Source organism: Pseudomonas sp. PKS (assembly GCF_051913525.1).
Classification (GTDB): domain Bacteria; phylum Pseudomonadota; class Gammaproteobacteria; order Pseudomonadales; family Pseudomonadaceae; genus Aquipseudomonas; species Aquipseudomonas guariconensis_D.
Genome location: NZ_JBEGDO010000001.1, coordinates 270001 through 325616, shown reverse-complemented (window position 1 = coordinate 325616; position 55616 = coordinate 270001). Strand labels below are relative to the sequence as shown.

General features: G+C 56.3%; 54 protein-coding genes, 1 pseudogene and 1 riboswitch (1 of these 56 running past the window's edge). Of the genes and pseudogenes, 31 read left to right on the top strand and 24 right to left on the bottom strand.

The annotated features are described in order from the left end of the window. A protein-coding gene (locus ABOA88_RS01580) for a hypothetical protein (protein WP_367850847.1) crosses the window boundary here: on the top strand, positions 1 to 179 show its final stretch. It extends 1639 nt beyond the left edge of the window; only the last 179 of its 1818 coding nucleotides appear in the window; its start codon lies off the left edge, out of view; its stop codon occupies positions 177 to 179. A gap of 290 nt (positions 180 to 469) precedes the next feature. Here the strand turns inward: ABOA88_RS01580 and ABOA88_RS01575 are convergent, their stop codons facing one another. Next, complete coding sequence (locus ABOA88_RS01575; protein WP_367850846.1) at positions 470 to 1501, bottom strand: histone deacetylase family protein; 1032 nt, start codon at positions 1499 to 1501, stop codon at positions 470 to 472. Positions 1502 to 1622: 121 nt separating this feature from the next. On the opposite strand from ABOA88_RS01575, the gene ABOA88_RS01570 reads away from it, so the two are divergent. Together ABOA88_RS01570 and ABOA88_RS01565 are read left to right on the top strand one after the other, a co-directional pair. Continuing rightward, complete coding sequence (locus ABOA88_RS01570; protein WP_367850845.1) at positions 1623 to 2111, top strand: Lrp/AsnC family transcriptional regulator; 489 nt, start codon at positions 1623 to 1625, stop codon at positions 2109 to 2111. A 266-nt stretch (positions 2112 to 2377) separates the two neighbouring features. After that, the gene (locus ABOA88_RS01565) at positions 2378 to 4099 is read left to right on the top strand and encodes an RNA-directed DNA polymerase (RefSeq protein WP_367850844.1); all 1722 of its coding nucleotides are present in this window, start codon (positions 2378 to 2380) and stop codon (positions 4097 to 4099) included. Between the two features lie 142 nt (positions 4100 to 4241). Here the strand turns inward: ABOA88_RS01565 and ABOA88_RS01560 are convergent, their stop codons facing one another. Then, a complete protein-coding gene (locus ABOA88_RS01560; RefSeq protein ID WP_367850843.1) occupies positions 4242 to 4556 on the bottom strand; it encodes a DUF7693 family protein in 315 nt (104 codons plus the stop codon). Between the two features lie 143 nt (positions 4557 to 4699). On the opposite strand from ABOA88_RS01560, the gene ABOA88_RS01555 reads away from it, so the two are divergent. From ABOA88_RS01555 to ABOA88_RS01530, 6 genes are all read left to right on the top strand, one after another. Further along, entirely contained in the window at positions 4700 to 5521 is an 822-nt protein-coding gene (locus ABOA88_RS01555; protein WP_367850842.1) for an NADPH-dependent oxidoreductase, read from the top strand. A 118-nt stretch (positions 5522 to 5639) separates the two neighbouring features. Continuing rightward, a complete protein-coding gene (locus ABOA88_RS01550; RefSeq protein WP_367850841.1) occupies positions 5640 to 6449 on the top strand; it encodes a hypothetical protein in 810 nt (269 codons plus the stop codon). A gap of 129 nt (positions 6450 to 6578) precedes the next feature. After that, the gene (locus tag ABOA88_RS01545) at positions 6579 to 7646 is read left to right on the top strand and encodes a hypothetical protein (RefSeq protein WP_367850840.1); all 1068 of its coding nucleotides are present in this window, start codon (positions 6579 to 6581) and stop codon (positions 7644 to 7646) included. Continuing rightward, positions 7643 to 8179, top strand: coding sequence for a hypothetical protein (locus ABOA88_RS01540; RefSeq protein ID WP_367850839.1), 537 nt, complete (start codon positions 7643 to 7645; stop codon positions 8177 to 8179). Before ABOA88_RS01545 ends, ABOA88_RS01540 begins: the two co-directional genes overlap by 4 nt. After that, positions 8176 to 8613: a hypothetical protein gene (locus ABOA88_RS01535; protein ID WP_122048312.1), complete on the top strand. Its 438-nt coding sequence runs from the start codon at positions 8176 to 8178 to the stop codon at positions 8611 to 8613. The genes ABOA88_RS01540 and ABOA88_RS01535 overlap by 4 nt, the downstream gene beginning before the upstream one ends. 3 nt (positions 8614 to 8616) lie before the next feature. Then, positions 8617 to 11940 carry a DEAD/DEAH box helicase gene (locus tag ABOA88_RS01530; protein ID WP_367850838.1) on the top strand — a complete coding sequence of 1108 codons (3324 nt, stop codon included), beginning with the start codon at positions 8617 to 8619 and terminating at the stop codon, positions 11938 to 11940. A 98-nt stretch (positions 11941 to 12038) separates the two neighbouring features. Here the strand turns inward: ABOA88_RS01530 and ABOA88_RS01525 are convergent, their stop codons facing one another. Both ABOA88_RS01525 and ABOA88_RS01520 read right to left on the bottom strand, forming a co-directional pair. Beyond that, a complete protein-coding gene (locus ABOA88_RS01525; protein ID WP_367850837.1) occupies positions 12039 to 13265 on the bottom strand; it encodes a PD-(D/E)XK nuclease family protein in 1227 nt (408 codons plus the stop codon). A 349-nt stretch (positions 13266 to 13614) separates the two neighbouring features. Beyond that, a complete protein-coding gene (locus ABOA88_RS01520; protein ID WP_367850836.1) occupies positions 13615 to 14592 on the bottom strand; it encodes a tyrosine-type recombinase/integrase in 978 nt (325 codons plus the stop codon). Between the two features lie 169 nt (positions 14593 to 14761). On the opposite strand from ABOA88_RS01520, the gene ABOA88_RS01515 reads away from it, so the two are divergent. Together ABOA88_RS01515 and ABOA88_RS01510 are read left to right on the top strand one after the other, a co-directional pair. Continuing rightward, positions 14762 to 15754, top strand: a complete 993-nt coding sequence (locus tag ABOA88_RS01515) for a DNA-binding protein (RefSeq protein ID WP_367850835.1) — start codon at positions 14762 to 14764, stop codon at positions 15752 to 15754. Between the two features lie 105 nt (positions 15755 to 15859). Beyond that, positions 15860 to 15997: pseudogene (locus ABOA88_RS01510) on the top strand (SDR family oxidoreductase); the annotation flags it as partial. A gap of 61 nt (positions 15998 to 16058) precedes the next feature. Here the strand turns inward: ABOA88_RS01510 and ABOA88_RS01505 are convergent. Beyond that, a complete protein-coding gene (locus ABOA88_RS01505) occupies positions 16059 to 16643 on the bottom strand; it encodes a hypothetical protein (RefSeq protein ID WP_367850833.1) in 585 nt (194 codons plus the stop codon). A gap of 320 nt (positions 16644 to 16963) precedes the next feature. On the opposite strand from ABOA88_RS01505, the gene ABOA88_RS01500 reads away from it, so the two are divergent. The 4 genes from ABOA88_RS01500 (at position 16964) to ABOA88_RS01485 (ending at position 20016) form a co-directional block, all read left to right on the top strand. Next, positions 16964 to 18127 carry a hypothetical protein gene (locus ABOA88_RS01500; RefSeq protein ID WP_367850832.1) on the top strand — a complete coding sequence of 388 codons (1164 nt, stop codon included), beginning with the start codon at positions 16964 to 16966 and terminating at the stop codon, positions 18125 to 18127. Between the two features lie 453 nt (positions 18128 to 18580). Next, positions 18581 to 18805 (top strand): zinc-binding dehydrogenase, encoded by a 225-nt coding sequence (locus ABOA88_RS01495; protein WP_367850831.1) that lies wholly within the window; start codon positions 18581 to 18583, stop codon positions 18803 to 18805. 188 nt (positions 18806 to 18993) lie between these two features. Beyond that, positions 18994 to 19296, top strand: coding sequence for a nucleotidyltransferase family protein (locus ABOA88_RS01490; protein ID WP_367850830.1), 303 nt, complete (start codon positions 18994 to 18996; stop codon positions 19294 to 19296). Between the two features lie 480 nt (positions 19297 to 19776). Continuing rightward, positions 19777 to 20016 carry a hypothetical protein gene (locus tag ABOA88_RS01485; RefSeq protein ID WP_367850829.1) on the top strand — a complete coding sequence of 80 codons (240 nt, stop codon included), beginning with the start codon at positions 19777 to 19779 and terminating at the stop codon, positions 20014 to 20016. Here ABOA88_RS01485 and ABOA88_RS01480 read toward each other — a convergent pair. Further along, positions 19978 to 20421: a hypothetical protein gene (locus ABOA88_RS01480; RefSeq protein WP_367850828.1), complete on the bottom strand. Its 444-nt coding sequence runs from the start codon at positions 20419 to 20421 to the stop codon at positions 19978 to 19980. The two genes, ABOA88_RS01485 and ABOA88_RS01480, sit on opposite strands and share 39 nt — an antisense overlap. A 42-nt stretch (positions 20422 to 20463) precedes the next feature. Between ABOA88_RS01480 and ABOA88_RS01475 the strand changes: the two genes are divergently transcribed. Further along, entirely contained in the window at positions 20464 to 20811 is a 348-nt protein-coding gene (locus ABOA88_RS01475; RefSeq protein WP_367850827.1) for a hypothetical protein, read from the top strand. A gap of 63 nt (positions 20812 to 20874) precedes the next feature. Here the strand turns inward: ABOA88_RS01475 and ABOA88_RS01470 are convergent, their stop codons facing one another. The 3 genes from ABOA88_RS01470 to ABOA88_RS01460 all read right to left on the bottom strand — a co-directional run bounded on the left by ABOA88_RS01470 (position 20875) and on the right by ABOA88_RS01460 (position 23795). Then, positions 20875 to 21627 (bottom strand): SIR2 family NAD-dependent protein deacylase, encoded by a 753-nt coding sequence (locus ABOA88_RS01470; RefSeq protein ID WP_367850918.1) that lies wholly within the window; start codon positions 21625 to 21627, stop codon positions 20875 to 20877. 1025 nt (positions 21628 to 22652) lie between these two features. Continuing rightward, positions 22653 to 22772 carry a type II toxin-antitoxin system Phd/YefM family antitoxin gene (locus ABOA88_RS01465; protein WP_162911999.1) on the bottom strand — a complete coding sequence of 40 codons (120 nt, stop codon included), beginning with the start codon at positions 22770 to 22772 and terminating at the stop codon, positions 22653 to 22655. A gap of 21 nt (positions 22773 to 22793) precedes the next feature. After that, a complete protein-coding gene (locus ABOA88_RS01460) occupies positions 22794 to 23795 on the bottom strand; it encodes a metallophosphoesterase (RefSeq protein ID WP_367850826.1) in 1002 nt (333 codons plus the stop codon). 319 nt (positions 23796 to 24114) lie between these two features. On the opposite strand from ABOA88_RS01460, the gene ABOA88_RS01455 reads away from it, so the two are divergent. From ABOA88_RS01455 to ABOA88_RS01445, 3 genes are all read left to right on the top strand, one after another. Next, positions 24115 to 26184, top strand: coding sequence for a hybrid sensor histidine kinase/response regulator (locus ABOA88_RS01455; protein WP_367850825.1), 2070 nt, complete (start codon positions 24115 to 24117; stop codon positions 26182 to 26184). Positions 26185 to 26258: 74 nt separating this feature from the next. Beyond that, entirely contained in the window at positions 26259 to 26474 is a 216-nt protein-coding gene (locus ABOA88_RS01450) for a KTSC domain-containing protein (protein ID WP_348635193.1), read from the top strand. A gap of 88 nt (positions 26475 to 26562) precedes the next feature. Then, on the top strand, positions 26563 to 26772 hold the full coding sequence (locus ABOA88_RS01445) for a hypothetical protein (RefSeq protein ID WP_138217796.1): 210 nt from the start codon (positions 26563 to 26565) through the stop codon (positions 26770 to 26772). A gap of 118 nt (positions 26773 to 26890) precedes the next feature. On the opposite strand, the gene ABOA88_RS01440 is transcribed toward ABOA88_RS01445, so the two are convergent. Beyond that, positions 26891 to 27301, bottom strand: coding sequence for a helix-turn-helix domain-containing protein (locus tag ABOA88_RS01440; RefSeq protein ID WP_367850824.1), 411 nt, complete (start codon positions 27299 to 27301; stop codon positions 26891 to 26893). A gap of 553 nt (positions 27302 to 27854) precedes the next feature. On the opposite strand from ABOA88_RS01440, the gene ABOA88_RS01435 reads away from it, so the two are divergent. Then, positions 27855 to 32198, top strand: a complete 4344-nt coding sequence (locus ABOA88_RS01435) for an NACHT domain-containing protein (RefSeq protein WP_367850823.1) — start codon at positions 27855 to 27857, stop codon at positions 32196 to 32198. A 4-nt stretch (positions 32199 to 32202) separates the two neighbouring features. Further along, positions 32203 to 32634 (top strand): hypothetical protein, encoded by a 432-nt coding sequence (locus tag ABOA88_RS01430; protein ID WP_367850822.1) that lies wholly within the window; start codon positions 32203 to 32205, stop codon positions 32632 to 32634. Between the two features lie 49 nt (positions 32635 to 32683). Here ABOA88_RS01430 and ABOA88_RS01425 read toward each other — a convergent pair whose 3' ends face one another. Beyond that, positions 32684 to 33478, bottom strand: coding sequence for an HNH endonuclease (locus tag ABOA88_RS01425; protein WP_367850821.1), 795 nt, complete (start codon positions 33476 to 33478; stop codon positions 32684 to 32686). Positions 33479 to 33625: 147 nt separating this feature from the next. Between ABOA88_RS01425 and ABOA88_RS01420 the strand changes: the two genes are divergently transcribed. Continuing rightward, positions 33626 to 35230, top strand: coding sequence for an ATP-dependent nuclease (locus ABOA88_RS01420; protein WP_367850820.1), 1605 nt, complete (start codon positions 33626 to 33628; stop codon positions 35228 to 35230). Further along, positions 35223 to 36290, top strand: coding sequence for a UvrD-helicase domain-containing protein (locus ABOA88_RS01415; RefSeq protein ID WP_367850819.1), 1068 nt, complete (start codon positions 35223 to 35225; stop codon positions 36288 to 36290). The genes ABOA88_RS01420 and ABOA88_RS01415 overlap by 8 nt, the downstream gene beginning before the upstream one ends. A gap of 61 nt (positions 36291 to 36351) precedes the next feature. Here the strand turns inward: ABOA88_RS01415 and ABOA88_RS01410 are convergent, their stop codons facing one another. Both ABOA88_RS01410 and ABOA88_RS01405 read right to left on the bottom strand, forming a co-directional pair. Beyond that, positions 36352 to 36768 (bottom strand): DUF262 domain-containing protein, encoded by a 417-nt coding sequence (locus ABOA88_RS01410; RefSeq protein ID WP_367850916.1) that lies wholly within the window; start codon positions 36766 to 36768, stop codon positions 36352 to 36354. Positions 36769 to 37440: 672 nt separating this feature from the next. Next, on the bottom strand, positions 37441 to 37686 hold the full coding sequence (locus tag ABOA88_RS01405; protein WP_367850818.1) for a hypothetical protein: 246 nt from the start codon (positions 37684 to 37686) through the stop codon (positions 37441 to 37443). A 290-nt stretch (positions 37687 to 37976) separates the two neighbouring features. Here ABOA88_RS01405 and ABOA88_RS01400 point away from each other — a divergent pair, with 290 nt between their 5' ends. Beyond that, on the top strand, positions 37977 to 39068 hold the full coding sequence (locus tag ABOA88_RS01400) for a hypothetical protein (protein WP_367850817.1): 1092 nt from the start codon (positions 37977 to 37979) through the stop codon (positions 39066 to 39068). Between the two features lie 110 nt (positions 39069 to 39178). Here ABOA88_RS01400 and ABOA88_RS01395 read toward each other — a convergent pair whose 3' ends face one another. Further along, complete coding sequence (locus tag ABOA88_RS01395) at positions 39179 to 40237, bottom strand: hypothetical protein (protein WP_367850816.1); 1059 nt, start codon at positions 40235 to 40237, stop codon at positions 39179 to 39181. Between the two features lie 432 nt (positions 40238 to 40669). Here ABOA88_RS01395 and ABOA88_RS01390 point away from each other — a divergent pair, with 432 nt between their 5' ends. Beyond that, positions 40670 to 41158: a hypothetical protein gene (locus ABOA88_RS01390; RefSeq protein ID WP_196168374.1), complete on the top strand. Its 489-nt coding sequence runs from the start codon at positions 40670 to 40672 to the stop codon at positions 41156 to 41158. A 103-nt stretch (positions 41159 to 41261) separates the two neighbouring features. Here the strand turns inward: ABOA88_RS01390 and ABOA88_RS01385 are convergent, their stop codons facing one another. The 3 genes from ABOA88_RS01385 to qhpR form a co-directional block, all read right to left on the bottom strand. Next, the gene (locus tag ABOA88_RS01385) at positions 41262 to 41915 is read right to left on the bottom strand and encodes an HAD family hydrolase (RefSeq protein ID WP_367850815.1); all 654 of its coding nucleotides are present in this window, start codon (positions 41913 to 41915) and stop codon (positions 41262 to 41264) included. Positions 41916 to 41987: 72 nt separating this feature from the next. Continuing rightward, entirely contained in the window at positions 41988 to 43319 is a 1332-nt protein-coding gene (locus ABOA88_RS01380; protein WP_367850814.1) for an MFS transporter, read from the bottom strand. 211 nt (positions 43320 to 43530) lie between these two features. Continuing rightward, positions 43531 to 44577, bottom strand: a complete 1047-nt coding sequence (gene qhpR / locus ABOA88_RS01375) for an AraC-like transcriptional regulator QhpR (RefSeq protein ID WP_367850813.1) — start codon at positions 44575 to 44577, stop codon at positions 43531 to 43533. 209 nt (positions 44578 to 44786) lie between these two features. Then, positions 44787 to 44993, top strand: a riboswitch (cobalamin riboswitch). Between the two features lie 108 nt (positions 44994 to 45101). On the opposite strand from qhpR, the gene ABOA88_RS01370 reads away from it, so the two are divergent. From ABOA88_RS01370 to ABOA88_RS01360, 3 genes are read left to right on the top strand one after another with little or no spacing between them, the layout of a single operon-like run. Next, entirely contained in the window at positions 45102 to 45878 is a 777-nt protein-coding gene (locus ABOA88_RS01370; RefSeq protein ID WP_196168370.1) for an ABC transporter ATP-binding protein, read from the top strand. After that, complete coding sequence (locus ABOA88_RS01365; RefSeq protein ID WP_196168369.1) at positions 45875 to 46843, top strand: ABC transporter substrate-binding protein; 969 nt, start codon at positions 45875 to 45877, stop codon at positions 46841 to 46843. Before ABOA88_RS01370 ends, ABOA88_RS01365 begins: the two co-directional genes overlap by 4 nt. After that, on the top strand, positions 46843 to 47865 hold the full coding sequence (locus ABOA88_RS01360; protein ID WP_367850812.1) for a FecCD family ABC transporter permease: 1023 nt from the start codon (positions 46843 to 46845) through the stop codon (positions 47863 to 47865). The genes ABOA88_RS01365 and ABOA88_RS01360 overlap by 1 nt, the downstream gene beginning before the upstream one ends. Before the next feature lie 2 nt (positions 47866 to 47867). Here the strand turns inward: ABOA88_RS01360 and ABOA88_RS01355 are convergent, their stop codons facing one another. Beyond that, complete coding sequence (locus ABOA88_RS01355) at positions 47868 to 48332, bottom strand: sterol desaturase family protein (RefSeq protein ID WP_196168367.1); 465 nt, start codon at positions 48330 to 48332, stop codon at positions 47868 to 47870. A 132-nt stretch (positions 48333 to 48464) separates the two neighbouring features. Here ABOA88_RS01355 and ABOA88_RS01350 point away from each other — a divergent pair, with 132 nt between their 5' ends. Continuing rightward, entirely contained in the window at positions 48465 to 48971 is a 507-nt protein-coding gene (locus ABOA88_RS01350; protein ID WP_196168366.1) for a GNAT family N-acetyltransferase, read from the top strand. Here the strand turns inward: ABOA88_RS01350 and ABOA88_RS01345 are convergent. From ABOA88_RS01345 to ABOA88_RS01335, 3 genes are read right to left on the bottom strand one after another with little or no spacing between them, the layout of a single operon-like run. Beyond that, positions 48957 to 50519 (bottom strand): sensor domain-containing diguanylate cyclase, encoded by a 1563-nt coding sequence (locus ABOA88_RS01345; RefSeq protein ID WP_367850811.1) that lies wholly within the window; start codon positions 50517 to 50519, stop codon positions 48957 to 48959. The two genes, ABOA88_RS01350 and ABOA88_RS01345, sit on opposite strands and share 15 nt — an antisense overlap. A gap of 43 nt (positions 50520 to 50562) precedes the next feature. Further along, positions 50563 to 51357 (bottom strand): exodeoxyribonuclease III, encoded by a 795-nt coding sequence (gene xth / locus ABOA88_RS01340; RefSeq protein WP_367850810.1) that lies wholly within the window; start codon positions 51355 to 51357, stop codon positions 50563 to 50565. Next, on the bottom strand, positions 51354 to 51596 hold the full coding sequence (locus ABOA88_RS01335; protein ID WP_043210544.1) for a hypothetical protein: 243 nt from the start codon (positions 51594 to 51596) through the stop codon (positions 51354 to 51356). The genes xth and ABOA88_RS01335 overlap by 4 nt, the downstream gene beginning before the upstream one ends. Before the next feature lie 167 nt (positions 51597 to 51763). On the opposite strand from ABOA88_RS01335, the gene ABOA88_RS01330 reads away from it, so the two are divergent. Together ABOA88_RS01330 and ABOA88_RS01325 are read left to right on the top strand one after the other, a co-directional pair. Beyond that, a complete protein-coding gene (locus tag ABOA88_RS01330) occupies positions 51764 to 52264 on the top strand; it encodes a DUF4142 domain-containing protein (RefSeq protein WP_196168363.1) in 501 nt (166 codons plus the stop codon). Between the two features lie 24 nt (positions 52265 to 52288). Beyond that, a complete protein-coding gene (locus ABOA88_RS01325; protein WP_196168362.1) occupies positions 52289 to 52540 on the top strand; it encodes a hypothetical protein in 252 nt (83 codons plus the stop codon). 32 nt (positions 52541 to 52572) lie between these two features. Here ABOA88_RS01325 and ABOA88_RS01320 read toward each other — a convergent pair whose 3' ends face one another. The 3 genes from ABOA88_RS01320 to ABOA88_RS01310 all read right to left on the bottom strand — a co-directional run bounded on the left by ABOA88_RS01320 (position 52573) and on the right by ABOA88_RS01310 (position 55593). Beyond that, positions 52573 to 52740 (bottom strand): DUF6021 family protein, encoded by a 168-nt coding sequence (locus ABOA88_RS01320; RefSeq protein ID WP_196168361.1) that lies wholly within the window; start codon positions 52738 to 52740, stop codon positions 52573 to 52575. An 85-nt stretch (positions 52741 to 52825) separates the two neighbouring features. Next, positions 52826 to 53782, bottom strand: a complete 957-nt coding sequence (locus ABOA88_RS01315) for a DNA-binding protein (RefSeq protein WP_367850809.1) — start codon at positions 53780 to 53782, stop codon at positions 52826 to 52828. Between the two features lie 182 nt (positions 53783 to 53964). Continuing rightward, positions 53965 to 55593, bottom strand: coding sequence for a mechanosensitive ion channel family protein (locus ABOA88_RS01310; protein WP_196168359.1), 1629 nt, complete (start codon positions 55591 to 55593; stop codon positions 53965 to 53967). Between the last annotated feature and the right edge of the window lie 23 nt (positions 55594 to 55616).

Below are 55616 nucleotides of genomic sequence, written 5' to 3'. Positions count from 1 at the left end.
TCACCGGCGACCTGATTTATGGGTTCTACCGGGACATTGCAGAAAACTTCAGTGACTCCCAGATCATCATCTTTGAGAACAAAGAGCCAGATCCATCGGTGATCCCAATGCTCAACTACCAGCACTTCACGAAGAATCGGAACAATGGCCGCTATGGATTCTTCGCTCTGAGGGACTGACATAGTCCGTTCACGAGACGACCGCAGGGGCGGGCTGCGGTCGTCATCTTTCGCTAGTCGACAGATAACAATTTTTGCCGGGTGAGCACGCTGTTCAACCGCACATCTTCGTCTAATTCGGTCTCGACCAGCAGGTCTGCAACGCTAGCACCTGCCTCAACTCTCGCCAGCCAGTACATGATCAGGGAGCACGATTGGCTCACGATCATCTCAGCCCTCAGTATTTCCGATACAGATACGAGCCAAGGCCCCTGGAGGGCCTTGGTGTGGAAGAGGGAAGAGCCAACCCCTTAAATATTCTGCTCAAAACCTTGCAGGGTGTTCACAGCGTTAATCCCAATCTCATCCACCATGTAGCCTCCCTCCATGACGAACAAGGTTGGTACGCCTGCCAGAGCGATTTCAGCACCCATGCGAAGGAAGTCATCGCTGGTGAGCTTGAAGTGGCTAATGGGATCATTCTCGAAGGTATCGACGCCAAGTGAGATCACCAGATAGTCGGGGCGGAACGCCTTAATACGCGCCAGGGCGTCCTTCAAGGCGACTTGATACTGCATCCAGGTGGTGCCCTTAGCCAGCGGGTAGTTCGCAGTGAACCCTGCGCCGGCGCCTATGCCGGTTTCTTGCTCATACCCAGAGAAGTAAGGGTACGAAACGTGTGGATCACCATGAATGGATGCGAAGAAGACGTCGGGGCGATCATAGAAGATGTTCTGGGTACCATTACCGTGGTGGAAATCGACGTCCAGCACGGCAACACGCTTGGCTCCTTGGTTTAAGCACCGCTCAGCTGCAATGGCAGCGTTGTTCAGATAGCAGTAGCCACCCATGTACTCACGGGCGGCATGGTGTCCAGGTGGCCGGCAGAGAGCGAATGCGCTGCGCTCGCCGTCAATGACACGCTGCATGCCGGTCAGCGCGACATTGGCGCTGCTGCGCACGGCTTGCCATGTGCCACTGGTGATAGGGGCACCTGCGTCCATGGCATAGAAGCCGAGTTTGCCGTCGATGAAGCCTGGCTCTCGATCGATAGCAAGATCACGTACAGGCCATACCAAGGGCAATGCATCATGGGTTTTGCCAGTTGCCGTCCATTCTGACCAGGCATGCTCCAAGAAGCTCACATAGCGTTCACTGTGGGCAGCCACGTAGCAGGAGCGATCAAACTCGCTCTCAGAAATGATGTCGCCCAGGCCAGTGCTTTTTACCCGGGCCAGCACCGTATCGGCACGCTGTGGATTTTCAAACGATGGCGTCACAGCGCCATCCTTCAGTTCTGAGCCATGGTGGAGTCGGTGGTTATCGCTAAAGACTGTTAGCACGCTTGAAGCCCTTTTTAGGCCTATCGGATAGCTAATTTTCTCGGTGTATGTCTGAAAATGCTTTGCTATTTTTCTGGATTGACCACAGGATTGAGAAAATTTCCGTTAGGCATGCTGACTTATGAGCAAAGGTTTTGCTTTGGATGATTTGGATGATGTAGACCGGGATCTGCTGAGACTTCTGCAGGAGGATGGCACCCTGTCTAGCTCTGCTTTAGGTGAGCGCCTGGCCATGACGGTGACGCCGTGTTGGCGTAGGCGCAAGCGCCTGGAAGAGCTGGGGATCATCAAGGATTATCAAGCCAATATCGATCGGCGAAAGCTTGGCTTCGATGTCATGGCATTCGCCCAAGTGAGATTTGGTGATCACTCGGCGGATGCGCCAGACGCATTTGAAGACGTCATTTTGAAGCTGCCTCAAGTTCTGTCGTGCCACAAAGTGACAGGTGAAGCAGATTACGTACTCACGGTCGTGGCGACCGATTTAGAGAGCTACGGAAGATTCGTTGAAGATGTTCTCAGGCGACAGCCAGGTATCGCCTCAATCCAATCCAGCCTGGCTCTCAGAGAAATCAAATCAATCAGTCGACTGCCTATTCCAAAAGCGTGACCCTGGGGGCGCCGGGTCTCAAGAAAAGGGCGAAGGCACAATAGGTAAGGCATCGCTGGTCAGCTGAATCGAATGGCAATTGCCAGGCTTCCATGGCATATAGCTACCACTTGATCAATCAAGACGCCCTATCATTGTCGGTGAAGAAGGCGGCATCGAGGTGCTTCGTTCCGTCTCGCAAACGCAGAAGGATGAGTACCTTCTGAAAAGACTGAGCCTGCAGAGCCAGGCTTTCACTCACAACTACTTGAGAGCCATTGAAGGCCATGCAGCTACTGGACTTGCTTTCTAAAGGGTATTTTCCGATCCAGCTCCCAGTTGGATTCAGCACCAAGCAAATGGCGGAAAATATCGGGGCGCTGACAGCTGCCTGGGATGCGGCTCTGGAGAGGAAAAAGCCTATCGTGTCTCAAGCCGAGCGATTCTCGGTGGCGAGGTCATCATACAGCCGGCGGACTACATCGATCCCCAACCCCGTTAATTTCTACGGCCTGGCTAAAGAAATCTGCCAGTTCTGGCCTCAAATCCAGGAGCACTTCAGCAAGAGTGAAATTTCTCGGAGCATCCCGGCAGCAGGAGGCTCACTGCGAGCGATCGAGCTGACGAAATTCACTGACTTGTACGAAGAGCGCGTGTGCCGGTCGGCAGGCGCGCGCTATGCGTTAGTCACCGATATTTCGAGCTACTTTCCAACGATCTACACCCATACCATTCCGTGGGCGTTGCATTCAAAAACAGAAGCTAAAGCCAACAGAGCCAAATCCCCCGAGTTTTTCGGCAACATCCTTGATCACCGCTGCATGGGCACGCAGGACGGGCAGACCATTGGCTTGCCTATCGGCCCAGACACTTCTCACATCATTGCAGAGATGATCGGCGTCTCGATTGATGAATCCATCCGTATTGCCTTGGGTGGTTGGCCTAAAGGCTTCCGCTATGTTGATGACTTCACTTTCTTCTTCAACACACGAGAGGAGGCCGAGCGCGCGCTTGCCGTCATCATCAAATGCGTCAGCGCGTTTGAGCTGCAAATCAACGCTTCCAAAACGAAAATTGTGGAGGTGCGTGAGCTCGTCCAGGAGTCTTGGAAGTACAGCCTTAAGAAGCTGAAGGTTTCAGCGAAGCGGCGCCAGCAAAAGGATGATATCCATCACTATTTTGAGGTGCTGTTCTCGCTGGAGGCGCGATTCAAGGACGAAAGCTTAGTGAAATATGGCCTGAAGCAGCTGTCGTCCACCATCATCAAGAAATCCAACTGGCCCATCGCCGAAGCATACCTTCTCAAATGTGGGTATGGATTCCCCAACACGCTTCAAGTGATCACGCAGATCCTGGTGACCTACCATCGCCACGATTACCAATTGAACATGGATGCACTGGGTGACTTCTGCAGAAACCTGCTCGGGTCAGCATCTGCAGCGAACCATCACAGTGAAACAGCCTGGCTACTCTGGCTCTGTAAGGAAATTGGGATTCACCTAAGCCCAGATCTGGTGAAGCAGGTGCTCCAGATGGAGAGCTCCGTTTGCTCGCTCATAGCTCTAGATCTGAATCAATCAGGCTTGGTGCCCGGTGATCTTGACCTTGCCGACCTTCGAGCGTTGGCAACGAGCCAGGCGCTTGTGGGCAATAATTGGCTGCTGGCTTATGAAGGAGGGCGCCGGCGTTGGCTCAGCAATGAAGACATCGACTTCATCCAAGGCGATGCCTGCTTCTCGGCACTGCTGAGCGCCGGCGTGGAATTCTATAGTGAGGCGGCTCAGCTTCCTCCCATTTTCCAGCTTAAGCAGTCGGCGCTAGCCGACATCGATTTCGACTCTGACGATGAAATCGAAAACGACTTCGACTTCGACGACATGGATGAAGAGTATTTTGATTCCACCGATCAGATCGAGGATGAAGATGAAGAAGTAGAGGCAGGAACAGCTGGGCAGCCAGCTGCCGCTCTAGGCCAGGTCGCCGCCGCCGACGATCTGGAGGACTGGTGAAGGATTTGATCGGTGTCGAATGGAGTAGTGTAGAGATTGGCCTTTAAGCTCGAAACACTGGCACGTTAGTCGCCTGCTGCCGTGCTAGCTTTGTGTCGCTATTGTCTTGCCCAGAATGGAGCGAGGCTTTTACGCCTGCCAACTATGCCCCGACCAACAACTTTTCGAGCTGTCCGTGCTCCCATGTGCTCAGGAGCTCGACGGGATCAGTGCCGTACTGCTGAGTCGAATCGAAAACATACGCGCGGCCGTCTGGGCTGTAGCAGCTGTCGCAGTAGTCAAGGGTGTCGCAATCGTTGTAGAGCGTTAGCACCCAGCCATCGGTCTCAACAGTCATCTGGCCGCAGTAGATTTCAGACCAAGACCGTGCACCCAAACGGCGCATGGTGCGCACACCCAAGGCGATGTCACGTAGGACTTGATAGACCTCCCGGGCTGTCAGTGGATTTGCTGCCAAACGAAAGGTACCTGTCTATCTGGGACGTTGTCGGTCTGCCCCTGCCCGGGCTAAGTTGACAGCATGGTAAATGAAACTTGGTGACCATGGGTGTGTTGCGGAGGTGTCTATTTGGTAGCCTTTAGTCCTTTTGGAGAATGCTCATGGCAGCCAATGCCCATTTGAAACTCTCTGCCCGCTACGGCACACATGAAATTTCGCCGCTCACGCAATGCAATGAAGTCATCGAGCAACTCCTCGATCACCGGAGCGTCCGCGCCTTCACAGACCGACCTCTGCCCAGCGGCACTATCGAGACCCTGATCGCAGCCGCCCAGTCCGCATCTACGTCTTCAAACCTGCAGGTCTGGAGCGTCGTGGCTGTTCAAGATGTCGATCGCAAAAAGCGCCTGTCAGCCCTGGCCGGTAATCAGGCGTACATCCATCAAGCACCGCTGTTCCTGGTCTGGCTTGCAGACCTGTCCCGGGTTTCGCGCATCGCGGAGCAGCAGGGAGTAGAACTGGAAGCGCTACCTTATCTGGAAAGTTTGCTGCTGGGCACCATCGACGCCGCTCTCCCAGCGCAGAATGCGGTTGTTGCCCTGGAATCGCTGGGGCTTGGGAGCGTGTACATCGGTGGCATTCGTAACGACATCGAAGGCGTTGCCAAAGAGCTGGCGCTGCCGCCTCAGGTATATCCCGTCTTCGGCCTGTGCGTCGGCTACCCATCACCTGACCGACCTGCCAAGGTGAAACCGCGACTGCCCCAGGAGGCCGTGCTTCACCATGAAACGTATTCGGCCGCCGGCGAGGAGGGCGTTCTCGCGGACTACGATGAGCGACTCGGTGCGTTCTATCAGAGCGAGGGGATGAACGCTGCTGGCTGGTCAGAGCAAGTGGTCAGCAGGCTGCGGAGTGTGTCGAACCTGCATGGGCGTGAGGAGCTTCTTGGTGAGCTGGCTCGAATGGGGTTTGGGCTGCGCTAATCAGCAGAACGTCATATGATCCCGCATGCTTGACCGAGCTAGCAACTTCCAGATGGTTCGCCCAGACGGTGTATGGATATCTTGTAGCGCCTGAATCAATAGCAAGGATGCGTCAGAAATGAAACCTGAGATGTCTGAGTTTTCCTATGGGTTCGCCTTCACTAACGAGTTGATCCATGCTCCTGGCTCCCATGTCGTAGCAGCGCCAGAATTCCCATCGTTGCAGAAAGAGGGGAAGCCTGGCGGCGGTTACGACGTCAAGATCCCCTTTGGTTCTCCACTTTTCCTCCAGTTCAAGCTCAGCCACTTCATGGCGCGCACCAACAGCAAGGAATACTCGCTGATGGGGGGAGCCTACTATCGCTGGCATCTCCATGCGCTGAAGCATTCCGCTCAGCATGATCTGTTGCTGGATCTCGAAGTTAGGGGCAACGAGGTTTATTACGTAGCTCCAGCTTTCCATCAAACCGCGGAACTGAATACTCATTACCTATCGAAGGCAATCGTTGAGCGATCGGCAGGCTTCCGCCCAAGGGATATTGGCAAGCTGGATGATGAAGAGCATTACGTCGTGTTCGATGGCAGTCCCTTGGCCTATCGATGTTCGGACGATCCACGCTCGGTCAGATTTCAAATGATGAGTCACTGGCTAGGTGCGCAACAGGGGCAACGGGATTCCCGAGCCTTAAGTGATGCTGAGGTTCACGCGATCGGTGATACGATTGTCGATGTGCTTCGTCAAAGTAGAACCCGGCGAAAACTCGTGGGGCACAAGTCAATCGATCCGGATGATGTAGCAAGAGCAATCGATAACGAACCCACGCTAAGAACGCTAGCGTTTGTTTCGCGGACGGTTCTGGATTCTGAGCTCCTCATCGTCGCGCCCACGGAGCGATCCTCCAAGGTAGTAAGGCGTAAGCGCAGCTAGTCGCAATCTGGATTGCGTAAGTCATCAAGCGGTGCTCTGGGCGTGTGATCACCCACGCAAGGGGTGACGCCAGACTACCGCAATGGCAAAATGGCATTATGCCTACTCAGTCATAGTCAGGTACGACGTTTGACGATCCATAGCCAATACGCATGTGCCATTGATGGCGATCTACGTGTCCTCGTTCCGGTTAGGCGCTATCAACTGGTACTGAAACACCGTCTTCTCGATCAGTTGGGAGGCTTCTCGCATTTACTGCTAGAGGCGCTCGCCCAGATGCCTGATCGTGGAATTAGGTGGGTGCTCGACATCACAGGATTAAGCCCCCAACAGTTGGCTCCAATCCAAGGCAGGCTAGAAGGCCTCGGGCTGATCGAGAACGGAAAGCTGACCCCTCAATCCAGAGCGCTTCTTACGTTCAAACGGCTTCTACACGGGCAATCTCGTTCACTCTGGCTGGACGGAGCCTACAAGACGCATTCTTTCTGCGGCGCCCATACGCTTCAAACCGTTGCTCTGGACGAGCAGGATTTTGTTATTCGCCAATGGCATAGAGGTGACGGAAAACCCCGTCGGTGGCCCACTGCGGACTGGAATGAGGACTGTGAGCGTCAGAAGAAGCGCATCATGATGTGTCCAGACCAGTACCTTTCGATAGCATTTGAAGATTTTTATAGCTGCTTCAAAGATGCCAAATTCATTCCAACAGAATGGGTGCTTCAAGTTCGACTCGATGCTGAAAGCGCCAAGAGTGATCAAGCGATCGAAGTGAACCTGGAGTCGCAGTTCGTCAGTCGTAAGCAGGGATGTGAATTCAAATTCGCGAGCCCGGTGATCTGCCTTTCGACCCGCTACAGCCTGCCCGCCGATGCACCTGACCATCTCTCCCAGCTCCTACCACCGAACCAACTGCGGTTCACCACGTTTCTTGACTATGACGATGAGTGCTCAGACGAGATTATTTTATCTGAGTCACCGGACACACCTTGGGTGTGGCCTATCGTAGATACCATCGTTCGAGAGCAAGTGATAGAGCAGCTGTTCTATGAGGTGGCTTCCTCGGAAGACTGCGTTTCTTCCGTTATCAATCGGAAACATGTATTGGAGGATCGTTGGCAGCACCTAGGGTTCAACTGGAGGGCTGTAGAGCAAAGCCTTAACCTGGAAGGCCTGCACGTTGTCAGTGGTGATCAATGAAAACCGTCGACATTTTTGCCAGCGTCATGGATCAAGCGTTTCAGGATACTCAAACACGCCAATACGGAGCGATTCTGCTTACACGGGGTGTAGGCGGCGTCGCCAAACTCAACCCGACGGCTGTATGGGTTGACGCAGTGGTAGCTGTGATTGAAGCCGGCTCCAGCTACCTGCGCTACTGTGCCGCCCGTGAAGTGACAGCGCAGATCCGAGCGTTCAACGAGCAGCTTGAGGTGACTTTGGCTCAGCAACTGCGTTTGGGTGAGGGTGAATTGAAGATCATTCAGCGCGATCGAGCGGAACGGGCCAAGAGGATTACTCAAGCTCTCGCAGGGGCTCAAAATACGAAGGCACTCACTGCCAAGACGGTAGAGCGGCAACTCAATAGCCTTAGACGGCAACACGTTTTGCTACAAGCGGAGCGTCGAGAGCTAGGGAATTTCCAGGAACTCGTCGCCTTACAGGTGTGCCTTGACAGGTGCATTGATGCCACCTTGGCACTTCTTCTGAGCCCTACGGGAGAGAACGAATGAAAGCTCCAAGCAAACCTACCCCTTCCAAGCCAGCACCTAAGAAGCCAGCTGGTAAAAAAGGAGGAGGGGGGATCAATTTCTCCCAGGCAATGGAGATGGCAAATGCCTCTGCAGATGCCTTCAAGGCATTTGCCGACTACAAGAAAGAGAGCCTAATTACTGAGAGGGCGCTCATCGATGGCGAGCGTGCGATTCGCCTTGGAGAGCAACAGCTCCAAGAAGCTCATCTACGAGATCAGCAGCATTTGAGGGAGCATCATGAGCGTATGCATGAACTCGAAACTCAAGGTCGACAGGCTGACAATAGCCATGAGCATGCGATGGCGTCGCTGGACAGCAAAGTCAGTAAGGAAGATCGGATCCTGAAGCAGCTCGAAGCAAAGGAAATCACAGCTCAAGAAGCTGCTCTCTTGCTGTACGGAGGTCAGGAGTAAGTCATGGCTATTCCCTTCCTCGTCGCGGCTGGCCTTATGGTCATGGCAACCGCCAAAGTATTTAGCTGGGTCGCTAACACCATGACCGAGGAAGAAGAGCGTAAGCAGAGGGAGGAGAGGCGGAAAACAGCTGACATCCGCAGCCGTGCACGTGCGGCTAAAGAAAGGCAAGACGAGTCTCTCAGGCAAGAATACAAAGCCATGGCTCTTGAGCATGCTCAATTGCTACGGCAAGTCATTCAAGACAATCGCGAAGCGGTTGCTGGCGTCCCTCAAGTGCTTCTAGAGCTTGAGACAATGATCGGCATGGAGGTTCGCGACAAGACGTCAAGCCCGTATCGCAAGTCAGCACTGCGCCGGGAGTATGCGCGCATCGAAGATGCCATCGTGCGAATGAAAGAGTACGAAAAGTACCTGTCCTACGCGGCATCTGAGATTGATGGTCTATTGGCTCGGAGCCAGTACGAAGCACTCCTTGAGGTCGAAACAGCTGAGCCACTGCTTCCCCTTGAATGGCTATACCCGGGCAAGCTGGTACTGCTCGCTATGAATGAGATCGGAAAACCTCTGCCGCGGTTTGGTCATCGCGTCTCTTTCGGAAAAGATAGCGTTGCTCAGAAAGCCCTGGCGCTACCTTATAAGGACGAGATTCCTGTCCTGATTAATCGCCGTTGGGACAATGGATCCTTCAGTGGATGTGTTGCCAGAGGACTGCTTTATTACAATCACATAATGACAGGTGAAGCTGCATCGCTCATAGTCGACCACACAGTCAAGCAAGGGGTGGTGGGGACGCTTTTCGATGGTGCCATCAAAGCCAGGCTTCCAAGCAGTCAGCTCAAACATCCCGGTGTTCGATTGCTGGTCGGCCAAAAGGTGCTGGTACACTTAACCCACTACGACCTCTGCTTGCAGCAAAACCCTTTTGAGGAAAGGCCGACTCATATTGAAGTTAGTGAGTTTGATTACCATACTCGCAGCGTGCAGTCATATCAGCAACTCTACGTTGCTGTAGATGAGGCGCTCCTTAGCGAAATCTCTGATCAGAAATTTTTCGATTCTGACGAGCCATGGACGCTTCTCGACTTTTCCAGCTTAACCGGAACAATTTCTCTAGCCAAATCGTCCGTACGCATTGAATGCCAGCCCTCAGCGAATTACGAGATGCTCGAGGTTATCAAGGCCACTCAGACAGGGGCGTTGCAGATAGGGATTGATACTCCTTTCCGCTTTACGCTCATCGAGCGGAATTTGGCTGCCAGAGGACAGGTTGGATGGCGCGATGGCGTAGATGAGTTTCTCAGTTTCTGTGCCCAAACAGCCTTGGATATGAAGGACTCACCGGAGCGGCTAGCTCAAAGCCGCTTCTACCAGCGTTGGGAGCAGGTAATTGCCTATCAACGCAGCAGGGAGGAAGTTTCGTCGGTGAGCTTCCAGGCAAGCGCCTTGGTGCAGCTCGAGGATGAAAGCCTTCGCTTGTCCAGGGATCGCTTGTCTTACGCTGAGCTCGACGGATTCGATCAGACAGTTGAAAAACTGAAGGAAGTGCTTGATCCACGGAACAAGCTCAACCAGGACTTCTGCGTGCGCCTGTACCAATGGGATGAAGCGCGGAGCGAGTTCATTTTGGCGACCGATCGTCGAAGATCTCCCTTATATTCATGTTCCAAAGATAGCATCAGCATAGACGGGGCATTCCCGCTCCCAGAAGACGAAACCATGATGCTCCGTTTAGTGGTGACGGTTACAAGCACTGCCCTAAAACGCCAAGCCCAAGCGCTCGAAGATTTTTTCAACGACCAGCTGGTTAACCCAGCACTAAAAAATATACTGCTTTCCCCTGAACATTATCTTGCCGAGCAAGATAGTCGAGAAAGAGAGCTTGCTTGGTCTGGGCCTCTAGACGAAAGCCAAAGGCGTGTTGTCCAGTTGGCGCTGAAGGAGCGCAATATCGCCTTGATACAGGGCCCTCCAGGGGCAGGGAAGACGACAGCCATCGTCGAAATGCTCTATCAGCTTTATCGTCAACGCCAGGATTTACGCATATTGGTCGTTTCTCAGCAGAACTCGGCTGTCGACAACGCGTTGAGTAAATTCCTCAAACAGCATGCTGATAGCTTTGATAGCCCGATTCGTATGATTCGTATCGGCAACCCAGAAAAGATGAGTGCAGAGATCAGGCCGTCAGGTTTCGATGCCCAGTTTTCAGACTACATCACTGAGCTGGAGGAGCGTGCGATCGCCGGAGCAGTCAGCTTGCCCGAGGATGAGGCTGCTCTGTGTCATATGTGGTTAAGCCTAATCAAGCAGGCCGCTCAGTCGAAGGCAGACCAGGATGAATTCTTCATCACATTGCTTGCTGATCGAAACCTGCTGGGCGCGACATGCGTGGGTCTGGCCAGCAACAAAGGCGGGATCGACCAACTGCAGTTTGATGTTGCTATCATCGATGAGGCGGGGCGCGCCACCATTCCCGAAATCCTGATTCCCATCCTTCGTTCGCGCAAGATAATCCTGGTCGGCGATCACTACCAGCTTCCACCTAGCATTGCTCCGCTGCTTCGGGAGGACGAGGCCGCTGAAGAGCTCGGGTTCCTTCGCGAAAATTTCTTAGACAACAGCTTCTTCGAACTGATGTTTGAACGCCTTCCGGCTCAATGCTGTGAGACGCTCAATCTGCAGTACCGAATGGCGCCCGCGATTGGCAATTTGGTTGCCGAGCTTTTCTACATGAGGAATGGACAGCGGGTACTGCACAACGGACGCGAAGATGATTATTTCAACGATCTCTATGTCTTGCAGAAGCCAATTTACTGGGTAGATGTGAAAGGAAAGCAACGGCAGCCTAAAGGCTCGAAAAGCCAAGAAAACAAGGAAGAGGCGTTGCGGATTACCGAATTCCTAAGCGAGCTTGCCCAGCGCGTCGATCGCCCTCTTTCAGTCGCAGTGATTACGCCCTATGGGGCTCAAAAGGAATGCATCCGTAAAAGCCTGAAAAAAGCCGATTGGATCGATGGCTGCAAGGGATCTTTGACTGTTGCTGTCGATACTGTTGATGCCTTCCAGGGCAGTGAGGCAGACATCGTCTGCTATTCCACAGTGCGCACCGAGGGCAATCTCAACTTCATCCTTGATCGTAAGCGATTGAACGTAGCGTGCTCAAGGGCAAAGCTTCACCTCCTTTTCTTCGGGCATCGGGACTTTTTGGGGCGGTGGCACTCGAAGAAAGACCCTGAAGCAAACCTCTTCCCAAGGCTCATGTCTCATGCGTTTAACCTGGCTGTCAGGTTTAAGGATGCAGAGCAGGAAGGACTCACGGAGTGCTGAGATACAGAGTCGTGGCGTCGCTCCACTTGCGCCGAATCATTCAGGAGGGGGCGTCAGTGTCGCCCTCCCTATTACAATGCTAAATGCTGTGCTTTTACTCAGGGTTTGCGGCGGAAAAGACTCAGATTGAACTCTTGGCTGAAGCGAGTGGCTATATCGATGATTTGTGCTGCGAAGCCATTTTCACTCTGATTCATCAAGTTAAGCCAGGCATCCGGATCAGTGTTCCAATTGGAATGGATAGGGTAGGCACTGAATGCTCTAGTATCGAATGTCCACCAAGGCCACCACTTGGTCGGTGCTGATGAAGACATACCGCAAAACTCGGTCATCGCCTTACTAATGGCGTCGTTCCGCATGTTAGCAATTTCCTCTTGATCCCAGGCACAGATACCGAAGTAGAGCTCCTGATGGTTGCGCTTGTTAAATGCCCAAGCCGGGCCACAAACATCCTCAGGACTGAAACGTATACCTAATGTGCAATGAGAAGCACCGTCGGCCAAGCCTTCATCGACTAGAACCTCCACGTGGAGGTGTGAGATTTGCTGGCGAAGGGATGCTTGAAAGTCTTGCCAAACCTGCCGCTTTGCTGCGTGCAACTGCTGGCTGATCTGAAAGGCGGCTCTAACATTCTTTTCGGTACGCAAAATGAGTGCAGTTAGTTCCTGGCCATTCTCCACAATTAATTCTCCATTGATTTGCTCACGAACAAATTGCGCAATCGCCTCCACGAAAAGACGCACAGCGTGTGCGCGTGTATGCTGAGCGCAGTCCTCAAGCCAGCGAGCAAGTTGAAAAAAGTCCAGACCTACAACCTGGTCAGTAAGAGCGGCCGATGACTGCTTAGGAAGTGTATATTCGCTGACCTCACCATTATTCAAGTAGATTAATAGCCATTGGCCTTTGGTATGCTGGCTTTCCAAGTATCTGGCGTAGTCAAGAAGCTGATTTTTTTGATCGGTTGCCCAGGGTTTGTTCTCAATAGCTAACCCGCCATTACGAAACCTCAAATATATGTCCATTCGGCGGTGGCTAGGGAGGCGAAACTCGGTATGAGCGGCTACAAAATCTTCTGATAAGGCAAAGCCTGTGTCAGGGAGGAGAGCAAGAAATTTAGTAAGGTACAGATCACCTTGTCCGTGGCTACCGTTGGGATCAAGCAGCTCTCCCAAGTAGCTAGAAAGAGCATTTTCATCACGCTGCAAGAACATCATCAACCTGAAGTCTGGTGCGAGCTGGGCCTGGTAGCGGCGCTTTGCCTTCGAATCCAGGTCATTCCACAGCTGGAACTCACCGAGCAGCTGCTCAGCTCCTACAAAATCCATATTATCGCCCTAACGAATGCTAGCAAGACCAATTGGGGGTCTATGATATTCGTACCGGCTGTACTCAGCCATCCTAGAAGCCTCTCGATCACCAACTCTTGGCTAACTCCTCAGTCGCCTGCGCGATGCCGGGTGGTCGTGGGTCGAAGTGAAGATACCCAGCTTGGTGATTCGGAATCGTCTTCAGCACCTTCTTACTTAGCATGCCCAAGAGCAGAGTGAGCCACTGTATTCAAACGGCCTTATACACGCACTAGGCATGCGCCGCGAAGAGCAGTCAGGCCTACGGCATAGCGTTTGGATCAATCATGTCCATACATGGCAAGTCATCAGCTGACGTTTGGTCGACTCACCCCTCCAGTTTCCTAATAAGGCCGCCAAACTGTTGGGCCGGCTCAACATAGCGAAGCGCTGACTTCATGTCGCTCCAGCCCACGTACTCCATAAGCGTTTTGATGTCCCACCCGGAGCTTGCTGCCCATGTGGCGAATCCACGTCGGATTGAGTGTGCACTGTACATCTGGGACGGCAGGCCGCAGCGTTCCAAGATGTCTCGGAGGAGAGGAATCAGGCTATGTGTCGCAAGCGGGCGATCGCTGATGTTCCCCCAGCGATCGATTCCCCTGAATACACCGCCGCGGGTTAGGCCGGCAACTTCAATCCATTTCAGGTATGCCTCCACCGGACACAGCTTGCTCAGCGATGGCGTCCTGTACTCCCGCCCGATGTTCTGCCGATCCCCCTTGCTGGATCCCAGGTAGAACCGGATGCCTACATAGCGCTCGGCATGCGTATTCTCTATCGTCAGCCTAGATAACTCATCCCCGCGGAAGCCCCTCCAGAAACCAATGGTGAGGATGGCAATGTCGCGGGTCGCTTTCAGCAGAGCGGCTGTGTTGCCGGCGGCTCTTGCTCGTGCAACCTCATCCTCGAGGTGAGCTACTGCCTTCTCTAGCTGTAGCAGGGGCAGGGGAGCTGCTTGCTTCTGCTGTACCGGGTGCAGCGCACGGATGCCCTTCAGTAACTGCCTGACCTTGGGCGCCTTGGTGGGATCTGGGAATCCATTGCTTTGGTGCCAATTAGCGAGCGCAGCCAGACGCTGCCTGAGCGTGCTAAGTGCCAATTGGTCAGCGTACTCGGCGATGTATCGCACCACTGACTCGGTGGTGGTAGGAAGGAAGCCGCCCCAGGTCACTTCGAAATGGGAGAGTGCGGCCGCATAGCTCTTCGACGTGTTCTGCCGGACGCTTGCCTCTAGGTACTTATCTGCCTTGCTGACCACTTCAATCACGCGACTTCCCCGCATCGTGCCATCGATGGCTCTCATTCGCCACCTGTACTGCTTTTCAGGCCATTTTACCCCTCATCTGTGCTCTGACAAGCGATAACACTCGATTATATCTTGCCAGTAAATCGCCGTTTATATGAGACTTCGTGTGCTAAAATGGCACGTAATTACATGACACGTAAAACAGTACGAAATCGTAGGAGCTGAAATGGCCAGAGGTGGCATTAACCTGGTACTGGTACGCAAAGCGCGCGAGGCTCTGCTTGCCAGAGGGCAAAACCCTAGCATTGACGCTATTCGTATCGAATTGGGAAATACAGGCTCTAAGACAACAATTCAGCGATATTTGAAGGAAATCGAGTCGCATGACCCGCGTCCCTCTGCTTCCCCATCACGCCTAAGTGATGAACTTACGGAACTGGTCGGCAAGATGCTCGAGCGACTGCTGGAGGAGGGAAATGAAGCGTTAGCGCATGAGCGGGCTGCATTCGAGCTTGAGCGGAAAATCATGAAGGCCGAAAGCAGTACACTTAAAAGTCATCTGGAACAGGCTCAGCGGGAGATCATCAAGCTGCAGTCAGCAATGCAGACTCAAGACGAAGAGCTCAAGACGGCTCAGTCCAGCCTTCAAGCCGAGATCACTCGTAACGCTAGGATCAGCCAGAGCTGTAGCGACCTTGAGGTTCGTCTTCAAGAGAGGGACGCCCAAATTCAATCCCTCGAGGAAAAGCATACGCATGCCAGGGAAGCACTTGAGCACTACCGTGTAGCTGTGAAAGAGCAGCGCGACCAAGATTTGAACCGTCACGAATCTCAGATCTACCAGATGCAACAAGAGGTAACCCTTCTCCAACAGACGCTCATGGTTAAGCAGGAGGAGGTCACCCGCACGATCCGTGACAACGAACGCTTGATCGCTGAGAACCGCCAGCACGCAAAGGAAGCTAACCAGCACCGCGATGCAATTGAACATCTGAGGGGCGACCTGGGCATCGCCAATGCAGCGACTGCTCGTGCGGAAGGAGCCAAAGAGCTGTTGGCTCAGCAGCTCGAATCCAAGACCAGAGAGGCAAGCGAAGTGCGCTCCGAAGCCATCGAGGGACAGCAGAGGGAAAGGGATTTGGTTCAGAAGCTCGTGAGCGCAGAAGCTAAGATCGAAGAACTGCGGGCCTCAAGTGATACGCATAGCTCGAAGGAATAGGGCAGAAAACTGCAGCGGATGGCCGTGTTGTTCGTCAACGACGGCGCCGGATCCATGCTGCCATTGGGCGAGATCACCGCGGCCCATTACGACGACACCATCAACTTGGCTTCGCAGGTACCATTGGGGCGAGTCGGAGAGCCCATCGAGTTTGCCAATGCCGCAGGGTTCCTCGCAAGCGATGACTCAAGCTTCGTAAATGGAGCGGGACTGTTCGTAGACGGGTGGCAGACACAGATCTGACGCTGATGATCTGCGAGAGGAAGGGGGATCACCCCCTTCCTTGCCGCACTCAATCTCGAGCTCAGCGTTTCAGTCCGCGACGCAGCATGTCAGCTTTGACCTTTTCGTCGATCAGCTCGAGGGGAGGGTTTTCTGCCACGAGGTGCTTCTGATCAAAAATGTCCGGAAAAAATTCTTTGGCCAATTCAACTGGCACGGCTGCGTTTGAGTGCCAACCCTTAAGCCATGCGATCAGTTCCTGGGCATCGCCGAGAAGGTAGAGCGGTTCAGGGTTGCGCGCACGAAACTCTTCTATCCGAGACCTACCAAACCCAGTCCTCGCCTCACGGACTTCATCGCCTCGCTTATCCCATCCGATCCAGTAAGAATCGAAACCTACATCCTCATCATCATGCGCGACCATTCGGACATGGCTAGCCTGCGGATGTGGAAGCCTCGCAGCACAAATTTTTCGCATGAGCGCGTCATGGATGTGAGCGGCTCTGTCTGCCGGTGCTTTTTCGAGGTTTGTTTTGAAATGATGGTAGTGGGCGAATCCTAGCAGCTTCGCTTTGAACTCAAGGGTTTGGGCGTGGGTGAGGTGCTGTGGGACATCGGCAACCTCCATTGATTTGAAGGCGCTGAGAATAAATTCGGTGGTAAACATGGTCGCATGACTCCACTGTCATGGCCTTGATAGCGCATACGCACTCGCTGAACATGCTGCTTGCTGAGCCGGCCACAGGGAGTTATGTGGTAAGCGAAGAACCGAGATTTCCCACGCAGCAGGGAGGTTCACGGCACACCCTGCAGATTAAATTAGCAAAGTGTTCTTCACCCCTGCAAGCCCTCTAGGTCGCTGCTCAACGCTTCCCAAGCTGAGCATGAGCTTAATGTCAGCGTCCATGGCCCAGCTCAGGACACCCTGGAGGCAAGGAGCTAACCTTGGCAGAGCAAATATTGGAGAAACTGGTTGGAGACGGCTAGATGCACAAGACGGTTTCTTTCCCGGCCCATGAGCTTTTCGAAAAGGTTTGGTCGACCCCTGTCCTGACGCTTGCACGAGAGATAGGTGTCTCAGACGTGGCGCTGGGTAAAGCCTGCAGAAAGGCGGGTATCGCTGTCCCTCGCCGCGGCCATTGGGCAAAACCAGCAACGAAACGACCGAAAAAACCTGCTCCACCAACCTCTAACGAGCTAGTGTCATTTCGTGTGCTAGACCGCACCTTGTTCCCTCAAAAACAGGCGTCCGTAATCGACGAAATACCTCCGCCACCCAAAGTCACGATTCCTGACAGTCTTGTCGATCCACATCCACTCGTAGACCGCTGGCGAAAGACGGCACAGAAAGCCAAAGCGATTGAAGGAAGGCTGGCGCTCCAACAAGACAACGTGCTCAACACCAGAATCTCGCCAGCACTCATCGATCGCGCCGCGCTCCTCCTGGACACGCTGATCAAGCACACCGAGACCAATGGCTGTAGGTGGGCCGTATCCAAACAGCAGACGACGGTGACCTTCGACGGAGAAACGGTCTGCGTAACTCTGCGGGAAAGGTTGCTGAAGCAAGAGCTGCCGCCGCCGCCAGACCCAAAGCCGAAAAAAGTCTGGACTCTAGACCTCTCACGCATGGGGATGCCGAGGTATGAGTTTCTCTCTACTGGAGAGCTGACCTTGATTCTCAGGGAAAGCCCAGACTACGGGCCGCAGAAAACATTTTCCGACGCGAAAACAGGAAGAATTGAGGACAAAATCCATCTCTTCATCCCGGGCTTAAAGGCTCTCACCCAGAGAATCAAGGTATCTCGCGAAGAGTGGGAAGAGAAAAGGCGCCGCGACGAAGAGGAGGAGCTCATCCGCAAGGCTCACGCGATCAAGTCGGAGCAAGAACGGCGCCTGCGAAAGCGCTTGGTGCGCAACCTCGAGCACTGGGAAAAAGCCAGAAGGCTGCGGTCTTTTATCGACGCGGTGGTTAGAGACTGCCAGGCAGAAGCTGACCAAGTCCAAGCATGGGCGGAATGGGCGCGCCAGCAAGCCGGGCTCTTAGACCCGTCAACATCACCCGCCACCATTTCTCTCGACTGTCAGATTGAAAGCTATTTCACTGGATACAGGATTGCGAAAGATGAGGATGATTGGTGGGAAAGGTAGAAGGTTGCTAGCCCAACCGATAACGCTCGATGCCCTCAAAAACCGTGATGCTTACCCCCAAACATTAATCAGGAGACTCGCAACCCAGTGAGTTCATGCTTTCCAACCATCGGCGATAGAAAGGTGAGGTTGTGCTGATCCGGGCTGAATCGAGCAGTGTGGGGCTGGCAGCTATTCAGATAGTCAATTCACTGGGCGCCATTCCAGTAGCTTTGACCCGCATCTCTGAGAAGCGCCAGGCGTCTTGTGGACGCAGGGGTAGTGCACGTGATTTGCCACCGCTGAAGAGGATCTGGTCGCCGCCGTAGCTCGCATCACAGACGGGAAGGGTACACGCACGGCCTTTGACCCCGTGGGTGACCCTGAGGTGGGAAACATCCTGCGGTCACTGTCTTTCCTCGGGATTTTCTTCCAGTACTCGCACTAGAGACGTCTGACATCAGCGTGCCAGTGATGGAGCTGCTCGGCAAAGACTTGACCATCCGCGGTTACCAGCTTTTCGAGGTTACTCAGGATGAGGCGCGGCTTAATAGGGCCAAGGTGTTCATCACCGAGGGCCTGGAGAATGGCAGCTTGCGTCCGATTGTTGGCAAGGTGTTCAAGTTCGACGAGATCGTGGAAGCGCACCGCTACATGGAATCGAACAGCCAGGTAGGCAAGATCGTTGTAGAACTCTAGACCGATCAAAGCCCGGGCAGATGCAGAAGCGGCTCGTATATGTGGGTAGTTAGCGGTGGATGTGCGTCGCTGGACAGGTGTCCTATCGGTATCTTCGTCACTAGACACGCGACGCCGTAGTAGGATTGCGGTAACCCGTCGACGACCCCACGCCGTTTAAGCACCTAGAGTACGAGAGGTGACCCTGCATGAAACCATCCGACGCCATCCAAGGGAAAACCAAGGAGATCAAGCAAGCTGTCGAGTCCTACGGTTTCGTGGACGTCCGTATATTCGGCTCCGTTTGCCGCGGTGAAGACAGACAGGGCAGCGACCTTGACCTCCTTGTGACCATACCAGCTAAGTGGGCAGGGAAGATCTCTCTCTTCGACATCTTGGATCTTGAATCGAAGCTGGAGGAAATGCTGGGGGTGCCGGTTGATATGAACGTGGCGAACAACATACCTGACCACCTCAAACCCGAGGTGGAGCGCTCAGCTATTCTCCTATGATCGGGAGATGCGGCCCGTTTCGTGGGGTGTCGGAAGCCTTCTATCCAAAGAATTTGAAAATTTTTGCCTACCCCCCTTGAAATCAATTTTTAAAACCGGAGCTTTATAGTTTGTAGTCAAAAGCAAAGCAGCGGTGTCCCAGCCACCGTGCATTGCGCATGCACAACACCTGCTAACAGCTTTTCGGTTTTGCCTTTTCGATTTTCGCTGTTGAGCGAAGAAGATTTTTGAGCTGATTTTCTCTAGAAGAGTCAGAAACCAGGTAGCTCCTCCCCCGAGTAATGCTGGTCGTTTTTTTGGGGCCTGTAAGGCCCCGGCTTTGTTTTTGCCTCCAAACAACATGTAAATAACCTTATTTTTTAAAGGTTATTTGTACACTCACTAGGGTGGACTGCTTAGCTTCTGCCATAGGGTATAGTTCCATCACTCAGAGGCTACCGCCCCTGTAGCGTCGATTGGTTTCAGCCATTGGCACCTTGAATGACACGTGAAAAATCTGCGACAGAGCAGGGCCCCACACTCGATGCTTATGAGCTCAAAATGGCTCGTGAGCGCCCAGCTTTTTTGAATCAAGAAATGCTTGATGCCATTGCCCGAGAGCATGCTGGCAACCTGATCAAAATCGGCAGCGGCATGCCAACGGCTTTGGATGACGAGACATTGCTGGCGCCCAATCAGTGCCTACGCGACAAACATGCCTGCGATGATCCGAGCATCTAGCAAAGCATGATGAGGGAGGTCTGATCCGTCGTTCAGCGGCTTGAGGGTGAGCGCGTTGGTGGGCGCCGGATACACGTTTTGCGGCCATTTACCTTCGTTGTACGCTAGCTCGCAGAACAGCTCCCAGTCGTACTCTGGGGCATCAGTCACTACCGTTATCATGCAGTCGAATGAGCGCAGAAACGCTATCAGCCTTTCGCGGGCCTCAAGAATAGGACAGTTATGGTCACCACCCCACAGCTGAGGGAGAACGATCTCCTTTACGAAATCGCTGCAGTCTTCGGGGGGCCATGTGTCGAGCAGTTCGACATAAAATTCCCTGCCGTCCTCTGCTACCAGCGCCAGCGAAATCAGTTTTGCTGTGGCGTTGAGCTGCGTGAATTCGCAATCTAGAAAAATTCTCATCAGAAGGATCCTGTACCACTAATGCTTCGTAATCGATTCACGATGGCCCAAGAAGGAGTGCTCTGGAAAGCTGCGTTGGAACACCTGGGCCCCCAAGGACTTCTCGAAACCGTGGTTGATCTGCTGCGTTCCTTCGGGCCGAGACCCGCCCGCAGCCAAAAGGAGTATCTCGAACGGCAATGGCTAAGCGAGGACATTCTCAGGATAGTTAAGAGCGCTCAGGTGGAGGCGGGCATCGAGGCGCCAGGCCCAGACGATCTGCCCAATAGAGTTACGATCCTGGCGTGCTACAGCGATTACCTCGCAGACCGCCTCTTGCTGCTAGTGCCCGCTGACGTCCTCCCTCGTGAACTGGTGGGGAGGCGAATTGATGATGACCTGGGCATCTGAAGCCTTAGAGTCTCTGTAGACTTACCCTGCACTAAGGGCCCGAGCACAAAGGTCGAGCACGTATCATTCAAATGCTTGCTCGAGGAGCACTTTCATCATGTCTGCGGCCGAACCTTGGAGCCAAAGCTCCTGGCTGCAGACCTCTACACGAGCAGGATTGACGTGAATGACTTTCGCGCCTGCTCCTAACGCATGTAAGGGCAGCTCCGCGGCTGGATATACGACGCCGGATGTACCGATCGAGAAGAACAAGTCACAAGCACCTGAGGCAGCAAAACCCGCGCTCCAGGCTGCGTCCGGAAGCATTTCTCCGAACCATACGACTCCGGGTCTGATGTATCCGTTACATGCACCGCACCGCGGTGGCTCAAGACGGCAACCATCCACGGGTAAGTCATCAGAAGGAAGGGGCGCCATGCGGGCATTGCCGCAGTCAATGCACCTAGGTGAATGAAGGCTACCGTGGAGATGAATCACGTCCTGGCTACCAGCCCGTTCATGCAGGTCATCCACGTTCTGGGTCACGACTGTCAGCCTAGGAACGTGCTTAGCGAGTTCTGCTATCGCGAGATGAGCTGCATTCGGCTGCGCTTGGAGCACTTTCAACCTACGCCACTCATACCAACCCCAGCACAGCCCAGGATCCGCACGGAACGCTTCGGCCGTCGCTAATTGAGCAGGGTCGAATCGAGACCAAAGACCGGTCAACGCATCTCTGAACGTTGGGATTCCACTCTCTGCCGATACGCCGGCGCCGGTGAAAATGACAACGTGCCTTGCCTCCTGCAAAAGCTTAGCGATGGTAGTGAGCGGCATTGAGATGTCCTGGAAATTCGTTCCCTTGAGGTTACCCGAGCCTACCTGTTTGGTCATTGCGCGATGCTGAGTGATCGAGCAGCAGCGCTTGTGTAAGTCCTATAAATGTCCAGAAAACCAAGCTGGCGCCAAAACCCAGGTAAGAGCGGGTAGGGGCGGTTCACATCAAAAATCACTGTATTCATATACAGCATATATATCAGATACGGAGAAACGCACACCGATTGAGCAGATTTTGCATCGCTGGCGCTGGTAGAGCGGCACGGAACCGGATATGCCGTCAAAGCTCCATAATTTCTCGTAAGCCCCAAACCACGGGCCTTCCAGGCTAATTTAGCTGCCTTTTCTGGACAGTTATGAGACGGCAGCGAGCTCTAAGTATCAAATCTCCCAGCAGGGAAAAGAATGCTGTATGCATATACAGATTTCCCCGCTAGGACAAATCATTGTGTCCGATGGGGGTAGGCGCGCCGTTTTCCAAAATGCTAGGGTGAAGCTCGCGAGACGCCATCCACACCATCTCCGAGGCACCAATGAAAAGGACAGGAAGTCGCCAGCGCGCTAGGGAAAGCATCGTCAGAATCATCGCAAAGATCCAGAAACTCGAGGCAGCCCGTCACTCTGGACAACCTGGAATCATTGAACGACTGAGGGCTATGTTTGGAGCCGCGTTCAGGACACAGTAGAGTGCGGGGTCGAGCCCGCGCGTGCAGCAGGGCAGATCCTGAATGAGCCGCACTGTGAACTAGCGCCCCAGCTGGCGCTCAGAGATCCGAACTGATGATCACCGCGATCTACCCGCGTGGACTCGCCGCATCGGTCGCACATCACGCCAGCCTTCTCGTCATTTTTCACCAATGAATCCCCTCCGAAACTTCTCTGCCTGCATATTGATCAGGTACCGCTAGCAAGCGGAGCGCGCAAGGCGTGAGGATCGAAGCCCGGAGGGCCAAGACGAAAGCGAAGCGGCCGGCTTGGTTCACGAGAGCCGACCCACCGGGCACGCCCTAGACAGCCCTGTATGCCTACTCGTCGAGCTCCAACCGACATACTGGCTTACCACATCGGGTCAAAATGAACGTATGACCTTTCTCTGCGAGCTTGAGCACTCGACGAAAACGTCGACGCGCCTGGCTGATGCTCATCACGTGTTCCATAACACCCTCTTAACCTAACAAACGTCGAAGAAGTCCTTCGACCTGGGTGTTCTCATACCTGGCGCATAGCTCGTCGAGCTTGGCGCCCCGACGCTCGCCAGTGGCAAGGCTCAGCCCATGCAGCGCGTTTACCAGCCGTTGCTGCTCCTCAACACCTTCGCGAACGTCTTGCCACATCGAATTGACCAGCTTCACAACTGACTCCAGCTCCGCAGCCAAAACCTGTGTCTCGATGAGCTTGTTACTGTTCACCGCAGTCTTGAGAGCCCCGGCACGCCGCTCAAGCTCCTGAAGCTGCTCGCTCAAGGTCTCCGCCTGGTCGACGGACGTAGCAACACCATCAATGAAGATTTTGTCTTCTTGGATGCTGTAGATGGCCAGCGAGCCATTGGCACCACCGGTGACATCCAGCGCCAGCACATTGCCTAACCTCAAAGGCCGCGGGATCCAGGTATGCCCGGTACAGACTCGCCACACTCCCGGGACGCCTTCACGATGGTGCTTAACGATCCGATCTCGTCCCCATAGGGCGATCTCCTCCATCGCGGGATTGTCGAGTTGCTCCAGGAAGGTCGGCCAGGCCATGCCCGCCGGCACATCTGCGTGCACAACGCCGACGACGCCCCGATTCGACGCAACCTCGATCGCGACCGGAAGACTCCGAAGTTTCTCGATGATCATCGCTTTTGACTCATCAGCGATCGTCATCCACCAGCCCGCGCCATGCGCAGAATAGCGAGCCTCGGGATTGGCTTCATATGCGTCGATTAGCATTCGCTCGTGGTTACCCTGGACACTGAAGAACCAGGGCTCGCCGAGCAGCTTTAGCCCATCCAACACACCAGGCCCGCGGTCGATGACATCCCCTACAGCGATCAGCCGATCCTTAGCCTTATCGAAGCCCAACGCGCGCAGCCCGCGGTGAAGATCTGTAGTTTTGAAGTGGATGTCTCCGACTACAAAGTCTCGACCGTGGGGATTTTTTGGAAGCTGGAGAACCTTAAAATTCATGGGGCAGGGTACGTCTCCGGTGCCGTTGCCGGCATGTCGATAGCCCACCTATTTTCCGCTTATCAAACGCATACGTCGAGGAAAGCTGCCTCATCAGCAACGCCTCCCGTAATGATCCCAAATTGGGACATTAAGGCCGTTTTTATGGGTTAATGTTCCCAAAAGGGATCATTATGGAGAGCGGTGATTTGGCTTTACTTAGAGAAATTTGTAGGGAATCTAAGGTCAGGCCGAGAGTCTGACTCGCCCAGGCTCAATCATCACGCTCTAGTATCGCATCCAGTGGCTAGTCGCTCATGCGTAGGAGAAGAGGCAATTTATGGATCGCGAAGGCCCTGGGACTTCAGGTACCTTTGATGCTCCGGCATCACCCAATCATGAACAAGCGTTTCCGACGACCGCTTCTGAGCGCCTTCAGCTGGCACTCGATGCTGGCGCCATCATCGGAACATGGGTGTGGGACATTCCCGAAAACCGAGTAACTGCCGATGAGCGCTTTTCCCGATCATTCGGGCTGCCGGCGGACAGGTGCATGGCCGGCATTCCGATCGAACAGGCGTTCTCCTCCATTCACCCTGATGACCGTGATCGTGTCTCCGCCGACATCCAGGAAGCGATGAATCGTGGTGGAGCATATCGGTGTGAGTACAGGGTACGGCAAGAAGATGGTAGCTATCGGTGGATCGAGGCAAATGGGCGCGCTGAGCTCAACACTGAAGGCACAGCTGTACGCTTCCCTGGGATCCTCATGGACATCGAGTCACGCCGCTCTGCCGAAGCGGAGCGCGACAGGATGTCAGTGTTACTCAGGACTTTTACTGCTGCAGTGCCTGGAGTCGTCTACGCCAAAGACTTGGAAGGCCGGCTCCTTGTTGCCAACCATGGAGCTACCCAGCTCATAGGCAAGCCACCAGAGTTCTATCTAGGCAAAACCGATTTGGAAGTTCTGGAAGACAAGTCTCAGGCACGCCAAATCATGGAAACTGATCAACGCGTGATGCATGGCGGGAAGGCCGTGCAAATTGAAGAGCGTGTCGACATGCCGGATGGCACTGCTACCTACTGGCTTTCGATCAAAGCTCCTCTTTGCGATGAGCACGGCAGGGTAATGGGGCTCATTGGCTCATCCATCGATGTTACCGCGCGAAGAAATGCCGAGTCGGAGCTTTTAGAGCTCAATCGCACCTTAGAAGCGAGAGTCGAAGAAGCCGTGGCCGAGCGAGAGGCAGCCCAGGCAGCGCTCCGGCAATCGCAGAAGATGGAAGCAGTCGGGCAGTTGACCGGGGGTATCGCTCATGACTTCAACAATTTACTGGCAGGCATCACCGGAAGCCTGGATCTAATCAAGCTTCGATTGAAGCAGGGGCGTGTCTCCGATGTCGAACGGTACCTGACGGTGGCCCACGGGGCGGCCCAAAGAGCTGCATCCCTGACTCATCGGCTCTTGGCTTTCTCTCGTCGCCAGACGTTGATGCCCGTTCACATCGATGTGAACACCCTCATCAGAGATATGGAGGAGCTGATTAGCCGGACAGTGGGGCCAAAAGCCCAGCTCAAGGTGGAACTTAATGCAATTTCGAGTACCTGTCTGGTCGATCCGGCCCAGGTGGAGAACTCGCTGCTGAACCTGTGCATCAATGCTCGTGATGCCTTGGAAGGTGGAGGTTCTATCTCAATCAAAACGTATAACGAGGAGCTGGCGCTTGGCACAGAACTGGATCCGGAGCTTGCACCCGGAACCTACTTCACGATTTGTGTTTCCGACGACGGTGTCGGCATGAGTCCAGAGACGCTTACTCGAGCATTTGAACCGTTCTTCACGACAAAACCTGTCGGGGCAGGCACTGGGCTTGGCCTGTCCATGATTTACGGCTTCGCCAAACAATCAGGAGGCCAGGTCAGGATCGAGTCAGAGGAGGGCAACGGAACCCGGGTGTACCTTCAGCTACCCAGTCATGAAGCTGAGGCCGCTGCTTCAGCTCGCTCCGAGCCATCGAATGAGTCGCCAGTGATTTCGTCAGGAGAGACAATACTGGTTGTAGATGACGAGCCCTCCGTCCGCATGTTCGTGAGTGAGGCCTTGGGTGGCTGCGGGTACATCGTGATTGAGGCGGCTGACAGTCTTGCCGGCCTTCAATTGCTCCGCTCGGATACCCGCATCGATCTACTTGTGACAGACATTGGCCTCCCCGGTGGAATCGACGGCAGGCAGATGGCCGATACTGGCCGTGGTACCAGGCCTGGGCTGCCTGTCTTGTTCATGACTGGGTACGCGCAGCCGCATGTCCTGGACAACGCTCAGCTGGAGCTCAAAACGGCTGTCCTGACCAAACCATTCGCACTCGAAGCATTGACGCTGCACGTTAATGCCTTGCTTAGGGACGGCTAAGGGCCTACTGCTGTATAGAGTGCCTGCAAAGGTGAGGGGTCGACTACGATCAACCTCACCCAAAATGACCGCACATGGGAGTGGAAGTCATGCAAATGGTACCCGTTCGATCGTCAGCTATCACAGCTGTAGGCTACGATCCAGACACCCGCAGAATGAAGATCGCATTCAAGCAAGGTCGCACCTATGACTTCTGCGGCGTGCCTCCGGAGGTTCATCGAGGGTTGATGAGTGCCGGATCTGTGGGAGCTTATTATGATCGGGTGATCCGCGACCGTTATCAGTGCTGATCGTCAGCCAACTGTTGCCCATCGTCTAGGGTTTCCCCGCGACAGCGTTTGCAATAGTGGAGGTGATAGTGACCTTGAGCTTCCAAAAATGAAGAGAACACTTCTGGGAATGGCGGAAGCAGGCGAACCATTGCTAAGGGAAGCGCTAGAAGCAATTCGGGCCTACAACGAAGCACAGGCTCAAGCGCGGCCTGCAGCAGAAATTGAGCGCCTTCGCCTTGAAGCTGATCATCTGTATCAGACCGTGATCGACTTTCAGCTGCACAAAGCCGGCACTTTACGCCGGCAGGTGCACTAACGTCAGCGGTGAAGGTCGGCCAAGCTCTTTGGCCACGCTGGTTGATACGTCATGCTGACTACGGCCTGCTTGGTAACAGCAAACACCCCAACGATAGCATTCACGTTGTCTGAGCCTGTTAGTACGTGAAGGCCAACTCGGTCTGCACTGAAGTCTGCTCCCCGGGTTTAACTGCGCGGGAATGGCGGCGACCAGGCAATTGAATTGTGCTTGAATCTTCCAGCTTGATGCTCAGTCCAAGCAAGCCACCATCATGCTGAAGCTCATCAAGCTCGGCTCGCATTTTTGACATCAAGTCCGATGCTGACCTTCCAGTGTCCTCGCTTAGTGTCAGCGTGAGAAGCGTCAACGGGCTCAGCTCGAGCCGACTGCTGATCTGTTCAAGCTTGTCCAGAGTGATGCTTGATTTCCCTAATTCAAGCTTTGATAGGTAGGTGCGGCTGGTCGTGTCAGCAAAGTCCCGCTGTGTGATATTACGCTTGCTGCGCAGTGCACGAAGCACGTTGGCGAAGGAGGCTTTGAGCGTCATGCTTCGTTCTCTGCGTTTTTGGCCATTTTGATAGGGGGCTACGTATCCTGCCTTTAGCCTATCATGGGTGGAAAATGATCACTCGCATCTAGAGGCAACACCGCACCGCCTGTTCGCAGCGCAGAAGCAATTTGAGATTAAGAATATGCAGCGAAAAAATCAGCAACCAGCCCTCCCTGATGACCCTCTCTATCAGCAAGCCATAGAGGCCATGAAGCGATACGATCAAGCGAAAGCGGATGGGAAGCCTGAGGCTGAGGTGGAGCGTCTTCGTATCGAGGCTGAGCACGCATTTCAGACAGTCACCGATTACCAACTCGAAGCGCTCGGGGGCCTGTCTCCGACTCGGAACTAGGACTGATCGACTAAGTACCGGGGCTCCATCACAGGGCATAGGTTTCGTGCTGCCATCCTTGCGTCAAACAAGCTGGCGCTTTAGGGCAACTGGATTGCCTTAAGGGACATGACTCCGATGAAAGATGCGTTTCAGGTAGGATGGCAGAGCCTCTGCAGCCCAGCTCGGGACTGCATCTGACCTGCTTGAGATCCACCTATGAACGGACACTCGAACACCTTCATCGACCTTGATCGTACTTTCTCCAAAATCCCCTTCGACTCTGATGCGTCCGACGATATTGATTTGAGTGGTCGCCATAGCAGGAGCGGAGACCTTCGCTGGCCAGACCTGCTTCAGCACCGCCGAGTCATACTGCTGTCCGAGGCCGGATCAGGCAAAACCGCTGAAATCCGGAATGTCACTCGTCAGCTCCGCAGCGAAGGGAAGGTGGCCTTCTTTCTACGGATCGAGAACGTCTCCACGGATTTGGAAGACGCAATCGAGGAAGGTGGGTTCGATGAGTTCGAAAGCTGGTTAGATTCGGGCACCGAAGGTTGGCTGTTCATGGATTCAGTGGACGAAGCTCGGTTGAAAGATCCGAGGGATTTCGAGCGCGCAATCCGTAAGATTGGCCGTTTGACTCAACGCTTAGGGGCCCTGGCGCACATACTAATCACCGGGCGGAGCACAGCGTGGCGTGCCAGGACGGATCTAGTGATCTGTGAGCAGAGCTTTGCCTTTGAGCCCATAGCCCAGCAAGCACCTACTTCTGAGTCTGATGTGCTTGCCGACTCAGCGCACACGGTATCAACAAAATCGAAGTCAGGTGTGTCGTTCCTCGTAGTGACTCTCGACGACATTCATGGGAAACAAGTCGAGCAGTTGTTAGCCGCCACTGGCGTCGAAGATGGCAAAGCATTTCAAGCTGAACTTGAGCGTAGGGATGCATGGTCACTGACGACTCGCCCCTTGGACTTCTTGGAACTCGTCGATTATTGGCAGACACACCATCGTATAGGCTCGCGCCTGGAGCTGATGAAAAGCAGTATCGATCGTCGCCTGGAAGAGCGAGACCAAAATCGCGCCGAGATCAAGCCTATCGCACCAGAGAAGCTTCGCGAAGGCGTCCGTCTCATAGCTGCCGCGACTACATTTGGACAGATTTCTGCCGTCCGCGTCCCCGATGGCGACGCCAACAAAAAGGGTATTCCAGTTCGATCTATCCTTAAGGACTGGAATGACGCAGACGCTGGTGCTCTGTTGACCCGCCCGATTTTCGAGCCGGGCATTTATGGAACGGTTCGCTTTCACCATCGCACTGTCCGTGAATACCTAACAGCGGAATGGCTTCACGAGCTAATTCGAGATGCAGCCTCTCGCGTCAAGATCGAGAATCTGTTCTTCCGCACCCAATACGGACTGCAGGTAATCAACCCCTCGCTGCGTCCAGTCTTGCCTTGGCTGGCGCTATTGGATAATCGCATTTGCGCACGGCTGGAGGAGGTTGCTCCAGAGGTATTCTTCGAGGGTGGTGATCCAGGCCAGCTCCCATTAACTACTCGCCGGAACGTACTGCGTAAAGCCTGCGAGCAGTTGGCGCAGCCGGCGCATAGCTGGTCGATGACTGACTACTCAGCGGTGCAGCGATTCGCGCACCACGATCTCACTGAAGACATCAAAGACTTGCTGGCGCTCTACAGTTCCAACGACGATATCACCTGGTTCCTTCTGCGAATGGTTTGGCAAGGGGAGGTCATAGGAGCACTTGCAGAAGCCAAGCAATTTGCCCTCACCGCAATACACAAACACACGCGCATAGCCGCCATCCGCGCCGTGATCGATTTGGGTACTCCCCAGGACGTCGCAGAAGTGCGCCAAGGGTTGTTGGTCGGTGACAAGGAAGTCAACCGGGAATGGTTGGCAGAGCTCGTAGATAACTTGCCGCCGAACCACGGCTCACTTTGTTGGCTGCTAGAAGCGATCGGACGTGCCGCTAAGAAGGAACGATACAGCGGTAGGGACAGCCTTGCGTTGAACCTTTCATCCTTCGTTGCAGACTTACCACTGGAGCTTCTCCCTACCTTCATCCAAGGGCTAGGAGAGCTCTTGGCCAAGCCGCCTACCAAAGATCACGGGTTCATTACCATCTCGAAAAGGTACATCTGGCTTGCCGAAATTGCTGGTCAATGTGTGCTCCGACTGATCCATGAGCGAGATCCCTTTGCCCTCGATGCAGCCGCCCTAGGCATCTTGAGCAAGCTCGCTCTAGCCCATGTCTACGATGAGAGGGATATTCGAGAGCTAGGCGAGAACCTCAGAGCAACCGTGCCCACTTGGCCTGAACTGGACTACAAACTCTTCTGGTATGACGTTGAGGTTGCCCGGAAGGGGCGCATGCATCGCAACGAAGCCGTAATCAACGTCTGGCAACTGATCGGCTTCCGGCCATTTTGGACGTTGAACAGGGAGAATTTCAGTCTCGCCTGCGACCAGATTGTTAGCCTCGCTGACTTTCAAGATCGCCACATGGCGATGAGTATGGCCGTTGAAATCTTTAAGCAGCATGGTAGGCCGGCTGATTGGGAGATTCTGCTTCGGAAGGCCACTGAATGTGACGCCGAGTTAAGCAACAAGCTGGAGCTCATGTTGAATCCTCCGGCGCGACAGGTCGAGGTATGGGAGATACAGCAAGCCCAGTGGAAAGAAGAAGCGGCCCAGCGAGAGGATGAGGAAGCGAATCGACGTCGCGAGTGGCGTGAAGGGCTTGCTGCAGATGTAGAGTTGATTAACAGCCCCGAGGCGGGCGTGATGACTCGCCGTCAAGCTTATCTCCTGGAGCAGATGCGTGATGGTAGGTCATCCTCAAGCACATGGAGCAACGGCAACTGGCAGTCACTCGCTCCAGAGTTCGGAATGCCGGTCGCTCAAGCGTTTCGCGAGGGTGTAATCAAATTCTGGAGGGGCTATTGCCCGCAGCTCCCATCCGAAGGTGCCCCGGCGAATATCACTCCTTACCAGGTGATTCTGGGGTTGACGGGGCTTGCTATCGAAGCCAGGGAGGAGTCGTCCAGTTTCCTCCAAATGTCTTGTAGGGATGCAGAGTATGCCGTTCGATATGCCCTGCTTGAACTGAATGGCTTCCCAGAGTGGCTACCTAAGCTTTTCGAGCACTGGCCGGAACCGCTTCTAGACATCGTAGCACGTGAAATCTGTTACGAGCTGGGTCATCCATGCTCGGACTCGGGTGGCAATCATGTCCTACGTAGGCTGCGTTACGGTGGCGAATGGATGTATGAAGCGCTGTCAAATCCGCTCCTGGCCCGTCTTTCCCAACCTGTGAAAACGCTGGAATCCCTTCAACTCGGATTAAGCGTCGTAGTGGAATCTTCGGTCAGTGATCAGGCACTCGCTGTGCTTGCCTGCGAGCGTGCTATGGCAGAGAGCGATCTGGATATCGCACCATCTTGGTATGCTATGTGGATTGGATCAGAACCAGCTAAGGGCATCCCAGCACTGGCCACGCGTATCCAATCCCTGACGTCAGAGGATGCAAAGGCGCAATTTGCCATGCTCTGCCTGATCGCTATCGTTGGTAGTCACAATGCGCGCCGCTGCAGGCAGAATTACAAGACGGTGGAGCATGCAAAGGCGCTCTATCTACTGGTTAACGAGCACGTTCGTATCGCAGATGATATTCGTCGCGAAGGGACAGGCGTCTATTCGCCTGGCCTCAGGGACGATGCACAGTATGCTCGAGATGGACTACTAGCCTTCATCCAAGAAACACCCGGGAAAGAAGCGTTCCTGGCCTTGGAAGAAATTGCCCGCGCACATCCTACAGAGAGCCTTCGCCCCTGGAGTGCATTTTACGCTCAGCAGAAAGCCACGGCAGACTCGCAGACAGCGCCTTGGCCTCCGGAGAAGGTCATCGATTTCCATGACTCCCTGGAATGCACTCCGTCCACGCACAGAGAGCTTTGGAACCTAGCGATCGATCGCTTACTGGATTTGAAGCACTTGCTGGAAGAGAGTGACTCAAGCTGGGCAGAGCTTCTGTTGCCTTCAAGTCAAGAAACCTCGGTTCGCAAATACATTGGTGACTGGTGTAGAGAGCGCGCTGCAGGCCGCTACAGCGTAGTCCAGGAGGAGCAGCTTGCGGACGACAAGCGACCTGACTACAGGTTCCTGAACACCCAGTTCGATGCCCCCGTACCGGTCGAACTGAAGCTCTCGCAGAACTGGAGCGGGCCGCAGCATTTCGAGCGACTTGAGAATCAGCTATGCGGGGATTACCTTCGCGATGACAGGTCGAGCTGTGGAATCTTTTTGCTTGTCAGCCGAGATGATCAAACCAGATGGGAGACCCCAAAGGGTGATCGAGTCGGGTTTGACGGCTTGGTATCAGCCTTGCAGGAACACTGGTTGAGTATCGCCTCTAGATATCCTGGCGCAGAGGACATAAAGGTCATCGGCATCGACCTTACCAAGCGAGGAGGACAGGCAGCAGCTAAAGCCATCAAGGCCAACCAGGTGGAAGCCGGCCTGAGTGAGGAGGGGTAAAACCTTGGGCGATCTCATTGAAGGCGAGCGTCGATTCAGACGGCTGCTTTGGGCTCTCTCCGATCTCCGCCCTGGCGACCCTAAAGCTGTAGCTGTCCTTCAGGAGCTGGATCTGGTCGAGTGCGACCTTTGCGACGTGTCCTTATCCTGCAAACATCTCCTCGACCTGGTCACTAAATCTCCTCGATCCTCAGGTCGCTTGGTCGTTGACGAGCACACGATCCCGATGCCTTGGCGGGAGCGATTTGTCCAAGCCAGCATTGGGTCTACCCGAGTTGCCGCGGGCCCGTATTTCGATGATTTGGAAAAATTCGTGGAGGAATGGGGGAGGGAGATGACTCATCTTCAGGCGCATCGTGATGCGGCCGTTCCGACTGAACTTTCGCATCTATTGCTGCAGCCACCTGATGACGAGCCCACAGGCCCGGATTTGTAACGTAGTTTCTGGAATGTAACATCGACAACGTTACATTCCGAAAACCGCGTTACAAACCATGAGGTTGGGCTTTTAGGGTAGAGCGCCGCATTGCTTCGGCTAGGTGCTCTTTGAGCTTTTCAATGCTCATGACCTCGGAGCCACGATGCACCACCGCATGGCAGTTCGGGCACAGCGGGATCAGATCCTTTATAGGATCAAGCTTGTACTCTGCGCCGATCGTACTAAGGGGAACGATGTGGTGGACATGGATGAGCCCTTCGGCAACCTCGCCATAAACCAGTCCGAAGTCAAATTTGCACGCATAGCAAACCGCTTTGTAGTGATCGATACATGCTGCCCGAGCCTGAGCGCTGCGCTCATATGCATTAACCTTTACCTCGCGGACGGCGCCCTCTAGGTACAGTTCGGGCTTACCGACCTCTTCAGGGAGTGCTGGCATCGGTGGCTCGTCGCACGCAAACCACTCGCCATCCTGCTTCAGTAGCCACTTACGAAGGATGGAGCGCTCAAAGTCTTTGATCTTTGCAGGCCCCGCACCGTCCTCATCCTGGCGCTCATCTGAGTGTGTAATCTTGAACGTATAGAGTTCGTATCCTTCCTCTCCAACCAGCCTGAGATGCTCCACGCTCTGCGGATAACCATGGTTACGACGCCCATTCTCGATTTCCCAATCCTCGCTGAGGATCAGTGTACGACCGCCACTTATGTGGATATCCCATGCGCCAAAAATGATCTTGTGCTCTTGGTGATTCACAAACGACCAGCTCCAATTCCAATTTCTGCATGTCGCTCCCAAGGATAGGATGAACGCTTTGCGGTTTGGGTAGTACGGAGTGGTCATACGCAGATCCTGGCGTGGAGAACCGAAAGGGTGGTGAGGGACGTGCGGAACGTGACGGAGTCGACAACGTTAGCGCTTCGCTTATAGCATCAGGCCACATGGCCATCAAAGCGCCATGCAAAAGCACTTCGCCAAGGAACGTCGACTGTGATCACAAAAATCCGTATCCGTGGGTACCGCATCTACAAAGATTTCGAGCTCAAGCCCAATCCGGGCGTAAACATCCTGGTCGGTGACAATGACGCCGGGAAGTCCACATTGATGGAGGCCATTTCGCTGGCGCTGAACGGCCGTATAGGTGGACGGGGGATCCTCGAAGAACTGAATCCACACTGGTTCAACACTGAAATGGTGGCTGAGTTTCTCGCACTTCGGAAAGCAGGGAAGACGCCTAAGCTTCCGGAGATCCTGATTGAGCTTTATCTGCAAGATGTAGCTGATTTGCAGATGCTACTCGGCGCGGTGAATGCGGACGTGCCTACCAACGTGTGCCCGGGGGTATTCCTCTCCATTTACCCGAACGAGGAATATCAGGACGAGCTGGATCAGTGGCTCAAGGAACCTTCACACCTGCTGCCCGTTGAGTATTACACCTACGAATGGCGGTCGTTTGCTGACAACGAGCTCACTCGGCGCCCACGGGCGCTCTCGGTGGCCACGATCGATTCTCGGACGGTCAAGTCCGCTGCCGGGGTCGATTACCATCTTCGGCAAATTCTGAGTGATCACCTGGAGTCAGCCGAGAAGGCGCAAATCTCGCTGGACTATCGAGGCGTCAAAGCATCCATGACTGAAGGGGCGCTGGCGCCGGTGAACAAGCGGCTTGCGGGACTGGGCGCTGCTCTACAGTCTGAGCCTATGGCGCTGGCTATGGATCAGACCTCTCGAACAGCCTGGGATAGCGTAGTCACGCCCCACGTCGATGGCCTTCCATTCGCGATGGCTGGTCAGGGGCAGCAAGCCGCAATCAAGATCTCCCTCGCGATGAAACGGCATTCTTCAAGCGTGAAAATCGTGATGATCGAGGAGCCTGAAAACCACCTCTCACACACCAGTCTCACGACTCTGCTCGATCGTATTGAGGACTTGGCGACAGAGGAGCAGCAGCTCTTCATCTCTACCCACAGCACTTACGTTTTGAACCGGCTCGGCCTTAACGCGTTGCTACTACTCCACCGCAACAGCGCGGCCAAGATCACGGAGCTCGATCCAACAACGGTGAGCTATTTTCAAAAGCTCCCGGGCTACGACACCCTCCGCCTCGTACTGGCGAGAAGAGTTGTCCTGGTTGAGGGGCCATCCGATGAGATCATTTTCGAACGTGTCTATCAGGATCTCTACGGGGCCCGCCCAATGGCCCATGGTGTTGATGTCATCAGCATGCGCGGGTTGGCCCTGGCTCGGTGCTTAGAACTCTGTGCTGCCATCAACAAGCCGGTCGCCGTCATGCGAGACAACGATGGCATTGAGCCAAAAGAGCTGCGTGAACCAGTTAAGAAGTGGCTGGAAGCGAAGCGCAGAGATCTGTTCATCGGCGACGTTGTCCACGGCAAGACGCTCGAGCCGCAACTCATCACCGCCAACGGTGAACCTCAGTTACGGAAGACGTTGGGCATCAAAGATTCAGCCGACTTGCTGACGTGGATGACACGCGAGAAAACGGAAGGGGCGATTCGGATTGCTGTGTCTGACGAAGCCCTCAGCCCACCTCCTTACATGAAGGCCGCGGCGGAGTTCATTCACAATGCCTAACCATCTGACACTCGCGGTCGCCGGCGGGAGAAAAACACAAGGCCTCGTAGATCACTGCAAAGGACTACCCAGTGACCGCCGCGTCCTTGTTGCCACCTTTACACAGACAAATCAGCAAGAACTTTCCCACCGGCTTCGAGCACAGGCTGGTGATCTCCACAACATCGAGGTGTTGGGTTGGTACACGTTTTTGCTTCGCCACTTTGCAAAGCCGTTCCTGCCGGTGAAATTCCCCGGTGAACGGGTAGGGGGCTTCAATTTCGAAGGACGCCCTTACAGGTTCGCCAAGGGCAAGCAAAGGTTCATGGACGCAAGCAACCAGGTCTACGGCTGCGAGCTCGGCCGCCTGGCGCGCGAACTAATGGCAGAAACACCTGCGCTGGTTCGTCGCCTAGAGCACCTCTACGACGAAATTCTGATCGACGAGGTTCAGGATCTGAGTGGGTACGACTGGGAGATCATCCATGATCTGCTGCAGTCCCGAATCGACGTTCGCATGGTTGGTGATGTACGCCAGGCCGTCCTGTCGACCAACCCGAGGGGGCAGAAGAATAAGCAGTATGGCTATGCCGGCGCTCTCGAATGGTTTCAGGAGCGAGAGCAGGGTGGGCTGTTGAGTATCAACTACGCGACGGTCACCTATCGGTGTCGGACGGAGATCGCAACGTTCTCTGACACCATTTTTGATGAGTCTTGGGGTTTTCCCGGCACCACCTCGGAGAACCACGAGGTCTCTGTCCATGACGGTGTTTTCCTGGTGCACTCGAAGCACGTTGACCAATACGTAGAGCGGTACCGGCCGCAATGCCTTCGTGCCACAGTGGCATCGGGGAAGGAGTTCACCCTCGACTTCATGAATTTCAAGGTCTCTAAAGGCGCTACGTTCGAGCGTGTGCTAGTCGTGCCTACAGGGCCCATCGCAGCTTTCATCCAGAAGGAGACCTGCCTTGAAGCTATGTCTGCGGCCGCGTTCTACGTAGCAGCAACGCGTGCAAAACAGAGCCTGGCGATCGTGATCGATAAGCCGGGCAAGTCGACTCTGCCGGTCTGGGAACCCTGACTATTTCGAGAGACAAATGGAAAGGGTGATGCCCATATCGGCGCCACCCTTAATAGACGGGCTACCTTGTAGCCCGCTGATCCTCAGTATGTGGCGTGCCGCCAAACGCTCTAAGATCGTAGGCCTGTCGCAGAGCAGCTTCATCGCTCGAGTGCACCCGAGTCTGAGCGAAAGGCATGTTCAGAAAACGCCGGCGCTCGTCATTTCCGAGCTCCGACCAATACCTCACCTGGCCCGACTCATCTGGTACTCCAAACTCGCCAAGTAGGTAGCCCTCCAGGGCTGTCAGACGCTGCTGGCCGTCCAGCAGCACCTCGCTATTGATCGCAAACGCTCCAGCGCGATCGGCATACGCGTACCAGTCATTTACTAGGTACGAACCAAGTTCTGCCCCCATCCAAATCGAGGTGATGAATCTGACCTTCTGCTCGTCCGTCCATACAGCCGGCCGCTGCCAGGGTGCGAGGGGATGACCCATAGCGAATCGTGTGGCCCATGGGTATTGAGCGCGTGCTTTGGCAGGGTCAGCAGTGAATTTCTCAAGGTTGGAAGCGAGCGTGTTCACCTGGTGCATGTAGAGCGTGGTTTCGAGCTGCTTTTGCGGCATACGTATGCAGTTGGAATCGTCGGCGCTACTGAAAATCTGGAATGCTACGTAGTGAGAGGACATTTGATCTTGAAAAAACCTTAAATTAATTTAGGATCGCGCGTGGCGTGCCTTTAGACACTGACGCGCTTTTATTAAGGCCAAGTAAGATAGCATGGTTGCAGCAAAGAAAAACTCAAAGACGGCAAGCTTGAAACATCCCAAAATAGGCACATTGATAAAAATGTTCTTTATACGGTACGTGAACCCACTTCACGTACCGTATAAAGAACATCCAGAATGGGGCTATAGAATCCAAATTTATTTTTTCGACCCTAAAAAAAATTACTAACCATATATCAAAGTGAAGTCAGTGATAGGTTGGTGTTTGCAGCACTTGAAAGCGGAGCGCGCAGGCCTCTGGCCGAAGGCGTGAGGATGGCAGCCCGTAGGGCCAAGACGGCTGCGCAGCTGCGGCTTGGTTCACAACAGCCGTCCCCACAGGGGCACGCTAGAAAATGTGCTTGGATATGAAGGGCAGGGCACATGACCGTCAGAGCTAAATCAACCCTCAGCCCCCGTGTTAGAGCGTTTTCGGTGAGCAGGATCCACCAGATCTTTCACAGCTTCACGGCTGCGTAAAACCTGCTCCCGGATTTCCTCGGGATCAATCGACATCCCGCCGCGGTAAGTGGCCCTCAAGGTTTTGAGCTGATTGAGTGCATCGATGAACTCGCGCTCACGCCTTATCTCGCCTTCTGGCCTATGATCCGGAAAGAGGAAGCCCCAGATACGAAACATGAAATCCATGACGCAGGTTGCCTCGTGGCGGAGTTGAGCGGTGGCTGATCTTAGATGATGAAAGAGCCTGAAGCCAAGTGTTGAGTAAAATGCTAAACATCAAAGAACCTCATTCCGCCCGTCGGCGACTGCGTACTTAGACCAACCTGTGTACTACGGTTAATCAAGGTTACCTCACCTCAGCTCTGGTCGACTCAAAGAGGTTCTTCACCCATCAATTCCTTCCAGCATCTTGTGACTCAGCTGTCTTGCGACAGATAAAGCGACCAGCAGCAAAGACAGCGATTGAGGATCATGAGATGGCCAACATACTCACCCATGCTGCTCGACATGCTGAAGCGGAACTCCACGCTGCCGGCATTGAAGTGGGACACGCGAACCTTCAGGAAGTCTTGGCTGCGCTCCTTGGCTACCACACCTATCGAGCACTCAAGCATGAAGAGGATGACCAAGAGCTTGAGCATCATCTGTCCGATGCAGAGTTCATCGTTCTCAACCAGGAGCTTGGAGAATGCCGTGCGGCTGAGCTGTTCGAGCTCCCAGGCGAGGTGTTGCTCAAGTGCATAGCGGCGCTGGAGGAATGCCTGCCAGCTCAGATTCTCCCAAGCGTGGACGCGTACCTTGAGCGTCATGGAGTGAACGCGGTAATCGCAGCTTTGACAAACAATCCGCCACAGAGATTGCACCTTGGGCCGGATTGGAGCTCGGGGTACAAGCTGAGCGCTGACCAACGCTTTTCATTTCATGAGCCAATCTGGGAAGCGCGTCGCTCATGGCACGTGCATGCAGAAATCTCTTTGCAAAGCATTGCATCTGACGCGAAGCAGCGGAAAATCAATGTGCTGCTCACTTATGCGAAAGCGGGCCGCTCTGGACTGGTCTTGAAGGGAGTCAATCCGGTCGAGGACATCACTGCAGTTCTTGACAGTACGCAAGTGGATCAGTTGGTTCGAAGGGATGACGGTTCAATTGGGCGTCCTTGGGTAGCTGTTGTTGTCCGTACCACCTCTGGTGCCGTCCTTGGAAGCGCTGTTTCATTCGCTGATAATCCAGAAGATGCAGAGGTCGACGCTTTGACCGACGCGCTCGATTCGGCTGTGCATGGTGATAATGATGGAGCAAATCAAACCAACGGTTACCACATCTTCCAGCTTGATGTGGATCACGCCTTTACGTCTGCACGGCTTAAGCAAATGGCCCTAGAGGCGGGGATTGAGATCATTCACCGCTCCAATCGCCCTAAGCAAATGGGCGGAACAATAGAAGCTATTTTTCACAAGATCTCGGAGTCAATGATCATGAAGCAGCCAAGCCTACACGCCCTGAAACCTATTTCGGATGAGGAAATAATGTCGACTGAAGAGTTCGAGCAGCTCTTCAAAAAGAGCTGAAGGCTCACGACCTTAGCAAAGAGGAGGGCGCACGCCTTCCTCTTTGTGCCTGTTGAATATGAAAAGCGCAGAGCTCGTCTGACGCCATTCAGTATAGCCACCCTCCGGGGTCACCCCCTTGGAGTTGTTATTGACGACTTACGCAAAGTCGAAAAAGAAAGACTCTGGTATTTTTCGACTGCTTTTCTAACCCTTGGGTCGCCAGTTCCCATAGCAAACTCTACTAAATTTACGCGGCATTTTCTTGCAAATTTCCCTTCTGGAGAGGTTGCGAAAAGCCTGGCAGGAGGTAAGGGTTTTTCGGGATCCAGCTCCAAATGCATGAGATACTGCTCAAAAATTTGCTTAAATTGACCTCCTAAAGCTCGAGATGAGCCGCCAGGCAGTGTCTCGATCCATTCGCCTGCGGAATTTCTATAAAATTGGTTTAGTAGCCCAGGGCTTCTAGTGCTTCCCATTAAGCGCCTTCTTGAATTTCGTGAATACCTAGCAAGTGCGAAATACACCATAGTGATTAGCTTGTATTTTTCACCATATGGGAGATGCGCGAGGCTATTCATATACCAATCCATTTCAAACTCAGTCATTTTTATGAAATTCGGCTTATGCTTAGCAAACAAGCCTGCAAGCGCAGGCTCAAATTCAAGAACTGAAACGTCTTGATAGTAGAATTTATAAAACCGGTTGATCACGATCTGAGCGAAGCCCAGTTGGCGTGAAACATCACGAGACGCTGATAAGAATGGGCGCCAGTATTGGTTTATTGGCCAGGCTCCGTAATTCAGCAGTGGATTTGGTACGAACTTTAAACTGGAACTCGGCAAACACCAGCTAGCAGGTGGATTGCAAAAAAATGCCACATAACGCTCGATCTCGAGAGGCTTCAGATCCAGCAGCGATAGCCCTTGAGAGAAGCACCAGTTCAACAGGCGCTCAAGGTGAATGGTTTCAAAGTAATACGCCTCAGTAGCTTGCTCTGGTCTCCAGCTATGTGCAAGCCAGGCAAGGTAACGCTGACAGTACCAGACGCTGATGAATGGCAGACTAGATGACACCACATCCTCGAGCTTGGCCGTCACATCGGAATTTTCAGGAAATTGACTGAGCCCAATTGGACGCCATTGGTCGTACGGGCAGAAGATGGGAAAAGGGACAAACGGCGACACCATGCGGGGCACCAGCATCGTAAAATTGTGCAGTTACTAGAGATTGTAGCCGGTAAGACGCGTCTCCTTAGCCCACACAGGTTTGCGATTTGTGGATCTAGACTATACGAGAGAGGTGCACCGCAGGCCTATGAATCTGAAGGGAACACAGGTTTTTGGAAGAAAGCTCACAGGATCGTGAAAATGAACAGCAGACGTGTTGTAGGCGCAATACCATTTAACATAATGCACATTATGCGCACATCTGCATAAAGACACCGGCCCGTGGGTTAGCCACATTTGACGCCCGCCCCAAGCCCTGAACACTGCACTGCAACCCTGCACCATGAATCACCCCAACGCACAAAGCGATTTCAAAAACTCACGCGCCAACGTGATTTACATCCCCAGCTGTCCTACCATGCGCACCAAACAACCCGATCAGGAAGATCTCTGATGAGCGTCTCGACTTCATCCCAAAAAACATTCCATTACGGTCCGAATCTGGTGGGTCTCTACGTCGCGGTCACGTTCTTCAGTTTTTGCTCAGCTATTGCGTACTACCTGGCGGCAGCCGAAAACAACACCAAGGCCGCGATAATATTTCCCCTTGGGCTTTTCATGACGCTTGCCGCGTTTGTCCTTGCCGCCTATTACTCGCGCGCTTGTGCGCCCAGGGAGATCGTTTTCGAAGCAGACCGTGTCCTGATCCCCGCGCAGCGTTTGTCTTCCCGGATCGCGAGCCTGAAGTATGTCGACTTGATCAATGTCAAGCTCACCAAAGTGTTCGGCGAAGACGCGCTGGTGATCCAACACCGCGATGGCAAGCTCAAGTTGCCGCTTGCGATGCTGCATAAGACCGATGTCCATGAGCTTCATCGGGAACTGATGAACAGGCGCGCGCCCCAAGCGGTGCAGGCTGGTGCTGCGGCGTCGGCGGTTTGACGGTGCCACTCGCCTTGCAGGGCTTTCTTTTTTAGATCGAAAAGATATAACTCAACAAAATGTTCATTTTGTTGAGTTATATAATCGCTCGTCATGCTTTGCACTACTGCCACCGCAAAACCGGCCATCCTGTCGCGTCAGCATGCGCCCGCAGCACTGGATCCGGATTGACCGTATGTGGATTGGCGACCAGCGAAAGCAACGGCAGGTCATTGCGAGAATCCGAATAAAAGTAAGCCCCTTCTAACCCTTCGCCATGCTCTTGCAGCCAGCTGTGCAGCCGCGCCACTTTGCCTTCTCGGTAGGTCAAGATCCCACTGGTATTGCCGGTATAAGTCCCCTGCTGGTGCTCAAGATCAATCGCCAGCACTTCTTTCACACCCAGTTGCTTGGCGATACGACTCACCAAGAAGTGTGCCGACGCTGAAATGATCAGTACGCGGTCGCCCTCCTCCCGATGTCGCGCCAGGCACGCAATGGCGTCATCGTGGATCCGTGGGGTAATGATGTCTTCCACGAAGGGGTCCACCGCTTCGGCCACCTCCTCTATCGTGCGGCCCACCAGCGGGGACAGGCTGAATGTCATATACGCTTCCATCGCCAACTTGCCTTGCGCATAAAGCGCCATGAGTTCGCGATCGCGCTCGATGAAGCTGGGCCCGTCAACCCAGCCGAGCGCAGCCATATGGCTGCTCCACAGGCTGGCGCAGTCGCCGTCGATAAGGGTGTCGTCCAGGTCAAAAAGTGCGAGGGCCATTGGCCACCTCCAAGGTGCAGGTTCGTGGTGCGAAGGCTTTGCCAGCCTTCGCCCGGTGAAATGTCAGTGGTATCAGCGAGGCGCGACGGCGGCAGGCGACGCCAGGGGTTGGGCGTCAGTCGCCTGGCTTGTCGGGCGACTGTTCCAGAACGGCACCAGCAGCAAGCTTGCAAGCAGCGCCGCGCCCGTGAAGACGAAGAACACGGTAATGGTGTCGAAGTAGCCAGGCAGCAGCCCGCCAAGGATGGCGCCAACCGAGCCACACCCATTGACGAATCCTGTGGCGGTACCCGCGGACTCGCTAGTGCCGAAATCGATGGCGGCGGCGCCGCTGATCATCGAGTCAGGGCCATAGAGGGTGACGCCCATCATGAACAGCAAGCCGACGACCAGGTAGATGTTGCCGCTTTGCATCGTCGGCACGAACAGTATCAGCCACAGGGTCAGTGCCATCAGGCTGAGGACGCAGGCCGGCATGCGCCGAGCGCCAAACAGTTTGTCGGAGACGATGCCGATCAGGATTGGCCCGACCAACCCTGCGACTTCGAATGCGGACGGTACGATGGCCGAAGCCACTTTGCCGATGCTCGGCATGCGCTCGTAGACGATCACCGGCCCCCACATCAGGATTGCATAACGAGCAGGCTTGAGCAGGAAGTAGGCCATCCCTAGTACCAGGACCGTACGATTGGCGAACACCTTGCGCAGCGCAGTCCAGTAGTTCTCCCGGGGGACGTCGTCTCGACCGGTCGGCTGGTCCTGCGCCTCCACCGCAGGCAACCCCACATCCTGCGGGCGGTTGCGCTGCAGCAGGAAGAACAGCACGGCAACAACGATAACGACACCGGCCGAAGATACGAACGCCATGCGCCAGTCATGGGAGATCTGATAGGCCCACCACCCGGCGAACGGCGTGGCGACCAGGCCGCCAAAGGCGTAGCAAGTGCTCCAATAGCCCAGCACGCGCCCGCGCTCGCGGGTGGCGAAGAAACAGCCGATGTTCTTGCACAACCCCGACCAGCCGGTGGATTGCGCCAGCCCCTGGATCACCATGCAGCTGGCGAAGATCGGCAAGGTTGCCAAGGTGCCCATGGCCAGCGCGGCCAGGGCCGACACCACGAGCCCGCCGAGCACGACCACCCGGGTACCGTAACGGTCGGCGAATACACCCCATGCGAACTGGCCGACGGCGTAGGCAGCCAGGTACAGCGCGTCGAGGTTGGCCATAGCCGCTTTGTCGAGCGTGAAAGTGGGGTCTTCGGCGATGCCCAGCTTGGCTACTGAAAATGCCTTGCGGGTGAAATAGAACGCGGCATAGGCCAGCCACGTGATGATGAATATCTGAACGCGCCAGCGTTGAAGGGATTTCCAGTAATGGTGGGCGTTCTCAGGACTCTTGTACATGTTGTTGTCCTCTGTTGATTACCGCGACGTAGGCCTGACACCCCTGCACTGCTCGATCAAGGCGCCGGCCGGGAGGTATCCGGAGCTTGCGACCTTGATGTTAGCCTCTGGTCTAGACCAAGAATTGACCCTACAAGCCTGTTTCTACGTGCAAAGTCAATTTTGGGGATGGGTGTGACTGGGCTTAAGGCACAAGCCTGCGAACAAGCCGTCAGTGGTCTTCGCTACGCCATTGTCGTGGGCTGACGCCAAACCAACGGCGAAACGCCCGGGAGAAAGCACTGGTTTCGGAGTACCCGAGCAACCCCGCCAAGTCGGACACTGGCCGCTTGGGCTGTCGCAGGTAATGCACCGCCACTTCACGGCGCACCTTCTCAACCAGCTGGCTGAAGCTCACTCCCGCCTCACGCAGATGGCGCTGCAACCCGGCCGCACTGAGCTGCAGCGACTGCGCGATCGTCTCGAGGCATGGCTCTCCGCTGCTCAGGGCAAGGCGTACCTGAGCGTCCGCTTCTTCCAGCAGATTGCGCCGTTGATCGCGCGCGCCTAGGCGCTGGAGCACGTCTTGAACCAGAAACAGCAAGTTGGCATCGCGCTCCGGCATCATCTGGTCCTTGAGGTCAGTCTTGGGTACCAGCATCGAGTTGCAACTGCGATCGAAATAGACAGGAGCGCCGAACGCCCTCTGATGGGCCAGCCCGTCTTGTGGGCGCGTATGCTCGAAGCTGACCGCGAAGGGCGCCCAGTCCTTGCCCAATACGTGGCGCATCAGGTTCAGCGCCATGCCCATGGTCAATTCGGCATCCTGGCGGCGCTCCAGAATGGCGCTGTGTCGCACCTGATAATCGAAGCGATAGCACTCGCCGCAGTCGACCAGCCGTATCAAGGTATCGTGCTGATGATAAGGAAACGCCGCCACGAAATTGCGCAGGGCTTCCTCCAACGTATTGGAAAACAACCCGACATAGCCCAGCAGCCCCAGGGCTTGGGGCTGAAACTGCAGACCGTAATGCAAACCGAAATTGTCGCAGTGCGACTGGCGGGCTGCCTCCTCGAGCACCCGGCAGTAATTGGTGAGCGGCAGGCTGAGCGTGGGTTGGCGCAGGCTTTCAGGATTGACGCCGGCACGTCCCAGCACCAAGTCGATGTCACCCCCGACACCTGTCACGAACCCCTCCAGCCCACTGGCAGCAGCCGACAACACGCCGAGGTTGCCCGCTACGGGTGAAACGGTGCAGCAGTGCAGTGGAGAACTCATGGTCTATTCCAGTTCGAATTCGTAACCTCGCTAATGCAAACGCTGTGCCCTTGTATCGCCCTCTCAAACAGGCCCCTTGCAGGCAAAACACCTTCCAACGACTGCCCTGGACTGGGGCAATGAGTAACATCGCGTAACAAACAGTCACGCGAGAAAGCCGGTTATGCCGGAACGCCCCGTTCGGTTGACTGCCCCGCCCATTAATGCTCAGATGCGCCCCAGTTTCAGGTGTCCCCTGCCGCCGTGCCGGGGATTAAACGGGAAGTCGGTGCGTCGCCTTGCGCGATCAGTCCGGCGCTGCCCCCGCAACGGTAAGCGAGCGATGCATTCGATACGCCACTGTGCCGCCGGCATGGGAAGGTGAATGCTTCAAGCCCCTCGCAAGCCCGGAGACCGGCCTGTCACCGATTTTGGCAACACCCGCGGTGGGCGGGCGCGGGCCGGTCTTGGGCAGCCCACTGCCCGCGATTCCCTTGCGCGCCGTCCCCAGTCGGGCTTCATTCACCCCGGTACGGTTGGTCTGCATGTCATCCCCTACCCTACGTCTGGAAAGCTTGCACTGGGCCCCCTCGCCCGGCGGTCAACGCCTGCTCGACGATATCGACCTGCAAGTCCAGCCCGGCGAATTCGTCGGCCTGATCGGCCCCAACGGCAGCGGCAAGACCAGCCTGTTGCGCTGCGCCTATCGCTTTACCCGGCCCGATGGCGGGCGCGTACTGCTGGAAAACGAAGACATCTGGCAACAGTCCCCACGCTGGGTCGCCCAGCGCGTGGCGGTGATGCTGCAGGAGTTTCCCGAAGATTTCGGCCTGAGTGTGCGCGACGTGGTCGCCATGGGCCGAACCCCGCACCAAGGTTGGTTCGACAGCCATGACGACCAGGCATTGATCGATGCCTGCCTGCAGCGACTGGGCCTGCATACCCGAGCCAACCAGGGCTTCGCGCCGCTATCCGGGGGTGAAAAGCAACGTGTATTGCTGGCTCGGGCACTGGTGCAGCAACCGCGCTTGTTGATCCTGGACGAGCCGACCAATCATCTCGACCCGCGTTACCAACTGGCCTTGCTCGAACACCTGCGTGGCACTGGTCTAGGCCTGTTGGCGAGCTTCCACGACCTGAACCTGGCCGCAGCCTTCTGTGATCGCCTGTATGTCCTCGATGCAGGGCGCATCGTCGCGCAAGGCACGCCGGAGCAAGTGCTGACCGAGCACCGCCTGGAGCAGGTCTTTGGTGTTCGCGCCCTGGTCGATCGCCACCCTTTGGCGTCCCACCCACGTATTACTTGGATTACCCCCGCATGAAGCGACGCCTGACTCATCTGGCCCTGCTCGCCGCCCTGCCCCTCACAGCCTGGGCTGACAGCTACCCCGTCACCGTGCGCAGTTGCGAGCGCGACATCACCTTCACCCAAGCGCCGCACCGGGCTGTGAGTCACGACATCAACCTCACCGGGATGCTGCTGGCCCTGGGGCTACGCGAGCGGATGGTGGGCTATAGCGGTATCAGCGGCTGGAAGACCCTCGACCCGTCCCTGCGTGACGCCTTGGCCGGCCTTCCTGAGCTTGCACCGCGCTACCCGTCGCCGGAGAACCTCCTTGATGCCCAGGCCGACTTTCTGTTCGCCGGCTGGGGCTACGGCATGAACGTGGGCGGCCCGCTGACGCCACAGACCCTGGCACCACTGGGTATCCCCGTGTATGAGTTGAGCGAATCCTGCTCCTGGATCATGCCCCGGCGCCGGGCAAGTTTGGAGGATCTGTACCAGGACCTGGACAACCTGGGGCGCATCTTCGACGTTCAACAGCGCGCCAACGTGCTTGTCGAGCACCTGAAGCAGCGCGTTGCGCGGGTTCACGCGCAATTGGACCAAGTGCGGCACAAACCCCACGTCTTTCTCTACGACAGCGGCGAAGACCGCCCCACCACCTCTGGCCGGCTCGGCATGCCCCAGGCACTGCTAGAGGCCGCCGGTGCCGACAACGTGATGGATGACGTGAATGCCAGCTGGACCCAAGTCAATTGGGAGAGCGTGGTGGCGCGGGATCCGGAGGTGATCGTCATCGTCGATTACGGCCCGACGAGTTGGGCGCAAAAACGCGATTTCCTGCTCAATCACCCCGCCTTGAGCGAGGTAAAGGCCATCCGCGAGCATCGCTTCGTGGTGCTGTCGTACCTGCAAGTCACCCCGTCGGTGGATAACGCAAGCGCCATCGAGCAACTGGCGGCGGCCCTGCATCCGCAACTGTTCGCCGAGGCAGCGCACTGATGCCGGTTCGTAGCCCAGGAGGCTATCGCCTGCTGATGTCGCTGCTGCTGATCGGTGTGCTGTTCTCCTGCCTGCTGTCCCTGGGCTTTGGCGCGGCCCATGTGCCGCTGGCGAAGGTCACGGGCATCACGCTGTATCAGTTGGGTATGACCGATATGGGCGACTGGACCCGGGGGCAGGCGCAGATCGTCTGGCAGATCCGCGCCCCGCGGGTGCTACTCGGGGCCTTGGTAGGGGCTGGCCTGGCCCTGGTTGGTGGTGCCCTGCAGGCCGTCACCCGCAACCCGCTGGCCGATCCACACCTGCTGGGTGTCAGCTCCGGTGCGGTGCTGGGGGCGGTGCTGGTGGTGCTGTTCCTCGGCACCTTTGCCGGCCCCTTCAGCCTGCCTCTGGCGGCCTTCGTCGGTGCCTTGGGCAGTATGTTGCTGGTCCTGGCGGTGGCCAGCCGGCGCGGTCGGCTGGACAGCGACAGGCTGCTGCTGGCCGGAGTGGCTGTGTCGTTCGTGGTGATGGCGCTAGCCAACCTGCTGCTGTACACCGGCGACCCCCATGCCGCCAGCTCGGTGATGTTTTGGATGCTCGGTGGCCTGGGCTTGGCGCAGTGGCCGCTGCTCTGGCTGCCGGCGATCTGCGTGCTGGCTGGGTTTGTGCTGCTGATGAGCCTGGCCCGGGCATTGAACGGGTTGATGAGCGGTGAGCAGACCGCCGTGAGCCTTGGCTTCGAGCCACGTCGTGTGCGCGCTCAGGTGTTCGTTGGCTGTGCCCTGCTGACCGGCGTGCTGGTATCGCTCTCCGGCGCCATCGGTTTCGTCGGCCTGATGCTGCCCCATATCGCCCGGCGCCTGGTCGGGGCCGAGCACCGCCGGCTGCTGCCTGCCTGCGCCCTGCTCGGCGCGCTGTTCGTGGTCTGGGTGGATATCGGTGCGCGCACGCTCATCGCGCCTCAAGACCTGCCCATCGGCATTGCGACGGCCGCCATCGGCGGGCTGTTCTTCATCGTCCTGCTACGCCGCAAGGCCTGAACCTAGCGATGTCGGCGGGCCTGAACCTGACGCTTGAGCACACGTAAGGGTGGCGCGTAGAAGAACCCGAACGACACACTCCCCTTGCGCCCAGCGATTGCATGGTGCAGTCGATGCGCCCGGTACAGACGCTTGAGATAGCGGTTCACTGGTTTGGGCGCGCGGGGCCAGTGACGATGAAAGAGCCCATCATGGGCCAGCACATACAACACGCCATACCCCGCCACACCGCCGCCAACCCACTGCAGCGGCGCGTAGCCCGCCTTGCCCAGTGCCACCAGGCCTGCTGCGATCAGCGCCAGGGCCGCCAGGTAGACGTCGTTGGTCTCCAACATGCCCAGGTGCGGCTCATGGTGGGATCGGTGCAGCCACCAGCCCCAGCCATGCATGATGTACTTGTGAGCCAGCGTGCCGACGCCCTCCATGGCCACCAGCGTGCCGAACAGGATGGCGAGATTGAACAACATGTAACAGTCCGAGGTGAGCAACGAGGTGGGCAAGGTTAACATTGCCGGCCCTCCCTTCGGAGGTTTTTCCATGAAGCTTGCGTCGGCCTGACAGACGCTTTCAGACGCCTCTTTTTGGCCAAGGACAGCCCTATGCGTATCCGTCTCACCCACTACCACGACCTTGCCCAGCTCGCCGCAGTCGAACGCTCCGCTGCCCAAGCCTTCAAACGCTTGCCTGAACTGGCCTGGTTGGCGCAAGCCGAGGTACTGGATGACGCCACGCACCAGCGCTGCATCGCGCAGCAGGCCAGCTGGGTCGCGGTGGACGAGCAAGACTTGCCGATCGGGTTCATCTGCGCGCACACCATTGCCAGCGAGTTGCACATCCTGGAGCTCTCGGTACAAGAGCACGCCCAAGGCAAAGGGCTGGGCCGCCGCTTGTTGCAGACGGCTGTCGAGTCTGCGCGCAGCCGTGGTTTGCGGGCTGTCACGCTGACCACCTTCACTGATGTGCCGTGGAATGCGCCGTTCTATGCCCGCCAGGGGTTTACCCTCCTGACCCCTGCGCAGCTGAATGAACGCCTGCGGGGCATTTTGCGTGATGAACAGGCCCACGGCCTGTCCGGGCGTTGCGCCATGCGGCTAGCAATTGGCTAGCGCACTGCTCGCCAGGCTGTAGCGGTCGCGCCCCTGGCGCTTGGCCTCATACAGGGCGGCGTCGGCGGCCGCTGTCAGGCTTTCCGGCGTGGTCGCCTCCGTCCCCGGATAACCCACCGCGATCCCGGCGCTGGCCGATACCTGCCCCAAGGGGCTACCAGCATGCTCGATCACCTGCCGACGCAGCAGCATCAGTATCTCCTGCACGATCGCCACCGCACCTTGGGCGTCGGTGTTGGGCAGCAACAGCGTGAATTCTTCGCCGCCATAGCGCACAGCCAAGTCGCCAGGGCGCTTCAGTGCATGGCCCAGCATGTCGCCAACGCGCCGCAGGCACTGGTCACCTGCCGGGTGGCCGTAGCGGTCGTTATAGGCCTTGAAGTAGTCCAGGTCGATCATCACCAGGGCCAGGGGATACCCCTGACGCCGGGCCCGACGGATCTCCGCCTCGAACACCCCGTCCAACCGGCGGCGGTTGCCAAGGCCGGTCAGGCTGTCGGTCAGGGCCAAGGATTTGAGCGTCTGGTGCGCCTGGTGCAGTGCACGCTCGATGGCAATGCGCTCGCGCAGCTGGCGCAGCACCACCCAGCCAAAGGCCGCGAGCCCCGACAGCAACAGCAGCAACACCGCGACCGACTTGAGCATGTCGTGGCGCCAGGGCGCGATGATCGATTCACGCGACAGGCCAGCCTCGACCACCAATGGGTAATGGGCCAAGGCCCGGTAGGCATACAGACGCGGCGTGCCGTCGACCACCGCGACCGCCTCCACTACACCTTGGTCGGCGTAAGGTAGGTGGTTACGAAAGATCTCGCTGTCGGCCAGGCTGCGCCCCACCACCTGCTCCACGAACGGCCGGCGCACGAGAATAGTGCCATCGCGCATGGCCAGCACCAGCGCACCTCGTTCGTCGATCTTGAAGTCGCCGTAATAGCGCACGAACCAATCCACCTTGATCGAGCCCAGCAGCACACCGGCGAAGCTGCCGTCGGGGTTGTTCAGCCGCCGTGAGATGGGAATGATCAAGTCGCCCGTGGAACGGCTGTGCACCACCGAGCCAATGCGCACCTCTCGGTCGGCATGGGTGCGGTGGTAGATGAAGTAATCGCGATCGGCATTGTTGGCCTGCGGGACGATGGTTGGTTGATCGGTAACGATCCAGCGCCCATCGGCACCGTAGACGAACAACCCATGCAGTTGCGGCATGATCGCTTTTTGTTGCCTGAGCAGCGCATGCAGCCGAGGGCGGTCCAGGTGCTCCAAGCCATCACCCTCGATGCGCTCGGCCAATGCGGCCGTAATCGCATCGACCTGGCGAATGGCATCCTCGGCATGCTGGGCCGTCGCCCGGGCCAGGTTGGTCACCGCAGCTTCGGCATTGAGGAACGCAAGCCGGTAGTCGCGCCAGATCCGCCAGCCTTCGATCAGCACGAAGGCCAGCATCACGACCGCCATGAAGCTCAGTACCAGGCGGAACAAGGCAACGGCGCGGCCCTCGCCAGTCACGGCGAGCAGGCCCTCCTCGTCCTGCCTCCTGCTTGCTGCCATTACAATCCCTTGTGTCCAGCACCTCGACGCCTTTGACTATAGATCAGTGATGCGGGGGCACGGATAACTCGACCCAAGCCGGCGCATGGTCGCTGGCCTTCGGTTCGTTGCGTACCCAGGCATGCACGCCGGCGGCCTTGAGCCGTGGCGAAAGTTCAGGGCTGAGCAACAGGTGATCGATGCGCAGGCCCGCGTTGCGGGGCCAGTGATTGCGAAAGTAGTCCCAGAACGTGTAGACCTGCGCATCAGGATGCAGTTGGCGGATCGCATCGCTCCAGCCTTGCTCCAGCAGACGCTGATAGCACGCCCGGGATTCTGGCTGGAGCAACGCGTCCTTGAGCCAGGAGCGGGTGTTGTAGATGTCCTGGTCGGTGGGCACCACGTTGAAATCCCCCGCCAGTACCGTTGGGTTGCCGCTATCGAGCAACGTCCTGGCATGGGCGATCAGGCACTCGAACCAGCGCAGTTTGTAGTCGAACTTCGGGCCCGGCTGAGGGTTGCCGTTGGGCAGGTACAGACAGCCGATCAGTACACCATGCACTGCGGCTTCCAGATAACGGCTCTGGCTGTCGTCGTCCATGCCCGGCAAACCTCGGCGCACCTCCAGCGGTTCGCTGCCTCGGGCCAGGATGGCCACGCCGTTCCACGACGCTTGCCCGTGGTACAGGCAGCCATAGCCCACCGCTTCCAGCGCCTCGCGCGGAAAGTCCTTGTCCGCAGCCTTCAGTTCCTGAAGGCAGGCCACATCCGGCTGCTCGCGCGCCAACCAGGTCAGCAGGCCTGGCTGGCGGCTGCGAATGCCATTGAGGTTGAACGTGGCGATTTTCAGTGTCTTCATGCGTCAGGGTCATCCACATGAGCCTGCACGGCTTCCTCGAGGGCGCGCACATGGGCTTGGTCGGCCAGGGCCTTGAGCGCCAGCCAGTCATCCCAGTCGATCGCGCCGTCGTCACGCAGCGCCTCGGCGGTACGGACCAGCTCATGGTGGTAGGCGTCCGGCGATTCGCGGCGATAACTCGCGTCATCATACTGGGCGTACCAGGCCTCAAGCTCGGGAATGCTGCGTTCGATGCTCATGGACCGTTCCTCGATGCGACCTTTGAATCTCTGAGCCTCGTCTTGCACCAACGTTCAAACCAATGACCGCTGGTGCCGGCACGACACGGAAAAATCAAACCTTCGCCCATAGGCTGCACTCAACCATAAGCGACACTGAGGTCGCGCCAATGGATAAGGAGTGACACATGAGCAATCTGTTCCTCAAGCGCGTCGGTTTGACCGTCGCGCTCGGCATGGCGTCGATGCACGTGCTGGCCGCTGCCTCCAATGACTTTGTCGACGATGCGACCGAGGCCGGCATCGCCGAAGTCGTGGCCGGCAACCTGGCCCAGGAAAAAAGCAAAAGCCCTGAAATCAAGGCCTTCGCCCAGCAGATGGTCACCGACCACACGAAAGCCAACCAGAAGCTCGGCGACATCGCCCGTTCCCTGGACCTGAGCACACCGGATGAAGCCGCGCTGACCGACAAGGTCAAGAAAGTGATCCTGCAATGGCGCGACGAATCCTTCGACAAGTCCTACATCAACAACCAGGTCGATGCCCACGAAAAGGCCGTGAAGCTGTTCAAGGAAGAGGCCGGCACCTCTGACAAGGCCGAGCTCAAGGCCTTTGCCAGCGAAACCCTGCCCAAGCTCGAGCATCACCTGGAACAGGCCAAGCAACTCCAGGCCAAATACGGTAAATGACCTGCAACGAACGTGAGGCGCATCATGAGTAACGATGCATTGCGATCAGAAATCCTCACCCGCCTGCTTCATGCCCACCCGCAAGGCTTAGGCAAGGAGCTGCTGGACAACTATCGCGGTGAAAAGGCCGTGGCCGGGATGCTCAAGACCCTCCAGGAACAAGGGCTCATCCAGCACGGCAGTGTCGAGGTGGACGCCGAGCACTCATTGAGCGTCGTCTACCCGATCAAGCTATCCTCCGCGGGGGTCGAGGAAGCCAAGAAGATAGACCCGTAACGAGCTAGGGGCCGCCTTGCGGCCCTTTGCGCTCAGGCTTTCTCTTCGTCATCCCTGGGCGGCTTGGCCGGCCCTTGTGGGTCGACTTGCGGATCTTCGAGATCAGGTGAGTCCGGGTCGAACTCCAGATCGTTCTTGTGGGTGGCGTTTTCGGAGGAATGCGGCCCCTGGTCGGGTTTGCAAGAATCAGACTGGCTCATGACAGGTCTCCAGGCGGGTGTCTATGGAAGAACCCGCCCTGGCGCATAAGTTTGATTGTTCTGCCTGTTGCCATGCCCAGCGGCATCACTGCCTGGCTTCCCCCTGCGCCAGCCGCGCCTCGCAGGACGATAGTGCCTCGGTCCGCGAATCGAGCACGCCCTGCAAGCGCTCAAGTTGGCGTGCCTGTTCGCCACACAGCTTGCGGTTTTTCTCCAACTGCGCGGTCTGGGTCTCCAACTGACGGCGTATCTCGTCACTTGCGCCTTGGGCCTGGGCAAGGATCGAGCGCAGCCCTTGCACTTGCGCATCGCGTTGCTCCAGTTGTGCTTCCAGCGCCGTGCGTTGCTCCACCGCCTGACGATGCTCCCCGATCAACCGCTCGTTGTCCCGGTGAAGGTGTGTAGCCTCTTGCTGGCGTACCTGCATGCCCTGCTGCAATTGGCGCAGCTCCACCTGCAGTTGCTGCACCTGCGCCTCATGACGGCGCTGTTCCTGCTCGCGCTCTGTACGAGCGTGGCGGTGCTTTTCTTCCAGTGAACGCACCTGCTCGTCCTTGTCGGCCAGGCGTAACTGCACCTCTTCCAGCGCCTGATTGAGGCTGGCGCTGCGCAGTTGCTCTGCCTGCAAGGTGCTTTGGGTAGTCAGTCGCTTTTCGGATTCGGCCTGCAGCGCGCTCGCCTGAATCTGCAACTGTTGATGCGCTGCCGCCAGCGCCTGCTGCGCTACGTGTACCTGGGCTTGTAGTTGCTCGCGCTGTGCCTCGAAAGCGGTTTCAGCCTCGCGCAGACGTGCCTGGGCCTCGTCGTTGAGCTGCTTGGCCAGTTGCTCGACCAGGCAGCTCAGCTGGGCGCTCAGGCTCGCTGTATCCAAGGGGGTTGGAGGCTGCCCTTCCAGCTCCTTGAGATACCGATGGATCGTGGTCTTGGAGCCGGTGTTCCCCAGCTCGATACGTACTGCGTCGATACTCGGGTGCTCCCCCCGAGCAAGCAGCGCTTGCCGCGCCTGCTGCACTGACGCCCTGTTGATACCGACCCGGGCCATGTTCACTCCTACAATTCGTACCGTGGTACATACCACGTAATACGTAGGAATTTTGCCTTTATCCACAGCGACAATCAACCTGATTAGGGCTAGCCTGGATGCTCCTAGTCAGGGGCCCTGTTCCGTCCTTAGGTATCGAGCTCGAAGCCCCCTCCTGTACGGCCCGGTAACCACGGTGCCAACTAGTCTTCCTGCCTGGGCGCCGCCGGCGCGGTATGCCAGCGCTCCGGGGGGACGAACTTGGCTTGCTCCGGGTCCGCCAGGTAGTGCGGCGACATGATCTGTACACCGTACTCGTTGAACACATCCTGGATATTGGCGTGCAGCATGCTCAGCAGTTCGGCCCGGGGTCGGGGCTCGCTGGGGATCGCCTGGGCGACCAGGCGGTATTCGGGATAGAAGTCGCTCAGCGCCGTCTGGAACACCTGCGGGCTGGGCTGCTCGACAATGCCCGGCGTGCGCCGCGCCGCCTCGATCAACATGGCGTGGACCTGACGCCAAGGCGTGTCGTAGCCGATCGTGACCACGGTATCGACCACATAGCCCTGGCCCTGGACGATGCGTGAGTAGTTCTTGGTCACCGCACTGGTGATCATCGAGTTGGGCAAGGTCAGCACCTCCCCAAGGCCTGTACGAATGGTGGTGGTGAACATGCCGACTTCCATCACCGTGCCCTCATGTTCGGCGATGCGCACGAACTCGCCGGCCCGCAGCGTGCGGGTGTACGTAAGGATCAAGCCCGCCATGCCTTGCCCGATCACGCTGGTGGCTCCCAGCGAGATCATCAGCCCGAGCAGCACCGACAGGCCCTTGAATGCATCGGTGTCGGACCCTGGCAGATAGGGGTAGGCCATGACCAGGGCGAACAGCCAGATACCCAGCGACGCCAGGCGCGTGGTGGGTTTGAGCGTCTCGGCGGTCAGCCAGCGCAAGGTGCCGGGGCGTGACATGCGCTCCAGCACCCGTTTGCTGAAGCCACTGATACCGCGGGCGATGAAGAAAATCGAGACCGCCACCGCGATGCCCGGGATCGCATCGAGTACCCCCCTGAGCAGGTGCTCGACTAGGTTCCACAGGTACACGTTGAGGCTCTCGCCCCAGGGGCGGGTGTAGGGAAACCGCGAGAGCACAAAGCTCATCCATTGGTAGCTGAACAGCAGCAACAGCAGCCAGTACAGCAACCAAAGCAGACGGTCCACCAGGTAGTAAAGGTTCTGCAGGTCGAACAACGGCACATGCCCTACCCGCAACACTTGGGAGTGCTTGCCCATCAACGGCGGCAGCAGGCCCAGCAACTTGCGCCGCGCACCGCGGGTGCCCTTGACCAGTGCCAGGTAGAGCATGGTGGCCAAGGCCGAAAAGCCCGCGGCCTTGAGCAGGTAGTCCAGGCTGCGCGCCTGTCCGGTTTCCTCGACCACCAGGCGCAAGGTCTGCGCGGCCTGCTCGGCGGTCTCACGCACCGACCCGCCGTCTTGGGCCACATCCAGGGGCGCGACGATGAACGCCCGGCGGTTGCCCAATAGCACCAGGTAACTGTGCAAAATGGGCTCGATGCTGACCTGCAACTCGGCCGGCTCTTGCAAGGCCTCGTCGATTACGCCTTGGGCCCGCGTCACGCGTGCTGCTGGCGTCTCCCCCAACAACGTGGCTCGGAACACCACTAGCGTGCGGTTGGCAACCTTCAGTTCGGCGGGAGAGGCCAATACGCCTTCTACCGCCACAGCGGCATCATCGGTGGCGGCGTGACAGATCATCGAAAGCGATAAGAAGATTCCCAGCACCCACGACTTGCAGAGGGTCCAGCCCTTCATTGCCACGGCTCCTTGTGCCTTGA

What these genes read in the sequence shown, in the direction of transcription:
- ABOA88_RS01455 (WP_367850825.1), top strand. Translation starts at nt 24,115, where the DNA reads ATGGATCGCGAAGGCCCTGGGACTTCAGGTACCTTTGATGCTCCGGCA.
- ABOA88_RS01525 (WP_367850837.1), bottom strand. Translation starts at nt 13,265, where the DNA reads ATGGATTTTGTAGGAGCTGAGCAGCTGCTCGGTGAGTTCCAGCTGTGG.
- ABOA88_RS01555 (WP_367850842.1), top strand. Translation starts at nt 4,700, where the DNA reads ATGGCAGCCAATGCCCATTTGAAACTCTCTGCCCGCTACGGCACACAT.
- ABOA88_RS01470 (WP_367850918.1), bottom strand. Translation starts at nt 21,627, where the DNA reads ATGCCGCTCACTACCATCGCTAAGCTTTTGCAGGAGGCAAGGCACGTT.
- ABOA88_RS01490 (WP_367850830.1), top strand. Translation starts at nt 18,994, where the DNA reads ATGAAACCATCCGACGCCATCCAAGGGAAAACCAAGGAGATCAAGCAA.
- ABOA88_RS01410 (WP_367850916.1), bottom strand. Translation starts at nt 36,768, where the DNA reads ATGGGTCATCCCCTCGCACCCTGGCAGCGGCCGGCTGTATGGACGGAC.
- ABOA88_RS01475 (WP_367850827.1), top strand. Translation starts at nt 20,464, where the DNA reads ATGGCCCAAGAAGGAGTGCTCTGGAAAGCTGCGTTGGAACACCTGGGC.
- ABOA88_RS01565 (WP_367850844.1), top strand. Translation starts at nt 2,378, where the DNA reads ATGCAGCTACTGGACTTGCTTTCTAAAGGGTATTTTCCGATCCAGCTC.
- ABOA88_RS01320 (WP_196168361.1), bottom strand. Translation starts at nt 52,740, where the DNA reads ATGAGCCAGTCTGATTCTTGCAAACCCGACCAGGGGCCGCATTCCTCC.
- ABOA88_RS01400 (WP_367850817.1), top strand. Translation starts at nt 37,977, where the DNA reads ATGGCCAACATACTCACCCATGCTGCTCGACATGCTGAAGCGGAACTC.
- ABOA88_RS01405 (WP_367850818.1), bottom strand. Translation starts at nt 37,686, where the DNA reads ATGGATTTCATGTTTCGTATCTGGGGCTTCCTCTTTCCGGATCATAGG.
- ABOA88_RS01395 (WP_367850816.1), bottom strand. Translation starts at nt 40,237, where the DNA reads ATGGTGTCGCCGTTTGTCCCTTTTCCCATCTTCTGCCCGTACGACCAA.
- ABOA88_RS01465 (WP_162911999.1), bottom strand. Translation starts at nt 22,772, where the DNA reads ATGAGCATCAGCCAGGCGCGTCGACGTTTTCGTCGAGTGCTCAAGCTC.
- ABOA88_RS01360 (WP_367850812.1), top strand. Translation starts at nt 46,843, where the DNA reads ATGCCGGTTCGTAGCCCAGGAGGCTATCGCCTGCTGATGTCGCTGCTG.
- ABOA88_RS01390 (WP_196168374.1), top strand. Translation starts at nt 40,670, where the DNA reads ATGAGCGTCTCGACTTCATCCCAAAAAACATTCCATTACGGTCCGAAT.
- ABOA88_RS01515 (WP_367850835.1), top strand. Translation starts at nt 14,762, where the DNA reads ATGGCCAGAGGTGGCATTAACCTGGTACTGGTACGCAAAGCGCGCGAG.
- ABOA88_RS01520 (WP_367850836.1), bottom strand. Translation starts at nt 14,592, where the DNA reads ATGAGAGCCATCGATGGCACGATGCGGGGAAGTCGCGTGATTGAAGTG.
- ABOA88_RS01500 (WP_367850832.1), top strand. Translation starts at nt 16,964, where the DNA reads ATGCACAAGACGGTTTCTTTCCCGGCCCATGAGCTTTTCGAAAAGGTT.
- ABOA88_RS01365 (WP_196168369.1), top strand. Translation starts at nt 45,875, where the DNA reads ATGAAGCGACGCCTGACTCATCTGGCCCTGCTCGCCGCCCTGCCCCTC.
- ABOA88_RS01435 (WP_367850823.1), top strand. Translation starts at nt 27,855, where the DNA reads ATGAACGGACACTCGAACACCTTCATCGACCTTGATCGTACTTTCTCC.
- ABOA88_RS01385 (WP_367850815.1), bottom strand. Translation starts at nt 41,915, where the DNA reads ATGGCCCTCGCACTTTTTGACCTGGACGACACCCTTATCGACGGCGAC.
- ABOA88_RS01530 (WP_367850838.1), top strand. Translation starts at nt 8,617, where the DNA reads ATGGCTATTCCCTTCCTCGTCGCGGCTGGCCTTATGGTCATGGCAACC.
- ABOA88_RS01550 (WP_367850841.1), top strand. Translation starts at nt 5,640, where the DNA reads ATGAAACCTGAGATGTCTGAGTTTTCCTATGGGTTCGCCTTCACTAAC.
- ABOA88_RS01350 (WP_196168366.1), top strand. Translation starts at nt 48,465, where the DNA reads ATGCGTATCCGTCTCACCCACTACCACGACCTTGCCCAGCTCGCCGCA.
- ABOA88_RS01495 (WP_367850831.1), top strand. Translation starts at nt 18,581, where the DNA reads ATGGAGCTGCTCGGCAAAGACTTGACCATCCGCGGTTACCAGCTTTTC.
- ABOA88_RS01335 (WP_043210544.1), bottom strand. Translation starts at nt 51,596, where the DNA reads ATGAGCATCGAACGCAGCATTCCCGAGCTTGAGGCCTGGTACGCCCAG.
- ABOA88_RS01380 (WP_367850814.1), bottom strand. Translation starts at nt 43,319, where the DNA reads ATGTACAAGAGTCCTGAGAACGCCCACCATTACTGGAAATCCCTTCAA.
- ABOA88_RS01535 (WP_122048312.1), top strand. Translation starts at nt 8,176, where the DNA reads ATGAAAGCTCCAAGCAAACCTACCCCTTCCAAGCCAGCACCTAAGAAG.
- ABOA88_RS01440 (WP_367850824.1), bottom strand. Translation starts at nt 27,301, where the DNA reads ATGACGCTCAAAGCCTCCTTCGCCAACGTGCTTCGTGCACTGCGCAGC.
- ABOA88_RS01505 (WP_367850833.1), bottom strand. Translation starts at nt 16,643, where the DNA reads ATGTTTACCACCGAATTTATTCTCAGCGCCTTCAAATCAATGGAGGTT.
- qhpR (WP_367850813.1), bottom strand. Translation starts at nt 44,577, where the DNA reads ATGAGTTCTCCACTGCACTGCTGCACCGTTTCACCCGTAGCGGGCAAC.
- ABOA88_RS01310 (WP_196168359.1), bottom strand. Translation starts at nt 55,593, where the DNA reads ATGAAGGGCTGGACCCTCTGCAAGTCGTGGGTGCTGGGAATCTTCTTA.
- ABOA88_RS01330 (WP_196168363.1), top strand. Translation starts at nt 51,764, where the DNA reads ATGAGCAATCTGTTCCTCAAGCGCGTCGGTTTGACCGTCGCGCTCGGC.
- ABOA88_RS01415 (WP_367850819.1), top strand. Translation starts at nt 35,223, where the DNA reads ATGCCTAACCATCTGACACTCGCGGTCGCCGGCGGGAGAAAAACACAA.
- ABOA88_RS01480 (WP_367850828.1), bottom strand. Translation starts at nt 20,421, where the DNA reads ATGAGAATTTTTCTAGATTGCGAATTCACGCAGCTCAACGCCACAGCA.
- ABOA88_RS01445 (WP_138217796.1), top strand. Translation starts at nt 26,563, where the DNA reads ATGAAGAGAACACTTCTGGGAATGGCGGAAGCAGGCGAACCATTGCTA.
- ABOA88_RS01485 (WP_367850829.1), top strand. Translation starts at nt 19,777, where the DNA reads ATGACACGTGAAAAATCTGCGACAGAGCAGGGCCCCACACTCGATGCT.
- ABOA88_RS01370 (WP_196168370.1), top strand. Translation starts at nt 45,102, where the DNA reads ATGTCATCCCCTACCCTACGTCTGGAAAGCTTGCACTGGGCCCCCTCG.
- ABOA88_RS01315 (WP_367850809.1), bottom strand. Translation starts at nt 53,782, where the DNA reads ATGGCCCGGGTCGGTATCAACAGGGCGTCAGTGCAGCAGGCGCGGCAA.
- ABOA88_RS01540 (WP_367850839.1), top strand. Translation starts at nt 7,643, where the DNA reads ATGAAAACCGTCGACATTTTTGCCAGCGTCATGGATCAAGCGTTTCAG.
- ABOA88_RS01355 (WP_196168367.1), bottom strand. Translation starts at nt 48,332, where the DNA reads ATGTTGTTCAATCTCGCCATCCTGTTCGGCACGCTGGTGGCCATGGAG.
- ABOA88_RS01570 (WP_367850845.1), top strand. Translation starts at nt 1,623, where the DNA reads ATGAGCAAAGGTTTTGCTTTGGATGATTTGGATGATGTAGACCGGGAT.
- ABOA88_RS01345 (WP_367850811.1), bottom strand. Translation starts at nt 50,519, where the DNA reads ATGGCAGCAAGCAGGAGGCAGGACGAGGAGGGCCTGCTCGCCGTGACT.
- ABOA88_RS01325 (WP_196168362.1), top strand. Translation starts at nt 52,289, where the DNA reads ATGAGTAACGATGCATTGCGATCAGAAATCCTCACCCGCCTGCTTCAT.
- xth (WP_367850810.1), bottom strand. Translation starts at nt 51,357, where the DNA reads ATGAAGACACTGAAAATCGCCACGTTCAACCTCAATGGCATTCGCAGC.
- ABOA88_RS01460 (WP_367850826.1), bottom strand. Translation starts at nt 23,795, where the DNA reads ATGAATTTTAAGGTTCTCCAGCTTCCAAAAAATCCCCACGGTCGAGAC.
- ABOA88_RS01425 (WP_367850821.1), bottom strand. Translation starts at nt 33,478, where the DNA reads ATGACCACTCCGTACTACCCAAACCGCAAAGCGTTCATCCTATCCTTG.
- ABOA88_RS01450 (WP_348635193.1), top strand. Translation starts at nt 26,259, where the DNA reads ATGGGAGTGGAAGTCATGCAAATGGTACCCGTTCGATCGTCAGCTATC.